The sequence below is a fragment of the Corynebacterium sp. S5S1 genome (assembly GCF_001913985.1).
GTDB lineage: Bacteria > Actinomycetota > Actinomycetes > Mycobacteriales > Mycobacteriaceae > Corynebacterium > Corynebacterium marquesiae.
This window is the reverse complement of record NZ_MKXT01000020.1, coordinates 1-56288: the sequence shown is the minus strand read 5'-3', so window position 1 is coordinate 56288 and position 56288 is coordinate 1. Positions and strand designations below refer to the sequence as shown.

The 56288-nt window shown below is 59.1% G+C and carries 54 protein-coding genes and 1 pseudogene (1 of these 55 running past the window's edge); 40 read left to right on the top strand and 15 right to left on the bottom strand.

Going from position 1 to position 56288, the window contains the following annotated elements:
* The 3 genes from BKN05_RS08195 to BKN05_RS08185 all read right to left on the bottom strand — a co-directional run.
* Positions 1 to 874 carry the 5' portion of a molybdopterin molybdotransferase MoeA gene (locus BKN05_RS08195; protein WP_286688393.1) on the bottom strand. Its footprint begins 326 nt before the window's first position, so only the first 874 of its 1200 coding nucleotides appear in the window; the start codon lies at positions 872 to 874; its stop codon lies off the left edge, out of view.
* Positions 875 to 884: 10 nt separating this feature from the next.
* The gene (gene moaA, locus BKN05_RS08190; protein ID WP_286688392.1) at positions 885 to 1997 is read right to left on the bottom strand and encodes a GTP 3',8-cyclase MoaA; all 1113 of its coding nucleotides are present in this window, start codon (positions 1995 to 1997) and stop codon (positions 885 to 887) included.
* A gap of 66 nt (positions 1998 to 2063) precedes the next feature.
* Complete coding sequence (locus tag BKN05_RS08185) at positions 2064 to 3845, bottom strand: long-chain fatty-acid--CoA ligase (RefSeq protein WP_286688391.1); 1782 nt, start codon at positions 3843 to 3845, stop codon at positions 2064 to 2066.
* 355 nt (positions 3846 to 4200) lie between these two features.
* Between BKN05_RS08185 and rho the strand changes: the two genes are divergently transcribed.
* The 20 genes and pseudogenes from rho to BKN05_RS08085 all read left to right on the top strand — a co-directional run bounded on the left by rho (position 4201) and on the right by BKN05_RS08085 (position 21200).
* Positions 4201 to 6039 carry a transcription termination factor Rho gene (gene rho / locus BKN05_RS08180; protein WP_286688390.1) on the top strand — a complete coding sequence of 613 codons (1839 nt, stop codon included), beginning with the start codon at positions 4201 to 4203 and terminating at the stop codon, positions 6037 to 6039.
* Complete coding sequence (prfA, locus tag BKN05_RS08175; protein WP_225747095.1) at positions 6032 to 7108, top strand: peptide chain release factor 1; 1077 nt, start codon at positions 6032 to 6034, stop codon at positions 7106 to 7108. Before rho ends, prfA begins: the two co-directional genes overlap by 8 nt.
* Positions 7109 to 7114: 6 nt before the next feature.
* Entirely contained in the window at positions 7115 to 7951 is an 837-nt protein-coding gene (prmC, locus tag BKN05_RS08170; protein WP_225747094.1) for a peptide chain release factor N(5)-glutamine methyltransferase, read from the top strand.
* 32 nt (positions 7952 to 7983) lie between these two features.
* A complete protein-coding gene (locus BKN05_RS08165; protein ID WP_005327639.1) occupies positions 7984 to 8652 on the top strand; it encodes an L-threonylcarbamoyladenylate synthase in 669 nt (222 codons plus the stop codon).
* 12 nt (positions 8653 to 8664) lie between these two features.
* Complete coding sequence (locus BKN05_RS08160) at positions 8665 to 9840, top strand: MraY family glycosyltransferase (protein WP_286688389.1); 1176 nt, start codon at positions 8665 to 8667, stop codon at positions 9838 to 9840.
* A gap of 16 nt (positions 9841 to 9856) precedes the next feature.
* On the top strand, positions 9857 to 10291 hold the full coding sequence (locus BKN05_RS08155) for a Cg1360 family ATP-synthase-associated protein (RefSeq protein ID WP_286688388.1): 435 nt from the start codon (positions 9857 to 9859) through the stop codon (positions 10289 to 10291).
* A 458-nt stretch (positions 10292 to 10749) separates the two neighbouring features.
* Positions 10750 to 11562 carry a F0F1 ATP synthase subunit A gene (gene atpB, locus BKN05_RS08150; RefSeq protein WP_049378380.1) on the top strand — a complete coding sequence of 271 codons (813 nt, stop codon included), beginning with the start codon at positions 10750 to 10752 and terminating at the stop codon, positions 11560 to 11562.
* 103 nt (positions 11563 to 11665) lie between these two features.
* Positions 11666 to 11908 (top strand): ATP synthase F0 subunit C, encoded by a 243-nt coding sequence (locus BKN05_RS08145; RefSeq protein WP_049361381.1) that lies wholly within the window; start codon positions 11666 to 11668, stop codon positions 11906 to 11908.
* Between the two features lie 44 nt (positions 11909 to 11952).
* Positions 11953 to 12525 carry a F0F1 ATP synthase subunit B gene (locus tag BKN05_RS08140; RefSeq protein ID WP_049361380.1) on the top strand — a complete coding sequence of 191 codons (573 nt, stop codon included), beginning with the start codon at positions 11953 to 11955 and terminating at the stop codon, positions 12523 to 12525.
* A 6-nt stretch (positions 12526 to 12531) separates the two neighbouring features.
* Positions 12532 to 13347 (top strand): F0F1 ATP synthase subunit delta, encoded by an 816-nt coding sequence (locus BKN05_RS08135; RefSeq protein WP_284810526.1) that lies wholly within the window; start codon positions 12532 to 12534, stop codon positions 13345 to 13347.
* A 60-nt stretch (positions 13348 to 13407) separates the two neighbouring features.
* Entirely contained in the window at positions 13408 to 15048 is a 1641-nt protein-coding gene (gene atpA / locus BKN05_RS08130) for a F0F1 ATP synthase subunit alpha (protein WP_286688408.1), read from the top strand.
* A gap of 50 nt (positions 15049 to 15098) precedes the next feature.
* The gene (locus BKN05_RS08125; RefSeq protein WP_049378383.1) at positions 15099 to 16088 is read left to right on the top strand and encodes a F0F1 ATP synthase subunit gamma; all 990 of its coding nucleotides are present in this window, start codon (positions 15099 to 15101) and stop codon (positions 16086 to 16088) included.
* 3 nt (positions 16089 to 16091) lie between these two features.
* Positions 16092 to 17502, top strand: a pseudogene (atpD, locus tag BKN05_RS08120) (F0F1 ATP synthase subunit beta).
* Positions 17503 to 17512: 10 nt separating this feature from the next.
* Positions 17513 to 17881 (top strand): F0F1 ATP synthase subunit epsilon, encoded by a 369-nt coding sequence (locus BKN05_RS08115; protein WP_049378384.1) that lies wholly within the window; start codon positions 17513 to 17515, stop codon positions 17879 to 17881.
* 186 nt (positions 17882 to 18067) lie between these two features.
* Positions 18068 to 18544, top strand: a complete 477-nt coding sequence (locus BKN05_RS08110) for a DUF2550 domain-containing protein (protein ID WP_286688387.1) — start codon at positions 18068 to 18070, stop codon at positions 18542 to 18544.
* A 23-nt stretch (positions 18545 to 18567) separates the two neighbouring features.
* The gene (gene nucS, locus BKN05_RS08105) at positions 18568 to 19260 is read left to right on the top strand and encodes an endonuclease NucS (RefSeq protein ID WP_284836470.1); all 693 of its coding nucleotides are present in this window, start codon (positions 18568 to 18570) and stop codon (positions 19258 to 19260) included.
* Positions 19260 to 19544, top strand: coding sequence for an Rv1322 family protein (locus BKN05_RS08100; RefSeq protein WP_225747088.1), 285 nt, complete (start codon positions 19260 to 19262; stop codon positions 19542 to 19544). The genes nucS and BKN05_RS08100 overlap by 1 nt, the downstream gene beginning before the upstream one ends.
* A 10-nt stretch (positions 19545 to 19554) precedes the next feature.
* Positions 19555 to 19863 carry a thiamine-binding protein gene (locus BKN05_RS08095; protein WP_005323373.1) on the top strand — a complete coding sequence of 103 codons (309 nt, stop codon included), beginning with the start codon at positions 19555 to 19557 and terminating at the stop codon, positions 19861 to 19863.
* Positions 19864 to 20790, top strand: coding sequence for a tetratricopeptide repeat protein (locus tag BKN05_RS08090; RefSeq protein WP_225747087.1), 927 nt, complete (start codon positions 19864 to 19866; stop codon positions 20788 to 20790).
* Positions 20791 to 20807: 17 nt separating this feature from the next.
* Positions 20808 to 21200: an arsenate reductase/protein-tyrosine-phosphatase family protein gene (locus BKN05_RS08085; protein ID WP_225747086.1), complete on the top strand. Its 393-nt coding sequence runs from the start codon at positions 20808 to 20810 to the stop codon at positions 21198 to 21200.
* Between the two features lie 4 nt (positions 21201 to 21204).
* Here BKN05_RS08085 and glgB read toward each other — a convergent pair whose 3' ends face one another.
* Complete coding sequence (gene glgB / locus BKN05_RS08080; protein ID WP_286688386.1) at positions 21205 to 23322, bottom strand: 1,4-alpha-glucan branching protein GlgB; 2118 nt, start codon at positions 23320 to 23322, stop codon at positions 21205 to 21207.
* Between the two features lie 44 nt (positions 23323 to 23366).
* Positions 23367 to 25376, bottom strand: coding sequence for a maltotransferase domain-containing protein (locus BKN05_RS08075; RefSeq protein ID WP_286688385.1), 2010 nt, complete (start codon positions 25374 to 25376; stop codon positions 23367 to 23369).
* A 58-nt stretch (positions 25377 to 25434) separates the two neighbouring features.
* On the opposite strand from BKN05_RS08075, the gene BKN05_RS08070 reads away from it, so the two are divergent.
* The 6 genes from BKN05_RS08070 to BKN05_RS08045 are packed head-to-tail and all read left to right on the top strand — an operon-like array spanning position 25435 to position 31082.
* A complete protein-coding gene (locus BKN05_RS08070; RefSeq protein WP_005327654.1) occupies positions 25435 to 26256 on the top strand; it encodes an ABC transporter ATP-binding protein in 822 nt (273 codons plus the stop codon).
* Positions 26253 to 27080 carry an NUDIX hydrolase gene (locus tag BKN05_RS08065; RefSeq protein ID WP_225747083.1) on the top strand — a complete coding sequence of 276 codons (828 nt, stop codon included), beginning with the start codon at positions 26253 to 26255 and terminating at the stop codon, positions 27078 to 27080. The genes BKN05_RS08070 and BKN05_RS08065 overlap by 4 nt, the downstream gene beginning before the upstream one ends.
* Positions 27077 to 28210 (top strand): THUMP-like domain-containing protein, encoded by a 1134-nt coding sequence (locus tag BKN05_RS08060; protein WP_225747082.1) that lies wholly within the window; start codon positions 27077 to 27079, stop codon positions 28208 to 28210. Before BKN05_RS08065 ends, BKN05_RS08060 begins: the two co-directional genes overlap by 4 nt.
* 24 nt (positions 28211 to 28234) lie before the next feature.
* Entirely contained in the window at positions 28235 to 29017 is a 783-nt protein-coding gene (locus BKN05_RS08055; RefSeq protein ID WP_049378391.1) for an electron transfer flavoprotein subunit beta/FixA family protein, read from the top strand.
* Between the two features lie 8 nt (positions 29018 to 29025).
* The gene (locus BKN05_RS08050) at positions 29026 to 29967 is read left to right on the top strand and encodes an electron transfer flavoprotein subunit alpha/FixB family protein (RefSeq protein ID WP_284786679.1); all 942 of its coding nucleotides are present in this window, start codon (positions 29026 to 29028) and stop codon (positions 29965 to 29967) included.
* The gene (locus tag BKN05_RS08045; protein WP_286688384.1) at positions 29967 to 31082 is read left to right on the top strand and encodes a cysteine desulfurase family protein; all 1116 of its coding nucleotides are present in this window, start codon (positions 29967 to 29969) and stop codon (positions 31080 to 31082) included. Before BKN05_RS08050 ends, BKN05_RS08045 begins: the two co-directional genes overlap by 1 nt.
* Here the strand turns inward: BKN05_RS08045 and BKN05_RS08040 are convergent.
* Complete coding sequence (locus tag BKN05_RS08040) at positions 31079 to 32248, bottom strand: HNH endonuclease signature motif containing protein (RefSeq protein ID WP_286688383.1); 1170 nt, start codon at positions 32246 to 32248, stop codon at positions 31079 to 31081. The genes BKN05_RS08045 and BKN05_RS08040 overlap by 4 nt on opposite strands.
* Before the next feature lie 209 nt (positions 32249 to 32457).
* Between BKN05_RS08040 and BKN05_RS08035 the strand changes: the two genes are divergently transcribed.
* The gene (locus BKN05_RS08035) at positions 32458 to 33618 is read left to right on the top strand and encodes a glycoside hydrolase family 25 protein (protein WP_239272927.1); all 1161 of its coding nucleotides are present in this window, start codon (positions 32458 to 32460) and stop codon (positions 33616 to 33618) included.
* On the opposite strand, the gene BKN05_RS08030 is transcribed toward BKN05_RS08035, so the two are convergent.
* On the bottom strand, positions 33599 to 34435 hold the full coding sequence (locus BKN05_RS08030) for a spermidine synthase (protein ID WP_286688382.1): 837 nt from the start codon (positions 34433 to 34435) through the stop codon (positions 33599 to 33601). The two genes, BKN05_RS08035 and BKN05_RS08030, sit on opposite strands and share 20 nt — an antisense overlap.
* A 94-nt stretch (positions 34436 to 34529) precedes the next feature.
* Between BKN05_RS08030 and mnmA the strand changes: the two genes are divergently transcribed.
* Positions 34530 to 35615, top strand: a complete 1086-nt coding sequence (gene mnmA, locus BKN05_RS08025) for a tRNA 2-thiouridine(34) synthase MnmA (protein WP_049378397.1) — start codon at positions 34530 to 34532, stop codon at positions 35613 to 35615.
* On the opposite strand, the gene BKN05_RS08020 is transcribed toward mnmA, so the two are convergent.
* Entirely contained in the window at positions 35608 to 35976 is a 369-nt protein-coding gene (locus BKN05_RS08020; RefSeq protein WP_086588761.1) for a PH domain-containing protein, read from the bottom strand. The two genes, mnmA and BKN05_RS08020, sit on opposite strands and share 8 nt — an antisense overlap.
* A 77-nt stretch (positions 35977 to 36053) precedes the next feature.
* Between BKN05_RS08020 and BKN05_RS08015 the strand changes: the two genes are divergently transcribed.
* The gene (locus BKN05_RS08015) at positions 36054 to 36968 is read left to right on the top strand and encodes a uroporphyrinogen decarboxylase/cobalamine-independent methonine synthase family protein (protein WP_286688381.1); all 915 of its coding nucleotides are present in this window, start codon (positions 36054 to 36056) and stop codon (positions 36966 to 36968) included.
* On the opposite strand, the gene BKN05_RS08010 is transcribed toward BKN05_RS08015, so the two are convergent.
* The 4 genes from BKN05_RS08010 to BKN05_RS07995 all read right to left on the bottom strand — a co-directional run bounded on the left by BKN05_RS08010 (position 36965) and on the right by BKN05_RS07995 (position 40628).
* Positions 36965 to 38086: an ATP-binding protein gene (locus BKN05_RS08010; RefSeq protein ID WP_286688380.1), complete on the bottom strand. Its 1122-nt coding sequence runs from the start codon at positions 38084 to 38086 to the stop codon at positions 36965 to 36967. The genes BKN05_RS08015 and BKN05_RS08010 overlap by 4 nt on opposite strands.
* Positions 38087 to 38426: 340 nt before the next feature.
* Complete coding sequence (locus BKN05_RS08005; protein ID WP_239272934.1) at positions 38427 to 39419, bottom strand: serine hydrolase domain-containing protein; 993 nt, start codon at positions 39417 to 39419, stop codon at positions 38427 to 38429.
* Complete coding sequence (locus BKN05_RS08000; RefSeq protein WP_049377146.1) at positions 39419 to 39916, bottom strand: ArsR/SmtB family transcription factor; 498 nt, start codon at positions 39914 to 39916, stop codon at positions 39419 to 39421. The genes BKN05_RS08005 and BKN05_RS08000 overlap by 1 nt, the downstream gene beginning before the upstream one ends.
* A gap of 40 nt (positions 39917 to 39956) precedes the next feature.
* Positions 39957 to 40628 carry a 3'-5' exonuclease gene (locus BKN05_RS07995; protein ID WP_286688379.1) on the bottom strand — a complete coding sequence of 224 codons (672 nt, stop codon included), beginning with the start codon at positions 40626 to 40628 and terminating at the stop codon, positions 39957 to 39959.
* Between the two features lie 45 nt (positions 40629 to 40673).
* Between BKN05_RS07995 and ligA the strand changes: the two genes are divergently transcribed.
* On the top strand, positions 40674 to 42743 hold the full coding sequence (ligA, locus tag BKN05_RS07990; RefSeq protein WP_396334663.1) for an NAD-dependent DNA ligase LigA: 2070 nt from the start codon (positions 40674 to 40676) through the stop codon (positions 42741 to 42743).
* A 10-nt stretch (positions 42744 to 42753) separates the two neighbouring features.
* Here the strand turns inward: ligA and BKN05_RS07985 are convergent, their stop codons facing one another.
* Complete coding sequence (locus BKN05_RS07985; RefSeq protein WP_049377149.1) at positions 42754 to 43413, bottom strand: ACT domain-containing protein; 660 nt, start codon at positions 43411 to 43413, stop codon at positions 42754 to 42756.
* Positions 43414 to 43617: 204 nt separating this feature from the next.
* On the opposite strand from BKN05_RS07985, the gene gatC reads away from it, so the two are divergent.
* The 3 genes from gatC (at position 43618) to BKN05_RS07970 (ending at position 45983) form a co-directional block, all read left to right on the top strand.
* Entirely contained in the window at positions 43618 to 43914 is a 297-nt protein-coding gene (gatC, locus tag BKN05_RS07980) for an Asp-tRNA(Asn)/Glu-tRNA(Gln) amidotransferase subunit GatC (RefSeq protein WP_005327681.1), read from the top strand.
* Positions 43915 to 45402, top strand: a complete 1488-nt coding sequence (gatA, locus tag BKN05_RS07975; protein WP_286688377.1) for an Asp-tRNA(Asn)/Glu-tRNA(Gln) amidotransferase subunit GatA — start codon at positions 43915 to 43917, stop codon at positions 45400 to 45402.
* An 86-nt stretch (positions 45403 to 45488) separates the two neighbouring features.
* A complete protein-coding gene (locus BKN05_RS07970) occupies positions 45489 to 45983 on the top strand; it encodes an META domain-containing protein (protein WP_286688376.1) in 495 nt (164 codons plus the stop codon).
* A 72-nt stretch (positions 45984 to 46055) separates the two neighbouring features.
* On the opposite strand, the gene BKN05_RS07965 is transcribed toward BKN05_RS07970, so the two are convergent.
* The gene (locus tag BKN05_RS07965; protein WP_005323344.1) at positions 46056 to 46379 is read right to left on the bottom strand and encodes a hypothetical protein; all 324 of its coding nucleotides are present in this window, start codon (positions 46377 to 46379) and stop codon (positions 46056 to 46058) included.
* Between the two features lie 47 nt (positions 46380 to 46426).
* On the opposite strand from BKN05_RS07965, the gene BKN05_RS07960 reads away from it, so the two are divergent.
* The 3 genes from BKN05_RS07960 to BKN05_RS07950 all read left to right on the top strand — a co-directional run bounded on the left by BKN05_RS07960 (position 46427) and on the right by BKN05_RS07950 (position 49907).
* Positions 46427 to 47803 (top strand): MFS transporter, encoded by a 1377-nt coding sequence (locus BKN05_RS07960; protein ID WP_286688375.1) that lies wholly within the window; start codon positions 46427 to 46429, stop codon positions 47801 to 47803.
* 24 nt (positions 47804 to 47827) lie between these two features.
* Positions 47828 to 48859, top strand: coding sequence for an ATP-dependent 6-phosphofructokinase (locus tag BKN05_RS07955; protein ID WP_286688374.1), 1032 nt, complete (start codon positions 47828 to 47830; stop codon positions 48857 to 48859).
* A gap of 79 nt (positions 48860 to 48938) precedes the next feature.
* On the top strand, positions 48939 to 49907 hold the full coding sequence (locus BKN05_RS07950) for a bile acid:sodium symporter family protein (protein ID WP_396334664.1): 969 nt from the start codon (positions 48939 to 48941) through the stop codon (positions 49905 to 49907).
* A gap of 13 nt (positions 49908 to 49920) precedes the next feature.
* Here BKN05_RS07950 and BKN05_RS07945 read toward each other — a convergent pair whose 3' ends face one another.
* Positions 49921 to 50706, bottom strand: a complete 786-nt coding sequence (locus BKN05_RS07945) for a DUF4261 domain-containing protein (RefSeq protein WP_286688372.1) — start codon at positions 50704 to 50706, stop codon at positions 49921 to 49923.
* 57 nt (positions 50707 to 50763) lie between these two features.
* Between BKN05_RS07945 and gatB the strand changes: the two genes are divergently transcribed.
* The 4 genes from gatB to BKN05_RS07925 all read left to right on the top strand — a co-directional run bounded on the left by gatB (position 50764) and on the right by BKN05_RS07925 (position 56172).
* Entirely contained in the window at positions 50764 to 52269 is a 1506-nt protein-coding gene (gatB, locus tag BKN05_RS07940; RefSeq protein WP_286688371.1) for an Asp-tRNA(Asn)/Glu-tRNA(Gln) amidotransferase subunit GatB, read from the top strand.
* Between the two features lie 134 nt (positions 52270 to 52403).
* Positions 52404 to 53456 (top strand): NAD(P)-dependent alcohol dehydrogenase, encoded by a 1053-nt coding sequence (locus tag BKN05_RS07935; RefSeq protein ID WP_286688370.1) that lies wholly within the window; start codon positions 52404 to 52406, stop codon positions 53454 to 53456.
* A 201-nt stretch (positions 53457 to 53657) separates the two neighbouring features.
* Positions 53658 to 55085: a YkvI family membrane protein gene (locus BKN05_RS07930; RefSeq protein ID WP_286688369.1), complete on the top strand. Its 1428-nt coding sequence runs from the start codon at positions 53658 to 53660 to the stop codon at positions 55083 to 55085.
* A 16-nt stretch (positions 55086 to 55101) separates the two neighbouring features.
* Positions 55102 to 56172: an aldo/keto reductase gene (locus tag BKN05_RS07925; protein WP_286688368.1), complete on the top strand. Its 1071-nt coding sequence runs from the start codon at positions 55102 to 55104 to the stop codon at positions 56170 to 56172.
* Positions 56173 to 56288 lie beyond the last annotated feature (116 nt).

Below are 56288 nucleotides of genomic sequence, written 5' to 3'. Positions count from 1 at the left end.
GGGTGTCATTCCACAGGGAGTAGCCCTGCGGGGCACCCGGGCGCTGATCGACGTGCCCGAACCACGCGGAATCCGTGCGCCCGAGTACGGTGTGGACGACGTCGAAGGCGCCGGCGGATACTCCACCTGAGGTGATGATGAGGTCATGGGAGGGGGCTAGCTCATCTAGCGCAGAGGCGAGGTCCGCAGGGGCATCACCCACGTGGACGTGTGCGTTTGCACCTGCAAGGGCAGCGAGCATCGGGCCATTGGAATCCGGTAGTTGGCCGGGGGCGAGCTGCGCGGGGGAAGAGACGAGTTCTTCGCCGGAAGAAATGACCGCGATGCGTGGGCGGCGGTAGGTCGAGATGGAATACACGCCGGCGGAGGTGAGCGCGGCGATGACGGCGGCATCGATAAGCGTGCCGACGGTGGCGATTGGCGCGCCGGGCTGGATGTCCTCGCCGGGGGGACGGATATGCGACTTGGTGGGGGCCTCCGTGATGGTGACCTCGTCCGGAAGTGCTACCGGGCCGGCCGGGGTGGTGGTGTTCTCAACGGGAACGACGAGCATTCCTGCGGTATCGGCCACGGGGGCACCGGTCATGATGCGCACGGCGTGGCCGGCGGGCACATCGATGGGAGCCGCGCCGGCTGGTACATCGCCGGCGACGCGGAGGGTCCATGGTGCGGAGGAGGAAAGATCCGCGGCATGGACGAGGAAGCCATCCATCGCCGAATTGGCATGGGGCGGCACGGGGAAGCGCGCGGTGGCGTCGGCGGCGAGGACGCGGCCGCTGAGGGAGGCGTCGACGGGCGCGGACTCGGCCGGTGGGGTGGAACCCAGCGCGAGTACGGCATCGAGGTGCGCGGAGATGCTGCGGGGCGTGGACATAAGACTCAGGTTAGCCGCCAATGGCGGACATCGGACGGTCTGGTTGGAGAAAGCCCTCGTCATCAATGCCGTGACCGGGCTTTTTGGTCCACATTTCCCCGGCCCAAGCCGCCATGATCTCTGCATCGCTCGCGCCGGAGCGCAGCAGGTCCCGCAGCGGGGTTTCGGAATTGCCAAAGAGGCAATTGCGAATGGCGCCGTCGGTAGTAAGGCGGGTGCGGTCGCAATCGCCGCAGAAGGGGTGGGTGACCGAGGCAATGATGCCCAGCGTGCCGTGCGTGCCATCCGGAGCGCTGACTTCCCACAGGGCGGCGGGGGCGGAACCGCGTGGTTCGCGTGCCGGCGCCATGGAGAAGTGGGTGCGCAGTTGGGCGAGGATATCTTCGGCCGTGACCATGTCCTCGCGGCGCCACCGCTCGCGGGGCCCGAGCGGCATCTGCTCGATGAAGCGGAGCTGGGCGCCGTGGTGGACGGCATAGTCCGCCAGCGGAACGATGTCTTCTTCGTTGACCCCGGGCATGACCACGGCGTTGATCTTGATGGGGTGCAGGCCCGCGGCATCCGCGGCGGCGATGGCCTGCAACACGTGGTCGAGCCGGTCGCGGCGGGTGAGCGCGGCGTAGCGCTCGCGGTCGATGGTGTCGAGCGAGATATTGATGCGGTCGAGCCCGGCCGCGGCGAGGGCGCCGGCGCGCTTTTCTAGGCCAAGCCCGTTGGTGGTCAGCGCGGTGGACGGGGCGCGACCCTGGTCGGTGCGCAGCTCCTTGGTCGCGGTAATAATCTTCTCCAGTGACTTGCGTAGCAGGGGCTCGCCGCCGGTAAAGCGCACTTGGCGGATGCCCAGCTTGCCGACGCCTATGCGGATCAGCCGGATGGTTTCCTCATCGCTCAAGGTTTGCTCTGTGGGCATCCACTCCAAACCTTCGGCCGGCATGCAATAGGTGCAACGCAGGTTGCAGCGATCCGTGAGGGAGACGCGCAGGTCACGGGCTTGGCGTCCATAGCGATCCAGCAGTGCGCGCGTGCCATCAGCGGCCGGTGCAGGTAGATCCGACGGCGGTTTCGCTCGGCCTACGGTAGGCAGGGGCAAGGAAACCACGGGCTGCTGGGAGGAAGAGGTCATTGGTGACAGTCTAAGAGAGGGGACGAGGTACACCAAGCTGCAACGGCGACTGACGCGAATTTATTCCTATTTTTCCCGGCTTAAATCGGCGGCGCCGGTGACGTCGAGCCGCTGGGATTCACCCGGGCCCTTGAGCCGGATGATGTTGTACTCGCCCTCTGCCAGGTGGGCGCGCAAATCTTTCTTATCGAATTTGCCCACGGATGTCTTATCGATGGACTTCACAAAGGTCCAATACTCCGGCAGCATCCAGCTCGGCAGTTCCTTGCGCATGCTGGCGCGCAGGCGCTCCGCAGTCTCGATGGTGGGCGAGGCGCCCTCGGCCAATACTGTGACGGCGAGTGGGCGCTCGACCCATTGCTTATCGGGGTAGCCAATGACGGCGGCCTCGACGACAAGCTCGTCGGACATGATGAGGTTTTCTAGCTGCACGGAATAGATCCATTCGCCGCCGGAGCGAATGACATCGCGGGCGCGGTCCTCCACGGTAAGGAAGCCGTCCTTGGTAACAGAGCCGACGTCGCCAGTGCGCAGCCAGCCATCGGCGGTGAACTTATCCTCCGCGGCCTCGACTTGCTTGCCGCGGAATTCGGAGGCGATTTCGCCCGGCTCAGCGGTGGGCGAGTGGTAGTAGGAACCGGTGACTAGGTTGCCGCGCACCTGCAGCTCGCCGGCATTGCGGTCGGTGCGAGCGACGACTTGCCCGTCGTTGACCACGCGGTATTCCAGTGAGGCGGGGATGCGGCCTTGGGATACGCGGTAGGCCCAGCGGGTATCGCCGGAGGCGCCCTGGGGCGGGCGGGCAACGCTGCCTACGGTGGAGGTTTCCACCATGCCCCACACGTGGACCACATCGACGCCGTAGCGCTCCTCCCACATCTTGATCAGCGTCGGCGGGACGGGGGAGCCGCCGGCGTAGATCTCGGTGAGCGTCATGCGTTCTGGAGGGTGGTGCATGTAGTGGACAAAGAGCTGAATCCAAATGGTGGGCACGCCGTGTGCCACGCGCGGAGAGGTAGCGGCGATGGCTTTGGCTAGGGTGGGGGCGGACACGTCGGCGTCGGGAAGCACCAGCGGGGTGCCCGTCATGAAACAGGTGAAGGGAACGCCCCAGCTGAGCACGTGGCAGATAGGAATGCAGCACAGGAAGGTCTCGCCGTGGGTAATGCACAGCGAGTCTGAGGAACGCAGCTGCATGGCCTCCAAATAGAGAGACCGGTGTGAATACAGCACTCCCTTGGGTGCGCCCGTGGTGCCCGTGGAATAGCACAGCGCCGCGGCCGTGCGCTCATCTAGTTCGGGCCAGTCATAGACGGTAGAGCGGCCGTCGATAAGAGCCTCATAGGAATACACCTCAACCCCGCGGGGGAAAAGGTGAGCAAACTGCTGCGCTGGTTGGGCGCCGGTGATGATGACGCTTCCCACGGAGTCGGTGCCAACGAGCACCTTGCCTAGCTGCTGGGCCAAGCGGGGATCGCACACGATGGCGGAGATTTCCGCATGGTTAATAATGTGGCGGATCTGGTCATTCATCAGCTGCTTATTCAGCGGGGCAAAAATCGCGCCCTTGCAGGCGGTGCCGAACATTACCTCCAAGTGCTCGGCGCAATTCCACATAAAGCTGCCCACGCGCTCATCGCTGGTGATACCCAATTCATCGTGAATGGCGTGGGCGAACGCGGCGGCGCGGGCAGCGATATCGCGGAAGGTAACTTCCTCGGCCGGATCGAATTCCGAGCCGGTGCCCTCACCGTGCCAGGTGGTAACCGTGGTGTCCCCGTGTACCGAGGCACCGTATTCCAAAATGCGGGTCAGGGACAGGGGGATATCCATCATCGTGGAAAGCATGCCTCTACTGTAGCGGTGTCATGGTGCGGGCGTTGCTCCCTATGCGTTATACTTGTTCGCGACTGGTAGGAAACCGGAAAATTTTAGCTCCCCTTTCCTATGCATTCGGGCCCAGAGAAGTAGTTTTGCCCGCAGTCGTTTCTTGATTTCTTCCGGTTCGTGCACTCGCTGTGCGAAGTCTCCACAAGGACACGGAAGAGGCCTCATACTTATTGCCCGGCAGGACGCGCATGCGCCTTGGCACGAGGGCGAGAAGTCCTAGAAAAATACACATTGGCTTCCAGTGCAACGCCGCGAGCATAGGCTGCGGCGGCTCCCGCATAATCGGACCTGGTCAAGCAACGAAAGGATATCCGTGAGCGAAACGGACAACACCGCAGCACAGGATCTTGCATCCCTGAAGCTGCCGGAATTGCGCAAAATGGCCGCAGAGCGCGGCCTACGTGGTGTCTCTGCCCTGCGCAAGGGGGATCTCATCACCGCCATCAAGACCGGACAGGTTCCGCCTAAGGCCAAGGCCAAGGTGGAAAAGGCCGTTCAGGTAGAAAAGGCGGAGAAGCCTGAGACAGCAGATAAGCCGCGCAAAAAAGCGCAGGAAGATGCGCCGCAGAAGGCGGAAAAGCAGGAAGAATCCGGCGAGAAGCAGGATAACCGCCAGCAGAGCTCTGGCGAGGAGCAGCGCTATGAATCGCGCTCCCAGGCCCGCCGCGCTCGCCGCAACCGCGCCCGCCGCCAAGAGCGTCAGGAGCGCCAAGAACGGCAAGAGCGCGAGGAGCGCAACCGCAACGAGGAGCAGGGCGGCGCTAAGGACAACCGCGACAATAGCTCCCAGGATGGCTCCGATAATCAGGGCGAGAAGAATGACCGCGGCGATAATAAGCAGCGCGGCAACCGCCACGAGGACAACAATAACCACGAGCGCGGCAACCGCCGTGGGCGCCGCAATCGCCGCAACCGCCGCGGCCGCGGAAATAACAATGACAATAATGGCGGCAATGATTTGCAGGTCCGCGAGGGCGATGAGCTGCAGGCTGTCGGCGGCATCTTGGACGTCGTAGACAATAATGTCGCTTTCCTGCGCACCACGGGCTACCGCGCCGCGGCTTCCGACGTCTTTGTCAACAACGGCATCGTCCGCCGCCTAGGTCTGCGCTCTGGTGACGCCATTACCGGTCAGGTCAAGGTTTCCGGCCCGACGCATACGCACGGCAATGGCCGCAACCGCCGCAAGTACAATCAGCTGGTGCAGGTCGATACCGTCAACGGCATTGATCCGGAAGGCGCAAAGCAACGCCCGCACTTTAATAAGCTGACCCCGCTGTACCCGAATAAGCGCCTGCGTTTGGAAACGGATCCGAAGATCCTCACCACCCGCGTCATTGACCTCATCATGCCGATTGGTAAGGGCCAGCGCGCGCTTATCGTCTCCCCGCCAAAGGCCGGCAAGACGACGATTCTGCAGAATATCGCCAACGCGATTTCTACCAATAACCCGGAGTGCTACCTCATGGTCGTCCTCGTAGACGAGCGCCCTGAGGAAGTTACGGACATGCAACGCTCCGTCAACGGTGAGGTAATTGCCTCCACCTTTGACCGTCCGCCATCAGAGCACACCTCCGTGGCGGAGCTGGCTATCGAGCGCGCCAAGCGCCTGGTGGAGCAGGGCAAGGACGTCGTGGTCCTGCTGGATTCCATTACCCGCCTCGGCCGTGCTTATAACAATTCCTCCCCGGCTTCTGGCCGCATTCTCTCCGGCGGTGTGGACTCCAATGCGCTCTACCCGCCAAAGCGCTTCCTGGGTGCCGCCCGCAATATCGAAGAGGGCGGTTCGCTGACGATTATCGCCACCGCCATGGTGGAGACTGGCTCTACCGGCGATACCGTCATCTTCGAGGAATTCAAGGGCACGGGCAACGCCGAACTAAAACTGGACCGTGGCATTTCCGAGCGTCGCGTCTTCCCGGCCGTAGACGTCAACCCGTCCGGCACCCGTAAGGACGAACTGCTGCTCGTTCCAGAGGAAGCACGCATCATGACCAAGCTGCGTCGCATCCTCTCCGCCCTGGACTCCCACCAGGCCATTGACCTGCTCATTAAGCAGCTGAAGAAGACCCGCTCCAATGGCGAGTTCTTGATGCAGGTGGCCTCCTCGGCCCCGATGGCTGCGGATAAGGATGAAGAAGATTATGTCTAATCAGGTTTCGCTCGTTGATGACATCGTGTCCGAGTACCAGGGCATTGAGATGCAGATGGCCGATCCGGAAGTAGCCGGCGACCAGAAGCAATTCCGCAAGCTCTCCAAGCGCTACGCGGAGCTGCGCCCCATCATCATGGTTAATGATGAGCTCACCCAGGCGCGCGAGGATCTCGCTGATGCTAAGGAGATGGCCTATGAGGACCATGACTTCCAGGAGGAAGCGGACCGCCTAGAAAAGTCCGTGGAGAGCTTGGAAGAAAAGCTCGCTGACCTGCTCGCGCCGCGCGATGAGCAGGATTCCGAGGACATCATTATGGAAATCAAAGCCGGCGCAGGCGGCGAAGAAGCGGCCCTCTTTGCCGGCGACTTGGCCCGCATGTACGAGCGTTATGCGGACAAGACGGGCTTTAATTGGGAGGTCTTGGGCCTCAATGAGTCCGATTTGGGCGGTGTGAAGGATATGACCATTTCCTTCCGCTCCAAGTCCCCGTCGCGCGATGGTGCATGGTCCGTATTCAAGTTTGAGGGCGGCGTGCACCGCGTGCAACGTGTTCCGGTTACCGAGTCCCAGGGTCGCATTCAGACCTCTGCCGCCGGCGTGCTGGTCTACCCGGAGCCGGAAGAGGTCGAGTCCGTCAATATCGATGACAAGGATATTCGCGTCGACGTCTACCGTTCTTCCGGTAAGGGCGGTCAGGGCGTGAACACCACCGACTCCGCGGTGCGTATTACCCACCTGCCTACTGGGCTTATCGTGACCTGCCAGAAGGAGCGTTCCCAGATTCAGAATAAGGCGCGTGCGCTGCAGGTTCTGCAGGCCCGTCTGGATCAAATGGAGCGCGAGGCCCGCGAGGCTGAGGCCGGCGAGCAGCGGGCCTCTCAGGTGCGCACCATGGACCGTTCCGAGCGTATCCGCACCTATAACTGGCCGGAAAACCGCATCACGGATCACCGCATTGGTTACAAGGCCAATAACTTGGATTCCGTGTTGAACGGTGACATGAATGACCTTATTAAGGCCCTGCAGGACGAAGAGCGCGCTGAGCGCCTCGAGGCCGAGGGGTAAACCAGCGTGGATAACACGTATGGACGGGCGCTGCGCCGCGGGGTGCAGCGCCTTCGTGCTGCCGGGGTGGCCAGCCCTGAATGGGATGCACGCATCATGGCCGCGCACCTAATCCACTGCGGCCACATGGATATCCCGCTCGAACAGTCTCCTATGCGCGGCTTCGACGTGGCCTTTGATGCGCTGCTTCGCCGCCGGGAGGCCCGCGAGCCTTTGCAATACGTACTTGGCAGCGCCTGGTTCGGCCCGCTGGAGCTCAAGGTGGGCCCGGGCGTGTTTATCCCGCGGCCGGAAACCGAGGTTATGGCGGACTGGGCGGTGCGCAATGCCGAAGGCCCGCGGCTGGTTGATTTGTGCACCGGCACGGGCGCGTTGGCGCTCTACCTCCACCACTATCTGCCTGACACGCAGGTGAGGGCAGTTGAGCTTGCCGACGCCGCACTGGCCTACACCCAAGCCAATACCCATAACACCGGGGTAGAGGTCATCCAGGCCGACGCCACGGCCGACGATACTTTGGCGGACTGGAATGGGACCGTGGACCTCCTTGTGACCAACCCGCCCTACGTGCCGGAGACCCCGGATCTTGAACCGGAGGTATATCACGACCCGCATAACGCGGTCTTCGCCGGAGCGGATGGGATGGGGGTCATTACCGGCCTTATTCCGACCATTGCGCGACTTGTGCGCCCGGGCGGCAAGGTGGTCATCGAACACGACGATTCCACGAGCGACGCCGTACAAGCCGCATTGGCCCGACACGGCGGCTTTGAACAGATCGCCGCGCTGCAAGACCTGACAGGAACGCCTCGCTTTGTCACTGCGGTGCGCGGGGTAGACTAGGACACCATTGAGGGCAAGAAGGGGAAAAGATTATGCAAGGAAAGATTTTTAACTGTGCCGATGATGCCGAGCGCGAAGAGGGCATGAACATTGCGGTCAAGGCTGCGCAATCCGGCCGCCTTGTGGTCATGCCCACCGATACGCTCTATGGCCTCGGCTGCGATGCCTTTGATAATGATGCCGTAGCCAACCTCTTGGCCACCAAGCAACGCGGCCCGGATATGCCGGTACCGGTATTGGTGGGTTCCTGGGATACCGTTCGCGGTCTGGTTGCTTCCTATACCGATACCGCGCGTGACTTGGTGGAGGCCTTCTGGCCCGGTGGTCTGTCCATCGTCGTTCCGCAAGCGCCGTCCCTGCCGTGGAACCTCGGCGATACCCGCGGCACCGTGATGCTGCGCATGCCGTTGCATCCCATTGCCATCGAGTTGCTGCGCGAGGTTGGCCCCATGGCTGTCTCCTCTGCCAATATCTCTGGTCACCAGCCGCCGACCACGGCGCTTATGGCCAAGCAGCAGCTTGGTAAAGCCGTGACGGTTTACTTGGATGGGGGAGAGACGGCCGTTGGCAAGCCGTCGACCATCATTGATCTCTCCGGCGAGCGCCCGTACCTGCTGCGCGAAGGAGCGCTCTCGGCCGAGGAAATCGGCGAGGTTATTGGCGTCGACGCGCAGACCCTGCGAACCCGCCCACAGGCTTAAGGGGGAATTCGCGTGAGCGGCAGTGGTGTCCCGCTGCGCGAGCTGGCCCTCGTCATCCTCGTCGCAGCAGCATTTTCGTATCTCACCACCGGTGTGGTGCGCTCGTTTTTGGTGCGCACCGGCCGTTTGGCGGAGATTCGGCTGCGCGACGCCCACACACAGCCCACCCCGCGCATGGGTGGGGTGGCCATGTTTACCGGCTTCGTGGCGGCGATATTCCTCGCAGCCCAGCTTCCAGCCTTGACTCGGGGATTTATGCCCGTTACTCCGGAGATGAATGCGGTGCTGTGGGCGGCCCTGGCGCTCGTGCTTGTCGGAGTGGTTGATGACTTGGTGGAACTGAGTGCGATAGTGAAGCTTTTTGGCCAGCTCTTTGCGGCCACCTTGATGAGCGGGCTGGGCCTTACCTGGACGCTGCTTTTCATCCCTTTTGGCGGCGGCACCACGGTCGTCCTCGACCAATTACAAAGCACCCTGCTCACCGCATTCTTTACCGTTCTGCTCATCAATGCCATCAACTTTGTGGACGGACTCGATGGCCTGGCGGCCGGCCTTGGCATGATTGCGGGCGGGGCAATTCTGGTGTTTTCTTTGACGGTTCTCCACGACCAAGGCGGGGCAGTCTCGGCCTACCCACCCGCCATCATCAGCGCTGCCCTGGTGGGAATGTGCGCTGGATTCTTGCCGCATAACTTCGAACCGTCTCGCATCTTCATGGGGGATTCTGGCTCGATGCTTATCGGTCTTTTGCTCGCTGCGGCCTCGACTTCTGCGTCTGGCAAGATCAACATGTCGCTTTACGGCACGGTGGACATTGTCGCCTTGATGTCGCCCATCATTGTGGTGGTCGCGGCGGTGTTTATTCCAGTCCTGGACCTTGTCTGGGCTGTGATTCGCCGCCTGTCTCAAGGGCGCTCGCCGTTTGCTGCAGATAAGGCGCACATCCATCACCGCCTACTCTCGCTCGGCCATACCCACCGCCGGACTGTGCTGGTGCTCTACCTGTGGGTCTCCGCCGTGGCTTTCGGCGCGGTGTCCTTTTCCATCGTGCCCGCGCCGGTGGCCATCGGCGTCACCATCGTTGCCTTGGTCCTTGCGTTTGCGGCGACCCTGGTACCTTTGCGGCAAGGAAAGATTGGTCCAGCTGCGCGAGGGTCCGTCGTGGTGAAGGAATCCGAGCCCTCGTGAGGTAGGGTGTGTAGCCGTGAGTGAAGCACAAGCGACTACGCAACCCTCGGAATTTGATGACCACCGCCGTCCTTTGCAAAGGGCGGTCAAGCTGGGTGGTCTTGCCCTGCTGGTTATCACGGTGGTCTCCTTAGCCGTCTGGGGCGGTATCAGTGGTCTCCCCGGCATTTGGGGAGTCCTAGTCGGTGCCGCTATCGGTGGCGGCTTCGTCTTATTTACCGCCTTGTCGGTCCTGCTGACTGCCAATACCACTCCCGCCAACACCATGGCCGTGGTGCTGGGCGGTTGGCTGCTCAAGGTCATCGTTTTGGTCATGGTGCTTCTCGTAATCCGAGATATGGATTTCTATGACACTTTGGCACTGTTCGTGACCGTGATGCTGGCCCTTTTTGCCACTTTGGGCACGGAGGTATGGGCCGTCGTTACCTCGCGGGTCACCTACGTCTCGTAGCAGGCAAGTGGCCTTTGTACGGGCCCACCGCTTTTCCTTAAGGAGAGGTGGTGGGCCCTTTTGCTCTGTGTGCATGCAATCGTTTCTGTTGGGGTTACCCCCGTCAAGGTGGGCAAATAGGCAAGTGTGATGAACTCCACGTAGCAGGATTTAGGCAGAATGTGGCCTTTTTGTTGTGAATTTGTGGCGGAATTGAGCCTGCAGTGGCGAAACTAGGGCCGTTAGTGGCCCCCCACGTGCGAAAACTCTTGATCTAACTGATACGCTTTTCTTCGGGTTACCGCGGGCTAGCGCAAAAGCTGGCTTTCGCAGCGGTGAATCCCTGTCTTGCGCACGCTGATGTGCGACGGAGTCCGTGTGTGAGGCAGAGAGTTTGAGACGTCCATCGCACCACACGGCCTTCGACAAGCTGTGTGGCCCGAACACGGGAGAGAACGCTGAGCGTTACAACATTGGCCATGAAGGGTAGCTTCCACGCACCCGAACTGGACCCAGAATTTTTCCCGGGGCACGTAACCGAAGATGGCGGAGTCGTTGACCTCTGGTTGAGTGATTTTGCCAACGGTTGGTTCGCTTTGGATCGCATCATGCTCGTTCGCCTTCTGATGGCGGCCGTGCTGGTGCTCCTATTTGTTGTCGCCTTCAGGAACCCCAAGCTGGTCCCTAAAGGAATTCAAAACGTAGGCGAGCATGCGATTGACTTCGTGCGAGTTCAGATCGCAGAAGACATCTTGGGCAAGAAGGAAGGACGTCGCTTCCTTCCACTTTTGGCCTCTATCTTCTTTGCAGTTTTGTTCTGGAACCTCACAACTATTGTGCCGGGTCTGAACATTTCTCCGAACGCCCGTATCGGTATGCCAATCGTTTTGGCAGCTGTTGCGTATATCGCCATGATTTACGCCGGCGCTAAGCGCTATGGCTTTGGCAAGTTCATCAAGTCCTCGGTGGTTATTCCTAACCTGCCGCCGGCCTTGCACATTCTTGTCGTGCCGATTGAGGCATTCTCTACGTTTGTTATGCGCCCAGTCACCCTGGCTCTTCGTCTTATGGCGAACTTCCTGGCTGGCCACCTCATTTTGGTCCTGTTGTACTCGGCTACGAACTTCTTCTTCTTCCAGTTCAACGCCTGGACCGCAGTGGGTGGCTTGACCCTGGTCGCAGCGGTTCTGTTCACGCTTTACGAGCTTATCGTCATCTTCCTGCAGGCATACATCTTTGCCCTGCTGACGGCGGTATACATCGAATTGTCGTTGCATGCAGATTCGCACTAACAACAACGCGAACCTCGCGGTTAACTAAATACCCCAAAATCAAACCAACACCGCCCCGCAGGACACTCCCGCGGGATATACATTGAAAGGGAACGACTTTCACATGAACGAGATCATCCTGGCTCAGGACGCAGCAACCACCTCCTTCGACGGCCTTCAGTCCCTCGGCTACGGCCTGGCCACCATCGGCCCGGGCCTGGGCATCGGCATCCTCGTTGGCAAGACCGTTGAGGGCATGGCACGCCAGCCTGAGATGGCCGGCCAGCTGCGTACCACCATGTTCCTGGGTATCGCCTTCGTTGAGGCACTTGCCCTCATCGGCCTCGTTGCAGGCTTCCTGTTCTAAAGAACGCTTTACACAAGTAAATCGAACTTTAAGAACGGAGTCCCATGAACAACGTCATTTACTACCTTGCAGCAGAAGGAAGTGAGCACCTGCCGCTGGAGAGCGGCAACTCCATCCTCCTGCCCAAGATGTACGACTTAGTCTGGTCAATCATTCCGTTCGCCATCATCTTGCTGATTTTCGCGAAGTTCGTTCTTCCGAAGTACAGCCAGATGCTGCAGGAGCGTGAAGACCGGATCGAGGGCGGCTTGAAGCGTGCCAAGGCTCAGCAGGCCGAGGCTAAGGCTGCTCTGGAAAAGTACAATGCTCAGCTGGCCGATGCCCGTGCAGAGGCAGCCGAGATCCGCGAGCAGGCGCGCGAGCGCGGTAAGCAGATTGAGGCCGAGGCTAAGACCAACGCGGAAGAAGAGTCCCGCCGCATCGTCGCCAATGGCGAGAAGCAGCTGGAGGCTTCCCGCTCGCAGGTTGTTACTGAGCTGCGTTCCGAAATGGGCCAGAACTCCATCAACCTGGCGGAGAAGATTCTGGGCGGCGAGCTTTCCGACGCCTCTAAGAAGTCCTCCACCATTGATGGCTTCTTGTCCGAGCTCGACTCTGTGGCACCGGCCGGAAAGTAGGCAACTATGAAGGCAGCTAGCCGCGAAGCACTCGCAACCTCACAAACCCGCTTGGATGAGATCCTGGGAGGCGACAACAATGTCGCGACCGCCGCGCAGGCGGGCCTGGATATCTTCGAGGTTGTCGATGTCTTGGATGCAGACCGCGAATTGCGCGTCGCATTCACCGATATCGCCGCCCCGAGCGAGGCACGCAAGTCCCTGGCTGAGACCCTGTTTGGCTCCAAGATTTCCGATGGCGCATTGCGCATCATCCAGGAAGCTGCGGCCGCACAGTGGTCCACCCCGAAGGACTTTGTCAAGGGCTTGGTGTCCCTGGGCCGCCGCGCACTGCTGCGTGGTGCTGAGGCGCAGGGTCAGCTGGGCCAGGTAGAAGACGAGCTCTTCCGCCTGTCCCAGATTCTTGACCGTGAGGGCGAGCTCACCCAGCTGCTTTCCGACCGAACTGCTGATTCCGCCCGCAAGCGCGGATTGCTGGCAAACGTGCTCTACGGCAAGGTCACGATGTTTACTGAGGCCCTGGTGCTTCAGTCCATCTCCCGCCCAGAGCAGAACCCGATCGATGACGTAGCCGCTCTGGCTGATTCTGCAGCTGACCTGCAGGACCGGACCATTGCGCGCGTTACCGCAGCGGGTGAACTAAACGAAGGTCAGCAAGCAGTACTCGCTGAGAAGCTGGGCAAAATTTATGGTCGTGCGATGTCCATTCACTCTGAGGTTGACACCAGCCTCCTCGGTGGCATGCGCATCCGCGTCGGCGATGAAGTCATTGATGGCTCCACGGCAGGCAAGATTGCCCGCCTGCGTGCCCAGATGGCGTAGCCGAAACGACAGAAACGATTTAAGTAAGTGCTGGAAGATACTACCGAGAGCAGGAAGAACATGGCGGAGCTGACGATCTCCTCCGACGAGATCCGTAGTGCGATTGCGAACTACACCTCGAGCTACTCCGCGGAGGCCTCCCGTGAGGAGGTCGGCGTGGTCATTTCGGCAGCTGACGGTATTGCGCAGGTTTCTGGCCTGCCGTCCGTTATGGCGAATGAGCTGCTCGAGTTCCCAGGCGGCGTGATTGGCGTCGCACAGAACCTTGACACTAACTCGATCGGTGTCGTGGTCCTGGGCAACTTCGAGTCCCTCAAGGAGGGCGACGAGGTTAAGAGGACCGGCGAGGTTCTCTCCATCCCAGTGGGCGAGGAATTCCTCGGCCGCGTAATTAACCCATTGGGTCAGCCGATCGACGGCATGGGCCCAATCAACGCTGAAGAGGAGCGCGTCCTCGAGCTGCAGGCACCATCCGTGCTGCAGCGCCAGCCGGTTGAAGAGCCAATGCAGACCGGCATCAAGGCTATCGACGCAATGACCCCGATCGGCCGCGGCCAGCGCCAGCTGGTCATCGGTGACCGTAAGACGGGTAAGACCGCGGTCTGCATCGATACCATTTTGAACCAGAAGGCTAACTGGGAGTCCGGCGACAAGGACAAGCAGGTACGCTGCATCTACGTCGCTATCGGCCAGAAGGGCTCGACCATCGCTGGTGTGCGTCGCACCCTTGAGGAGCACGGTGCACTGGATTACACCACCATCGTGGCCGCACCGGCTTCCGATTCCGCCGGCTTCAAGTGGCTAGCGCCGTTCTCCGGTGCAGCGCTGGGCCAGCACTGGATGTACCAGGGCAACCACGTCTTGGTAATCTACGATGACTTGACCAAGCAGGCTGAGGCCTACCGTGCCATTTCCTTGCTGCTGCGCCGTCCGCCGGGACGCGAGGCATACCCAGGCGATGTGTTCTACCTGCACTCCCGCCTGCTGGAGCGTGCTGCAAAGCTTTCCGACGACATGGGTGCCGGCTCCATGACCGCCCTGCCGATCATCGAGACCAAGGCAAACGACGTCGGCGCCTTCATTCCGACTAACGTCATTTCCATTACTGACGGCCAGGTCTTCTTGGAGTCCGACCTGTTCAACCGGGGCGTTCGCCCGGCTATTAACGTCGGTGTTTCCGTCTCCCGTGTCGGTGGCGCTGCACAGACCAAGGGCATGAAGAAGGTCGCCGGTAACCTGCGTCTGGACCTGGCTTCCTACCGTGACCTGCAGGCCTTCGCGGCATTCGCATCTGACCTTGATGCTGCCTCCAAGGCTCAGTTGGAGCGCGGTTCCCGTCTGGTCGAGCTGCTGAAGCAGTCGGAGTCCTCCCCGCAGCCGGTGGAGTACCAGATGGTGTCCATCTACCTCGCCGAGGCTGGCATCTTCGACGTCGTTCCCGTTGAAGACGTCCGCCGCTTCGAGGACGAGGTGCACGAGTACCTCAATGCCAATACCCCAGAGGTCTTTGAGCAGATTTCCGGCGGCAAGCCGCTGACCGATGAGTCCAAGGACGCATTGGTTGCGGCAGCTAAGGACTTCCAGCCGACCTTCCGCACCTCCGAGGGCCACAACCTAGGCTCCGAGGCGCCGGTAGAGCCGTTGGATGAAAGCGACGTAAAGAACACCGAGCTCAACGTCTCCCGCAAGACGGCTAAGTAGAGTTCAGAACTCAAAACTAACCGTCTAGATTAAAGAAGGGAGGAGAAACGATGGCTACTCTTCGCGAACTACGTGACCGCATCCGGTCCGTCAATTCGACTAAGAAGATCACCAAGGCCCAGGAGCTCATTGCTACCTCGCGCATTACCAAGGCGCAGGCTAGGGTAGAGGCCTCACAGCCGTACGCGGCTGAGATGACCAGCATGATGAACAAGCTGGCTGCGGCTTCTACGTTGGAGCATGACATGCTGCGTGAGCGTGAAGACGGAAACGTCGCCGCCATCCTCGTGGTCACTTCTGACCGCGGTATGTGCGGTGGCTACAACAACAACGTCTTCAAGAAGGCGGCACAGCTGCAAGCTCTCCTGGAAAGCAAGGGCTACGAGGTAGTTCGCTACGTTACCGGTAATAAGGGCATCGGCCACTACAAGTTCCGCGAGGACGAGGTAGTTGGCAGCTGGGGCGGTTTCTCTCAGGATCCTACCTGGGAGACCACCCACGATGTGCGCCGTCACTTGATTGATGGCTTTGTTGCTGGTTCTCATGGCACTACTAAGGGCCGCGACGGCCTGCATGCGCAGGGTGAGGGCGCCGGTGTACGTGGCTTTGACCAGGTACACGTTGTCTACACTGAGTTTGAGTCCATGCTGACCCAGACTGCGCGTGCTCAGCAGCTGTTGCCAGTTCAGCCGGTTATTCAGGATGAGGAGTATCACCTCGGTGAATCCGCTCTGACTGACTCCGAGTCTGCGGACGATGTCGCCGCAGGATTCGAGTTTGAGCCAGACGCAGATACGCTGATGGAAGCGCTGCTTCCGCAGTACGTCTCGCGTATCCTGTTTGCTATGTTCTTGGAAGCTTCTGCTTCCGAGTCCGCTGCACGCCGTACAGCTATGAAGTCTGCTACTGACAACGCAACCGAGATGGTCGAGGACCTCTCTCGCGTGGCTAACCAGGCCCGTCAGGCACAGATTACCCAGGAAATTTCAGAGATCGTCGGTGGCGCTGGCGCGCTATCTGACAGCGCAGAAAGTGACTAGATTATGACTACAGCTCTGCAAGAGCAGAATGCACAGTCTTCGGCAGTCGCCGGTCGTGTCGTGCGCGTCATCGGTCCGGTTGTGGACGTGGAATTCCCACGTGAGGCACTGCCGGCCCTGTACAACGCACTGCACGTCGACATTAAGCTCGAAGCTGTTGCAAAGACCGTCACCCTCGAGGTCGCTCAGCACCTCGGTGACCGGCCTCGTCCGCGGTGCCGAGGTCATCGACTCCGGAAAGCCAATTTCCGTGCCGGTCGGCGACGTCGTCAAGGGCCACGTCTTCAACGCCCTCGGTGACTGCCTCGACGAGCCGGGTCTCGGCCGCGATGGTGAGCAGTGGGGCATCCACCGCGAGCCGCCAGCGTTCGACCAGCTTGAGGGTAAGACCGAGATTCTGGAGACCGGCATTAAGGTCATTGACTTGCTGACCCCGTACGTTAAGGGCGGCAAGATTGGCCTCTTCGGCGGCGCAGGTGTGGGTAAGACCGTTCTCATTCAGGAGATGATTACCCGTATCGCCCGTGAGTTCTCCGGTACCTCCGTCTTCGCCGGTGTCGGCGAGCGTACCCGTGAGGGCACCGACCTCTTCCTGGAGATGGAAGAGATGGGCGTGCTGCAAGATACCGCACTTGTCTTCGGCCAGATGGATGAGCCGCCAGGAGTCCGTATGCGCGTGGCTCTGTCCGGCCTGACTATGGCGGAGTACTTCCGCGATGTGCAGAACCAGGACGTGCTGCTGTTCATCGACAATATCTTCCGTTTCACCCAGGCGGGCTCTGAGGTTTCGACCCTGCTGGGTCGTATGCCTTCCGCTGTGGGCTACCAGCCAACCCTGGCTGATGAGATGGGTGTCCTGCAGGAGCGCATTACCTCGACCAAGGGCCGTTCCATTACGTCCCTGCAGGCCGTTTACGTTCCTGCGGATGACTACACCGACCCGGCTCCAGCAACGACGTTCGCTCACCTGGACGCCACCACCGAGCTGGACCGTGCTATTGCTTCCAAGGGTATTTACCCAGCAGTGAACCCGCTGACCTCTACCTCTCGTATCCTCGAGCCGGGTATCGTTGGCGAGAAGCACTACGAGGTTGCACAGCGCGTCATCGGTATTCTGCAGAAGAACAAGGAACTCCAGGACATCATCGCCATCCTTGGTATGGACGAGCTGTCCGAGGAGGATAAGGTCACCGTTCAGCGTGCCCGCCGTATCGAGCGCTTCTTGGGCCAGAACTTCTTCGTCGCACAGAAGTTCACCGGCCTGCCGGGCTCTTACGTGCCGCTGTCTGAGACCATCGATGCTTTCGAGCGCATCTGCGATGGCGAGTTTGACCACTACCCAGAGCAGGCTTTCAACGGCTTGGGTGGCTTGGACGACGTCAAGGCTGCATACGAGAAGTTGAACGAGAAGTAGGGAGAGGCACATGGCTGACATCACCGCCGAATTGGTTTCCGTCGAGCGCCTGCTGTGGTCTGGACAGGCCTCCATGGTCACGGCTGAGACCACCGAGGGTGAGATCGGCGTGCTTCCCGGTCACGAGCCAATGATCGGTCAGCTGATCGATAATGGCGTGGTGACCATCCACCCAGTGGACGGCGAGCGCCGCGTCGCCGCTGTGCAGGGTGGTTTCCTCTCCGTTACCCAGGACAAGATTACCGTCCTCGCTGATTGGGCCATCTGGTCCGATGAGGTGGATGAGGAGAAGGCTCAGAAGGATGTCGCTTCTGAGCACGAGCTCACCAAGTCCCGTGGCGAGGCCGCACAGCGTGCAGTTCGCCGCGCCAAGGCTTAATACCTTGGATTGGTAGGAGAGGGCAGCAATAGCCGCCCTTCCTGCTCTCTTAAGGCGCATCGGTTTATAGCCGGTGCGCCTTCTTCGTTTTTTCTTTGCCTATTCTTATTGGCATACTGGGACCGCTAGGCGCTACAATTCAAGAAATCAGTATCTCCACAGAGCGAGGATGGCGTGAATTAGCCCATGAATTCAACGTTTGTTGCAGTGCTTCTGTGGGCCCTCGGAGTGGCCCTGTTATTAGTCCTCTTTTTGGCGGCGCTCCGGTTTTTTACTATCCGCTCTCGCGGTACCTCTGTGCTTTTGCGCCGTTATCCTGCCAGAAACTCCCTTTCCTGGCGCCATGGTTCGTTGCGTTATGAAGGCGAATTTGTGGAGTATTTCAAGCTCCGTTCTGTCTCTCCGCGCTGCGATCTGCGCATCAATCGCCTCGACATCGAAGTAGTGAGCACCCGCCCGCTTGATGATGACGAGGCTTCTTTTATGTCCGCTGCCACCGAGGTCGTTCGCTTTCGGGCCAAGGGGAAAGAATATGAGCTGGCGTCCGACGCACACGGCATCATGGCCTTCGGGGCGTGGGTAGAAGCCGCTCCATCAAAGCGCCAGCAGCGCTTTGACTTCCGGGAATTGCGCGAGCGTGCTACCCGTCAATCCAAACGATAACTCCACCCGCTAGGGTAGAGAACATGCGTTTAGTAATCGCCCGATGCTCAGTAGATTACGTGGGCCGCTTGGATGCCCACCTGCCGATGGCAGACCGCCTGCTCATCGTCAAAGCGGACGGTTCCGTGTCCGTACATGCCGACGACCGCGCTTATAAGCCGCTTAACTGGATGACACCCCCGTGCACCCTGAAGGAGTCAGCGATTGAGGACCTCGACGGGGAAGACACCGGCGAAGTTTTGTGGCTGGTGGAAAACCCCAAGGGCGAGCAGTTGCGTATCACCATTGCTGAGATTCATGAAGAAATCTCCTATGAGATGGGCGAGGATCCAGGCCTAGTCAAGGATGGCGTCGAAGCTCACTTACAAGAGCTCTTGGCGGACCAGATTGATACCTTGGGCGAGCGCTACACTTTGGTGCGCCGCGAATATCCCACGGCCATCGGTCCTGTGGATATTATGGCTAAGGATGAGAACAAAAATAACGTCGCCATCGAGGTAAAGCGCCGCGGTGGCATTGATGGCGTAGAACAGCTGACACGGTATCTAGAGCTGCTTAACCGCGATGAGCTTCTCGCCCCTGTGTCCGGTGTATTTGCGGCCCAGGAAATCAAGCCGCAAGCTCGTACCTTGGCTGAGGACCGCGGCATTCGGTGCGTCGTACTGGATTACCAAGAGCTGCGTGGGCTTGAGTCTAATGAATTGCGGCTGTTCTAATGCCACGGCGAAATAGGCGCAAACCCGTAGAAGTTCGATCCCTACCTAAGGACGGCTCAACCTTCCTGGGCTCGCAAACGGTCGAGGGACCAAGCTGGACACACGGCGAACCCTACGTCATGCGGCATATCGGTTCTGCTCGCGCTCAGAAGTACTACTTGTGCCCTGGCTGTAACCAAAACATTCCGCCCGGGGTGGCGCACATCGTCGCCTGGCCGCGGGACGTGGGCCGCCAGGGCGACGATCGCCGGCATTGGCACCGCCACTGTTGGGAGCGTAGGTAGACTAGCGGGCATGATTGTTGCATTTTCTGTAGCCCCTGCGGTGGTCAATAATGACTCCCAAGAAATGGCCGATGCCGTGTCCGAGGCTGTGCGCGTGGTCCGCGAATCCGGCCTGCCCAACGAGACTAATGCCATGTTCACCTTGCTAGAAGGCGAATGGGACGAGGTCTTTGACACGATTAAAAAGGCCACTGATGCAGTGCGTGCGGTTTCCCCACGCACTTCTTTGGTGGTCAAGGCCGATATTCGCGAAGGCGTAACTAATCAGCTAACGGACAAAGTAGATGCGGTTAACCGCCGCCTTGCAAAGGAGGACTAGATGACTTCACCAAATAATGCTTATGTAGGAGGAGCGCTCGACCTCAGCCAGGTCAAGGCGAGAGCCGAGGCCCGGCAGAAGGCGCAGGAATCGCCGCAGACAAGTGCCGGCGGCGTCCAGTCCTTCTTCACGGTGACCGAGGCCAACTTCGATCAAGATGTGGTTCGCCGGTCTACGGAAGTTCCGGTCGTGGTCCTCATCGGTACTGCTCGTTCTACCCAGTCGGAGCAGTTGAAGACTGACCTTGCGGATTTGGCCGCGCAAGGAAACTTGAGCTTCTTGGTTGCTTACGTGGATGCGGATGCTACTCCGCAGGTTGCGCAGGCCTTTGGTGTTAAGAATCTGCCGACAGTCGTGGCCTTGGGTGCTGGGCAGCCACTGACGAACTTTGAGGGTGCGCAACCCAAAGACGCCCTAAAACAATGGGTCGATACCCTGGTGCACAATGTTGGACCACAGCTGAAGGGCCTGCAAGGCAATGAGGCATCGGCACAGCCACAAGAGGAAGAAGAGGATCCGCGTCTCCAGGAAGCAGAAAGCTTCTTGAACGCCGGCGACTTTGATGGCGCTCTCAACGTCTACAACTCCATCTTGGAATCCGAGCCCGATAATGTGCAGATCAAACAGGCGCGCGACACCACAGTCTTGCTCCAGCGCCTCGATCCTGCCAACCAGACCGAGGACCCGATTGCGGCCGCGGAAGGAGATAAAGGGGACGTCGATAAGCAAATGCGAGCTGCCGACGCCGAAGTGGTTGCCGGCGCCCCAGAAAAAGCCTTTGATCGCCTCATCGAGACGATGAAGACAACGGCTGGTGATGAGAAAGCGCGCGTGCGCGAGCGCTTGCTGGAGCTCTTCGGACTCTTTGAGGGGAATGACCCGCGCGTGATGGAAGCTCGCACCAAGCTGGCAAGTGCCTTGTACTAGCTCGGTAGTATAAAAGCATGACTTCAGTGCTTTTCCTGTGTAATACAAACCGTGGCAAGTCGCAGATGGCTGCGGCGCTAGCCGCCAAGCATGCGCCTGACTGGGATATTTACTCGGCTGGGGTGCAAACTACCCCGGAGCATACCCAGCAGGGCATCAATCAAGAAGCCAAAGCTTCCCTCGAGAAGGTGGGGGCAGAAATGACTGGTACCCCTGCTCTAGTGGATCCCCACCTGGCTGCCGCTGTCGACCACGTCATCGTAGTAGGTGATGCGAAATATGAGGGGCCAGCGCAGCGGTGGGACATCGAGGATCCTTCGCTGCGTGGTTTGGAGGGTGAAGAGCGCATGGACGCGTTGCGCGATGACATAGATGCTCGCGTAGCTGAGTTCGTGCGCGCCCAGCGATAACCCTCTATCCTTCCAGCACGTACCACTGCACGGAATTGGCCGGCAGATGCAGCGTCGTGGAGTTGTTCTCCACGCGGATGCGCTGGGGAAGAGGATTCCCAGCACCTTCATAGACGGCGTCATCGGTGTTGAGCACCATCTGCCATTCGCCGTCCTGTGGAACCCAGAGGCCATAGTTGGGAATGGAAGAGCCAGAAAGGTTGCATACGGCGAGCAGAGCAGAGCCGTCTGCACCGTAGCGGACATAACCAAGGACGTTATTGGTCGAGTCATCTGCTTTGACCCATTGGAAGCCATCCTGGTTGAAATCCTGGCTCCACAGTGCTGGGGTATCGCGGTAGACGAGGTTGATATCCCTTACGAGGCGCTTGATGCCGTGGTGCCATTCGCTACCCCAACCGTCGAGGTTGCTCCAGTCTACGGAATACCCCTCGGCCCACTCGGTAGTCTGGCCAAATTCCTGGCCCATGAAGAGCAGGTTCTTGCCGGGGTGGGAGAACATGTAGCCATAGAGGGCACGGAGGCCGGCGGCCTTATTCCAGTCGTCGCCAGGCATGCGCTCCCACAGCGAGCCTTTGCCGTGCACAACTTCGTCGTGGCTAAACGGCAACACGTAGCGCTCGGAGTAAGCATAGACCATGGAGAAGGTGAGCTCGCCGTGGTGATAGGAACGGTGAATGGGCTCGTGCTTGAAGTACTCCAAGGTGTCATTCATCCAGCCCATATTCCATTTCAGGGAAAAGCCTAGGCCGTTTTCAGAGGTGGGGGCGGTAACTCCCGGCCAGGAAGTGGATTCCTCGGCAATGGTGAGTACGCCTGGATGCGTGCGGTTGAGGGTGGCGTTGGTTTCCTGCAGGAATTGCACGGCCTCCAGGTTCTCGCGACCGCCATATTGGTTGGGCAGCCACTCATCGCGGGAATAGTCCAGGTAGAGCATGGAAGCCACGGCGTCTACGCGCAGGCCGTCGATGTGGAATTCTTCGGCCCAGTATAGGGCGTTGGCTACGAGGAAATTGCGGACCTCATTGCGGCCGAAGTCAAAGACATAGGTGCCCCAATCGGCCTGCTCGCCGCGGCGGGGATCGGGGTGCTCGTAGAGAGCCTGGCCGTCAAAGCGACCCAGGGCCCAATCATCCTTGGGGAAGTGTGCTGGCACCCAGTCCACCATGACGCCGATGCCATTCTCGTGCAGGGCATTGACCAGCTCTCGGAATTCGTCCGGCGAGCCCCAACGCGCAGACGGCGAGTAGTAGCCAGAGACTTGGTATCCCCAGGACCCGCCGAAAGGATGCTCGGCCACGGGCAAGAGCTCGACGTGGGTGAAACCGTGCTCCTTAAGGTATGGGATGAGATCCTCGCGCAAGCGGTTGTAGTTGGCGCCGATCTTCCACGAGCCGACGTGCACCTCATAGATGCTCATAGGCACATCGAGGTTGCCGGTACGCTTGTCCATCCAGGCGGAATCGGACCAGGCGAAACTGGTGGAATCCACGATAGAGTCCGTCTCCGGCGGGCAGGCGGTGCGCTTGGCTAGGGGATCGGCCTTGTCCTTGCGGCCCTCGTGGCTAAAGATGGCGAACTTATAGTGCTCGCCAGCACCGATACCGGGAACAAAGACCTCCCACACGCCGGTAGAGCCGAGTGAACGCATCGGATAGTGGGTGGGGTTCCAGCCACAGAAATCGCCTACTACGGCAACGCCCTGGGCATTGGGCGCCCACACGGCAAAGGAGACGCCGGAAACGGTACCCATTTCGGTGTCATAAGAATGCAGGTTGGCGCCGAGGACATCCCAGAGGCGCTCGTGGCGGCCTTCCCCAATCAGGTGCAGATCCAGCGAGCCCACCGTGGGAAGGAAGTGATAGCCGTCTGCCACGGTGCGGGTAGGTGCCTCTGGATAGGAGATTTCTAAGCGGTAATCGCAGTTATCGCCAATTTCCGCCTCCCAGATGTCGTCGCCGACCAATTCCATGGACACGGATTGTGCGGGGGTATGAAGCTGTACCGCGGTGGCACCAGGCTGGCGGGTGCGGACGGTACCTTCATGCCAGCCGTAGCAACCGTGCGGGTCATGGTGGCGGCAGTCATTGAGGCGGGCGAGGTCAGCGGCCGGGATAGTCATACAATCAGAGTACCTAGTTCGAGTGCGGTCCGGTGGGCGAATCTTTACGGGCGGTAGTCGGTGACCTCGCGCCAGGTGAGCTGTTCCTGGAGGGCGTGGTCGGCAGGGGGAAGGACGAAGACATGGGCGACGTCGCGATGCGGCTCTAAGCGTACAAAGTTGCGCTCGGACCAGTGGTAGGCAGAGCCGGTAATCGTGTCCCGGACGGTATAGGACTCGCCAGGGTGGCGGCCGATAGCCTGCATATCTACCGTGACGGTGGCTTCCTGTGCATTGCGCGGATCCAGGTTGACCACAACGAGGACTACATTGCCGGAAGCTGGATCCGCCTTCGAATAGGCAATGATGGCCTCATTGTCGGTGTCATGGAACCGCAAGGTGCGCAGTTGCTGCAAAGCGGGATTATCGCGGCGGATCTGGTTGAGCAGCCGGATATAGGACTCGAGGGAATCTTCTGACGCAGCCGCCGACGCAAAATCGCGCGGGCGCAGTTCGTACTTCTCAGAGTCGAGATATTCCTCGGAGCCTGGGGCTACCGGGGTGTGCTCGTAGAGTTCAAAGCCGGAGTACACGCCCCATAGAGGCGACATGGTGGCGGCTAGGACAGCGCGAATGGCGAACATGGCACGCCCGCCGGTCTGCAGGGACTCGTGCAGGATATCCGGAGTATTAACAAAGAGGTTGGGGCGGCAGATATCTGCTTGTTCGACGTGCATCCGGCCAAACTGGGTGAGTTCTTGTTTAGAGGTCTGCCAGGTGAAATAGGTATAGGACTGGGAGAAACCCGCCTTCGCTAGACCGAAGAGACGAGGCGCGCGGGTAAAGGCCTCCGCCAAGAAGATGACATCCGGATGGGTGGCATGTACGCGGGTAATCAGCCAGTTCCAAAAGTTTGCCGGCTTGGTGTGCGGGTTGTCCACGCGGAATGTACTCACACCGGCTTCCACCCAAATCATCAAGGTCTCATAGATCTCGTGGTAGATGGCATCAGGCGCGTTATCGAAGTTAAGCGGATAAATATCCTGATACTTCTTCGGCGGGTTCTCGGCGTAGGCGATGGAGCCATCCGGAAGGACGGTGAAGAATTCTGGGTGGCTGCTAGCCCATGGATGATCGGGCGATGCCTGAAGCGCGAAATCAAGCGCTACCTCCAGGCCGAGTTCCTGGGCGCGGGAGACGAGTTTTTGGAAATCCTCCATCGTGCCCAGGTCCGGATGGGCGGTGGAGTGGTCCTGGATGGCCCAGGGGCTTCCCACATCGCCGGGCTCGGCCACGACCGAATTATTCTTTCCCTTGCGATGTACCTTGCCGATGGGATGGATGGGCGGAAAGTACACCGTATCGAAGCCCATATCGGCCACCCGCTCCAGTGCCTTGGCAGTGGTATCAAAAGTGCCGTGGACTGGATTTCCCTCTTTATCCCAGCCTCCCGTGGAGCGGGGAAAAAGCTCATACCACGAGTTGTAGAGTGCGGCCCGGCGCTCCACATAGACCTCGTGGATTGCGCCCTCCACCAGCAGGTCGCGCAGGGGATGCGAGTGCAGGATGCCTGCTACTTCCTCCGAGAGCGCTACCTGCACGCGCTTATCGACGTCCAAGGACTCATCCTCCAAGTCGCGAGCGGCCGCAAAGAGCGGTTCCACCACATCCGACGGGGTTTGCAGAGCCGCGCGAGAAAACAACTCTGCGCCATGCTGCAGGTCATTGGCCAACTCAGCAGCGGATTGCCCAGCCGCCATCTTCTTGGTTACCGCGTTCTTCCACGTGGCGATGGGATCGGACCAGGCATCGACGCGGAAGTACCAGGTGCCTTGGGTGCCCGGGGTAAATACGCCGTGTACGCGATCCTGGTCATCGGGATCAACGTGCATGGTGACGGAGGAGGTAGCCGCGGTCCGTGCCGCCCACGCAGACAGGGTTGCCGAGACCGCATCGTGGCCCTCGCGCCAGACGAGGGCGGTGACAGGAATTACCTCGCCTACAACGGCTTTGGAGGCTACAGAACCGGCGGAGATAAGCGGGCGGACATCGTCAATACCAAGGCGAGTAGTCATGCCCATAAGACTAATGCAGCTGTGTCAATTTCACCGGGCAAAGAACAAATCAGTCACAATGGAAGGCGTGAACGACGTAACTCCCACTGATCAAGATTGGCTCGTAGATTTCCGCGGCGTCGAGCTGCGCCGCGGCGGCAAGACCCTCGTCGGACCCGTGGACTGGCAAGTAGAGCTTGATGAGCGCTGGGTCATTATTGGCCCCAATGGCGCGGGCAAGACCTCGCTGGTGCGCATGGCCGCGGCCGAAGAGTTCCCCTCGAAAGGCACCGCCTTTTTGATGGGGGAGCAAATCGGCAAAACCGACATGCGCGATCTGCGTGCACTTATAGGCATCTCTTCCGCGGCGGTGCAATCGCGCATCCCGGACACTGAGCGAGTAGACGATCTAGTTGTCTCCGCAGGTTACGCTGTGCTGGGCCGCTGGCGGGAAGAATACCAGGACATGGATTTCTCCCGCGCGGATGACATTTTGGCCCAAGTTGGGGCCACCCACCTCAAAGAGCGCACCTGGGGAACCCTGTCTGAGGGAGAAAAGAAGCGCGTCGTCCTCGCTCGCGCACTCATGTCTAACCCGGAGTTGCTCATCCTCGATGAGCCGTCCGCAGGAATGGACCTGGGAGGCCGCGAAGACCTCGTGGGATATCTTGGCAATTTAGCCATGGACCCCGATGCCCCAGCGATAGTCATGATCACCCACCACGTGGAGGAGATCCCCTATGGCTTCACCCACGCCATGCTATTGGATGAGGGTAAAGTTGTGGCAAAAGGACTGATTAATTCCGTCCTCACGTCCGAAAATCTGACTCGCGCTTTCCACCAGCCCATTCAGGTGGACCGCATTGGACAGCGATACTTCGCCCGACGAGCTTCTCTATGACCAATCCTTTTCATGACCGTCTCGATGCCATTGACGCCAGCGATACCACCGGCTTCCACGGTGGGCGCTTGGCGGCAACCGTCCTGCTCCTGCGGGACGGCGCTGATGGTCTTGAAGTGTGGGTACAAGAGCGCGCCCACACCATGCACAACTACCCGGGGCATTCAGTATTTCCGGGCGGCGGTGTAGACCCACGTGACTTTCCGCCGCGTTCCTGGGACTCGGGCGAGCTGTGGGCCGGAAAGTCTGTCATCTCCATGGCGCGCCGGATGGGGGTGACCAAGTACAAGGCCCACGCCCTTGTTTTCGCCGCTGCCCGCGAGCTCTTCGAAGAGGCCGGCACCCTTTTCGCCATCCGCGAGGACGGCATTGTCTCCAATGCGCGGCGCTATCACCAAGAGCGAAAACTACTAGAAAACCACACCATTTCCTTTACCGAATTCCTCAGCAATAACGGAATGCGCGTCGACGCCGATATGCTCCTTCCTTGGGCGCGCTGGGTAGGAAAGGGGAAAAGCCATTGGTTCGACACCTTCTTCTTCGTTGGGGTGTTGCCCTCCGGCCAAGAACCCGATGGGGATACCGATGAAGCAGACGATGCCGGATGGTTCTCCCCGCAGCTCATCCTGGACGGCTGGCGCGCCGGGCTGGTGCGCCTTGTCATCCCCACGTGGGCACAGATGCAAAGGCTGAGCAAGTATTCCTCCGTACAGGAGGTCCTAGAGGACGCATCCTTTTCGGACCTGCGCCCCGTCATTGGGGATCCACGCGAAGATCCCCGCTACCGCGAATTCTTTTCCACCACCCCTTTAGACCGAATATGAGTTATACCCCCGCAGAAGTCGACTTCCTTGCCGAACATCAAGAGGAAATAGCACACCTTGACCTCCCCTTAACCAAGGCTTCTCGGCTCAAAGACACCGAAATCCTCAAAGCTAAGTTCGGTGAGTATGGCCGCGCGGTCATGGAGTTGGTAACCGCCCGCAGTTCCGGAAAGCTCCCGCACGATTGGCTTATGGACGCAGACTCTGCCCAGCAAGCAACCCCCATCGAAGTGGCGGCGTATCGGACGAAATTCCTCGCCGAGCAGGGGGTGCGCGGCGTCCACGACGTCACCTGTTCCATCGGCACCGAAGGCTATAATTCTCCGCTCGACTACATTGGCTCAGACCTGGATGGATCACGGGTAAGAATGGCGAGGCATAACCTCTCTTCCGCCAAGATTTTCCGTGCGGATGCGCTGACGACTACTACCACCGCCGATGTTCTCCTTGCAGACCCGGCCCGCCGCGCCGGTGGCAGGCGAATCACGCGGCCGGAGGATTTGATGCCACCGCTCCCGGAGGTCGTCGATAAGCATCGCGACAAGGAACTGGCCATCAAGTGCGCTCCTGGCCTTGATTTTAGCGAGTGGGACGGCCTCGTCACCGTCGCGAGCGTCGACGGCGGGGTAAAAGAAGCCTGCCTTTATACCCCAGGCCTTGGCAGCGGCCGAAGAGCGGTAATGATTCGAGGAAACAAGCTGGATGTCCTCGACGACCACGCAGATAACCTACCCGATGCTGGAGACATTGGCAGTTACCTCATCGACCCAGATGGGGCCATCGTTCGAGCGGGATTGGTCCAGCACTACGCGGCCAGGGAAGGGCTGCATCAAATCGATCCGCGCACCGCATACCTGACAGGAGAGAGGATCCCGGAGGGGACTTCGGGATTTCCATTCATAGAAAAAGTACCCCTAAAGAGATTAAAATCCGTACTTAAATCCTATGACGCAGGAAGCTTAGAAATCCTTGTACGCGGGGTAGAAGTGGACCCTGACCAGCTGCGGAAGAAGATGAAGCTGAAGGGGACGAGGCCTTTTGCGGTCATCATTACGCGAATTGGCTCACAGGGAATCGCCTTGCTGTGTCAACCCCGAGTATCATCGTCCGAGGATAATTACGCAACATAAATATATCGGAAAGGTGAGTGCCCAATGCCAACTATCGTGGCTCTGGTCAAACACGTGCCGGATACGTGGTCTACCAAGTCTTTGAATGATGACCACACCCTGGATCGCACCTCCGTGGATAACGTCATTGATGAGGTTAATGAGTACTCCGTGGAACAAGCCCTGCGACTGCGCGACGATAACCCCGATGCGGGCTACAAAGTCGTAGCACTGACGATGGGGCCGGCCCAGGCCGACGAGGCACTGCGTAAGGCTTTGGCTATGGGCGCCGACGATGCCGTGCTCGTCTCCGATGATTCCTTGGCCGGAGCGGACGCGCTCTCGACCGCTTGGACCCTCAATGCTGCGCTCAATCAGCTTGACGACGTCCAGCTGATCACCGCCGGCACCGAAGCTTCCGACGCCTCCACCGGCCTGCTTGCCGGCCTGCTCGCCGAATACCGCCAGCTGCCGGCCCTTACCGGCCTGCACAAGGTAGAGCTAGCTGACGGCACTCTGCAGGGCACCCGCGATGATGCGCGCGGCACCTGGGAACTCGAGGCGCCGCTGCCAGCGATCGTTACGGTGAACGATAAGAGCGACAAGCCACGATTCCCCAACTTTAAGGGTCTTATGGCAGCTAAGAAGGCGGAAATCACCACCTTCACCCTGGCTGATCTGGGCATCGAGGCCATCGCGCCGACAACCTCCGTGTCGGCCGCTGAGAAGCGCCCACCGCGCACCGCCGGCGAAGTTATTTCGGAGCCCAACCCGCAAGATGCAGCGAAGAAGATCGCTGACTTCCTGTCCGCAAAGAACTTGATTTAGGAGTAGATATGTCGCACGTTTACGTACTCGTTGAGCACGACGCGGACAACCTCCTTCCCGTTACCGGCGAGCTGATTACGGCCGCGCGGGAATTGGGTACGGTGTCCGCAGTGGTCGTCGGCAAGCAGGCCGATAAGTTCGATGCCGACCTTGCCGCCCTCGGTGCCGCACAGGTAGTTCAGGCAACCGCCGAGGATTATGAACAGCGTTTCCTTACCCCGGAGGTTGATGCCCTGCATGCGCTTGGCGCTGCGAACCCGGCGCCCATTGTGCTGGCCGCAACTCCGGCCAATAACGAGATCGCCGGCCGACTTGCAGCTCGCCTCGCCTCTGGCGCACTGGTCAATGTTAGTGGCATCGCCGCCGATGGCTCCGCCCAGATGAGCATTTTCGGTGGTTCCTATGAGACCACCTCTACCGCCGCTGGCCAGTGCCCGATCTACACCCTTCGACCGGGTGCGGTTGAGGCTGCACCACAGCAAGTGGAGGCGCAGCCGGCGCCGATGCCGTTGCCGGCCGCCACGGGCAAAGACGTCAAGGTAACTTCCTTTACCCCGGCACAGAAGTCCGCACGCCCAGAAATTACCGAGGCCAAGGCAGTCGTCGCCGGCGGCCGTGGCGTGGGCGACGAGTTCGGCGCCGTTGTCGAGCCGCTTGCCGACGCCCTCGGGGCCGCAGTCGGCGCCACCCGCGACGCCGTCGATGAAGGCTTTTATGACGCCGCCTATCAGATCGGCCAGACCGGTGTTACCGTCTCGCCCGACCTCTACATCGGCTTGGGTATCTCTGGCGCTATCCAGCACACCTCTGGCATGCAGACTTCCGGCACCATTGTGGTGGTCAACCAAGACCAAGATGAGCCGTTCTTCCAGATCGCTGATCTCGGCGTCGTAGGCGATCTGCATGAAATCGCACCAGCCCTGACCGAGGAACTGAAGGCGCGCCAGTAATGCCGCACTACTTTGACTATGCCGCTACCCAGCCGATGCGCCAGAGCGCGATTGACGCGTGGGTGGCGGCGGCCGGCTCCCTCAACTCCGGCGCGCAGTATGGTTCTGGCCGCAAGGCTCGGTCCGTGCTGGATGATGCCCGTGAAAAGGTGGCTTCGCTTCTCGGCTGCGAGCCCATCGAAGTCATCTTTACCTCTTCTGGCACCGAGGCGGACAATATCGCCATTCAGGGTCTCTACGCGGCTGGGCAAACAAACCGCATTATTTCTACCGATATTGAGCACCCGGCCGTGCGCGATACCGTCTCTAAGCTGGAGACAACCGGAGCAGCTGTCGATATCCTCCCCGTCGACCGTTCCGGGCACATTGCAGATCTGTCGGCCCTAGACACGCTTGCCGACGTCGCTACCTGCATGTGGGCCAACAACGAAACCGGCGCCATTCAGCCCATCGAAGAGATAGCCACACGTGCGAATGCGACAGGCACACCCGTGCACGTGGATGCGGTGCAGGCCGTGGGCAAAGTTCCCATCAATTTTTCTGATCTAGGGATCACCAGCCTCGCCGCCAGCGCCCACAAGTTCGGCGGCCCCCGCGGCATCGGTTTGCTTTTGGCCAAGCGCAATCCTGCGCCCCAGCCGATTGCCTACGGCGGTGGCCAAGAACGGGGCATCCGCCCTGGCACCGTGGACGTGGCGGGCGCTTCCGGTCTAGCTGCGGCATTGGAGGAATCCGTCTCCGAAATCACCGCCCAGGGTGAGCGAATTACTGCTCTCCGCAATAAGCTGCGCGACGGAATTTTCGCCACCATCGACGACGTAGTGGTCAACTCTGCCGAGCCGTGCTTGCCTTCCCATCTGCACGTCTCATTTCCCGGTGCTGATGGCGATAGCCTCATCATGCTGCTGGATTCCTTGCAGATCGAGGCCTCTTCCGGCAGTGCTTGCAGCGCTGGCGTAAACCGCATGTCTCATGTCCTCGAGGCAATGGGCGTAAGTGAGGCGGAAGGAATCGGTTCCCTGCGTTTTACTCTCGGCAGGCTTACTTCGGAAGAGGATGTTGACTACGTCTTGGCTCATCTTCCGGAGGTTATTTCACGAGCCCGTTCCGTCTAGCTATCATTCCTTTCTTTCGCCGCAGATCGCCGGGCGGCGATAGCTTGGCCTACCGTAAGCGCCCAGTTCTTGTTCTTGGGCGCTAACGGTCCTTGGGGCTCATCATATTCCCAGCGGCCATCGTCAAAGAGCCATACTATGTCTCCAGTATGCGGATCCATGATGTAGAAGGCACCACCATCGGTTTTGATGTTGTGGTGATGCTGGCAGAGTGATGCCAAGTTGCTCCCCGCCGTTTTCCCTCCCTGTGCATGGTCAATCCGGTGGTCCTTTTGGCAGTTCTCTGCGGGGCGATTACAACTTGGCCAGCGGCACACGCCATCGCGGCCTTCCACGTAGGCGCCAACGAGCGGGGGAGTAACGTAGCTTTCGCTCTCCATCCTTTTTGCAAGGTCCATATCCCGCGTCTGGGTGGGACGCAGACTGTCAGCGGTCTCAGGGCTTACCCATCCGAATCCCCGGATAAATGCGGGAGCAGCCTCCTGGTCGTGGGCTCGGTACATATGAAGAACCACTTTTGCCCGCGACTCAATTTCGCCCAGAATCAACTTGGCTAGGACTTCAGCTTTCGTGAGGTTATGCTCTTCGGCTGCCTTACTAACGTGTTCATTGATGGCTAGCATGGTAGCTTCATCGAACTCCACTGCTAGCCCAGCCTTCCCGCCGAAACTGTGGTAGGTGAAATAGGAGTCGTTCCCTGCATCAGGCTCCTTATCTTCATTGGGGTGTGGGTCCTCCACAGCGATGAGGCCATTTAGCTTTCGCCGCAAATTGGTATTCGAAGGCAGTACCTGGCCGGGCTTCGTGGGGGTCAGGTAACGCGCAAGCTCTTGGTCTATCCGCTCGAGAATTTCGGTCGGGATGTCGCCCAGCTTGCTAAGCACGGCGTCGATAGTAATAAGACGAGAGAAATCCAGGAAGTAATAGGTTTCCTGGAGCGCCTTTGTCAGTGGTAGCTCTGCGAGTCGATAAAGGGCCATTGTTATGTCTCGCGTGCGCCGCTCGCTTAAGCCCGTGCGGGTGGAAAGTGTGTGGCAAGATATGTCGAAATCTTCTTCTAGGTCTGGCTTCACCTCATTCCAGAATAGGTAATCTTGTTTTCTGATTTCTGTGGCTTTAACTGCAAGCGGATCGTTGGGGTCATTGACTATGTAGTAGGCGTCCAAGATGAAATCCCCCGATTTGTAGAACATGTGTACTTAACTTCATGGTGAATATTTTAAGGCGTGCCCTGCCCCTTTGCAAGGGGTGTGGGCAAAGATATGTTCTAAAAGGATGTATTCCAAGAGGGGGTGAAATGGAGGTAAAGAAAATTATTTCAAGTGGCGCGTGTTAAAGATGTGACAGGAGTGAAGGCGTTGCTAGACTCACGCGCATGACATCAAAGAAGGCACTCCGAAAGAGCATTACTGCGGTGGTCACCGTGGCTGCGCTAGCCGTAAGTGGTACCGCCGTCGCCCAGGCGGTGAGCCTCGGTGCACCTAAGGGCATTGACGTTGCAGCGCACCAGCATCCAGGCGGTACACCTATCGATTGGTCAAAGGTGCGTACCGACGGTCAGTCCTTTGCATTCGTGAAGGCTACCGAGGGCGGTGATTGGGTAAACCCCCACTATGTAGAGGATATTCAGGCGGCTAATGCTGCTGGACTCAAGACCGGTGCATACCACTACGCACGTCCGGCTGGCGACGCCAAGACTCAGGCGGCCAATTTTGCCGCGCAGATCGCCCTAGCCCCGGATCAGACATTGCCTCCTGCACTTGATATCGAGGTGGCGGAAGGAAAGTCTGCGGCACAGCTGGAGCAGTGGATTGAAGAATTTACTAGCGAGCTCAAGCGTCTTACTGGTCGCACGCCCATGATCTACACCTACAAGTACTTCTGGATGGGGCAGATGAATAACTCCCAGAAGTTCTCGGATATGCCACTGTGGCTCGCGGCATACCAGGATCAAGCGCCTGAAGCGGTGGGCGGATGGAACGAGCTATCTTTCTGGCAGCGTTCTGGTTCTGGCAAGGTAGCAGGCATTTCTACCGATGTCGACATGAACCTGTTTAATGGTTCCAAGCAGCAACTGCAGTCCTTCAGCGACGGCAACTACGTAGACGTGGGCGGCGCGCTCGAGCAGCTGGTTGTGAGTGATGGGCTTGATTTGAGTTCCGATAGTACGCCGCTCATCGGTGCTATTTTGGCCTTGGCGGCGGGGCTGATTGCGATTCCGCAGCTTGCCGACGCCGCCGAAAAGTCCGGCCTCGATCCCCAAGCGGCGGAGGGCTTGGCCGGCTTCGTAAAGACTCTGCAAGACAAGGATGCCCTTCCAGTGGAGGACCTGGGAGATATGGCCAAGGGCAACTTCTCCGTCAGCGACCTAGCTATCCTGCTGGACAATGCCGGTCACGTGAACAACGTTAAGTCAGGCAACGTCTCCGAGTCGGAGGTATCGGAAGCTAAGAATGCCGCCAAAAACGCCGGCGCTGACGTACCCGATTTTGACGCGGGGAAAGTAGCTACGCTGCTTAATCGCGTACTGCAGTAGCACCAGTAAAAAACGCGCGGGTCCAAGTCTCGTCTTTATAATGGGCGGGCACTGCCCCGCCTAAGAGTGCCTTTGCCAGCTGGGCGGCTTCGACGGAGCCCTCGGCTGGCATTTCTGTATCTGAGGCCACCAGGATGATGTTCCCGTAGCGCCGACCCTTGAGCATCGGTGGGTCCGCGATGACGGCGAGGTGGTCAAAAACTCGATCGAGGCCCGCCAGCTCGCTCTTTGCCAGCTGTAGATCGGAATGGTCGCCGCAGTTGGCTACGTAGAGGCCACCCGGCGCCAGCGACTGCTTTGCAGCCTGAAAGAACTCCACGGTGGTGAGGTTGGCTGGTGTCTTGTCGCCAGCAAAGACATCGCGGATGATGATGTCGCGGCTGGACGGCAGGAACCCCTCAGTTTCTTGGCGGGCCTCGCCGGCACGGATTTTGACGGTGGGGGAACGGGGGACGTCGAAAAGCGTACGCACCAACTCGCCCAACTTGGCGTCGAGTTCGACCACCGTGTGGCGGCTGCCCGGAAGCTTGCTGGCAAAATAGCGCGGAAGGGAGCATCCCGCGCCGCCTAGGTGGGTCACGCGGAGCTTATTCGCTGGCCGAGTATTGAGGTGCTCAACCGCCGCCGCAATCCAGCGCATGTACTCAAACTCCAGCTCCTCCGGCTCACCGAGCACAATGTGGCTGCTCGGCACGCCATTAACGTTGAGAATATAGGCGCGGTCGCGAAACTCATCCGGCACAACCTCGGCTGTGCCGGTAGAAATATCGTAGGTGCCGGTAATTCCCGGATCGGTGGAAGCTCGCTTTCTGCCCATGTCACACAAGCTTAGGGAATGGATTCGATTTAAACCGCGTTGGGGCTAGGGAGTAGACTTTCGGGCCTGTAGTCAAGGTGAAATGGGGAGCACAATGCGAGTATTGGTTGCCATGTCCGGCGGCGTGGACTCATCGGTTGCCGCCGCCCGTGCAGTAGAAGCCGGCCACGAGGTAATTGGCGTTCACCTCGCGCTGCACAAAGACGCGCAGCAGACCAGGGAGAAGGCCCGCGGTTGCTGCTCATTGGAGGATTCGGCCGACGCCCGCCGCATCTGCGATAAGCTGGGCATTCCCTTTTATGTCTGGGACTTTTCGGAGGAATTCAAAGAAGAGGTCATTACGGACTTCGTGGATTCCTACGCCCGCGGCGAGACCCCCAATCCCTGCCTTCGCTGCAACGAGAAGATTAAGTTCCGAGCGCTGCTGCAAAAGGGCATGGCGCTTGGCTTCGATGCGGTTGCGACGGGCCACTATGCCACTATCGACGAAGACGGCTATATGCGCCGCTCCTTGGACGAGAATAAGGACCAGTCTTATGTGCTCGGCGTGATTTCGGCCGAGGAGTTGGAGCACTGCTTTTTCCCCATCGGCGATACTCCTAAGCCGCAAATCCGCGAAGAGGCTGCTGCGCACGGATTTTCCACCGCGAAAAAGCCGGATTCCTATGACATTTGCTTCATTCCCGACGGCAATACACAGGCGTTTCTGGGCGCCCGTATTGGATTGCGCCCCGGCATGATCGTGGATCAAGAGGGCACGGAGCTTAAGGAGCACGATGGCGCGTGGAACTACACCATCGGCCAGCGCAAGGGCCTGGACATCAAGGCGCCGGCTGCCGACGGCCGCCCCCGCTACGTCACCGATATTGATGCTGCTACCGGCACGGTTACCGTCGGCGCCCGCGAGGACTTGGCCGTAACCTCGATTCAGGCCGATCGCCTGAAGTACCTCCACCCAGGCATGGATGGGGATTTCGAGTGCGAGGTTCAGGTGCGCGCACACGGCTCCGTGGTGCCATGTACCGCCCACGTTGACCGCGAGGCGGACGAAATGCACCTCGAACTCAAGGAGCCGCTATCTGGTGTCGCCCGCGGCCAAGCGGCGGTGCTGTACCTGCCTTCGCCGGATGAGCTGGGAGACATCGTCATCGGCTCCGGCACCATCTGTGGAACTAATTAAGTACGCAGTTGGCAATGAGCCGATCTAGCGCTCGGACATCGATATTGGGGCCAATGTTGATTTTGAATTCGCCAGCCCTAGTCCACAGCTGCAGCTCAGCATTGAAGTCAAGGAGCTTTCCCGCGTTTTCCGTGGACCACATGTTAATGGAGGAATAGGGCAGGGAGTACATCTCTACCTTTTTGCCTGTAAGGCCTTGCGCGTCGCGGATGATGAGGCGCCTATTGGTAAATACGGCGGCATCGCGGACTGTCTTGAAAGCGCAGACGGGATATTCCTGTTCGGCCAAAACAGTGGAAATGTCCTGGGGAATTTCGCACTCGTTGTAGAAGGTCCAGCCGGAGTATTTTTCCACGCCCATAGTAAGGTTCCTTTCGAAGTGATACGTCGCGTATCGGATGGATAATTTTGAGAAATAATACTAGCGCCGAGGTGAATATGGACGCTTTTGGCTTAGGCCCTATGCCGGGATACTCCATGAGTGAGGCGGCAGACATCGTGATGGGTGAGACGGGTGGTCTCCCGCACCTTCCGCAGTTACCGGACCGCGGGATTTATGCTGGGGCCATTGGGCGCACAGCGAGCTTGTTGGAAGCAGTCTCCATTGACCGCGGACCGCGCTCGTGGGTGCTCAGTGATCGGCCACAGCTCATTTCGCACCGGATTGTTGACCAGATGAGCCGCGACCTGGACGAGATTCAGGAGGTGTGGGGCGAGTCAGTTTCCCGTATCAAGATTCAAGCGGTAGGCCCGTGGAGTTTGGCGGCCGCTGTGGAGCTAGGAAACGGGCACCGCGCGATTACTGATTCGGGTGCTTTCCGGGACCTGTGTGGTGCACTATTGGCCGGAATCCGGAACCACAAGGCGCAGGTGGCACAGCGTTTTGGGGCAGAGGTTCTTGTGCAGCTGGACGAGCCGCTGCTTGCCGACGTCCTTTCGGGAGCCCTTCCAGGCACCACCGATTTTGATACGATCAGGGCTTTTCCCGCGGACCAGGTCAATGCGACACTGGCGGAGTTTGGCGCGGACTACCTTCGGCTTCGCGAGCCATTATGGGAAGTGGCGGCGAAGACGGTGCTGCTCGATTTTGTTGGTCTGGCCTCGCCCGAGCATCTCGATGGCTTGGGGCAGTGGATTGATGGCGGCGCTCGCGTCGGATTGGGCGTGGCAGGGCAAGATGCTCGCACGGAGGCTATTTCTATTGCACAGCACTTTGACCGCATGGGCCTGTCGCGGGAGCGAATTCCAGAACAGGTTGATATCTTCCCCTGGCCGGTGGAAAAGGCCGCGCCCAGCTATTCTTTTGCTGCTGAGGTGGCGGGCATCCTCATTCGCGACGCCGGTGATCTTTAATCGACGCGCCCGCGGCTATCCGTGGTGGTGAAGTATTCGCCCATATAGGGAATGACATAGCGCAGCTTGCCGTGTGCGGTGGGTTCGATGAGGTCGGCGTCGATAAGCCGCTGGCGGGTGGCCGACAAGGAGCGCACGGTGCGGTCCATGTGGCCCGCGATGTCTGCGATGGTGGCGATGCCATCGACTTCGACTGCGGCCATCGCTTCCAGGAACTCCCGCTGCGCCGGCGGCAGGGCTAGCGTCGCAGGCTGGTGCACCTGCGCGCCCATGATCGATATTGCATCTGGGGCGATAGAGGCGATTGTCTGCTGGGAAATGCCGCCTTCTTGGTTGCGGCGACTGCGCTCCCATGCCAGTGAGCCGACCAATTGCACGAGGTAGGGGTAGCCGCGGGTGAGCGCGGCGGCGTCCGTAATCGCTTCGTGGCTAAACTCCAGCCCCGACCCCGAGGCCGTGTGCTCTAGGGCCTGCTCCGCATTGGCTGGCGACAAGGGGCCGAGCACGAATTTTTGGGCCCGGCGCAGGAAGGTTACCCCGGGCAAGTCCAGCAAGTGGTTGACCCCCTGCGGCAGGCCAGCGGCCACCAAGGCGATATCGATTTCATCGCGCACCAAGTCTTGGTAGGCCACGGCGATGGTGGTGAGCTCTTCGACGTCGGCGTCTTGAACCTCGTCGATGGTGAGGAGGATGCCGGTGCCTTTCAGCTCGGAGGAAAGCTCGCGTAGGCGAGTATTCAACGTGGGGGTGAAGCGGTCTTCCTTCTGGTGGTCGAAGCCAATCGATCCTACGCCGCCGATGCCGATGCGGCTGACCTTCTTCTTCTCGCTGGGCGAAAGCCGCTCGAGAAGCCTCGGAATCGTGGTGTTGACCAGTTCCTCCACCATGGTGGAGCGCCCAGAGGCGCGTAGCGTTACCCAACCGCGCGCTTCGGCAATATCTTCCAACTCGTTGATAAGGACCGTTTTGCCGATGCCCCTAGCGCCGCTTAGCACCATGGAACGGGAGGCATTACCTGCTGAACCATCGAGGGCAGTGCGGAAACTATCGAGCACGACGCCGCGGCCGACCCAGAACAGGGGAGGGGCGCCGAATGTCGGGCGGAATGGGTTGTCCATGCGGCTAGTGTAACCCGTTTTGTCGGAGATTTGGGAGACTTTCGGCTCAATGTGGAGATTTGGGAGACTTTATAGGTTTCTTACTATGGAGACAGCCTAGGCGCCAAGCGATGGCACCGATATGAAGAGAGCCAGCGGCTACGAATGCGTACCACCATCCAAAATCTACTGCTCTGTACCACGGCATTGCAATGCCGACAAGCGTAATGATGGCGATCGTGAAGATTGCGTCTATAACCAGCATAGGGGAAGAAACTGGCTTCTTTAGGGTCTTCCATGCAGACCAGAGTTCGAACGCAGTGATAGCGGCAGGGATTAATGTGAGGAGCATTGCGGTTTCCTAAATCCTCTCGAAAAGCGCTTCTGTGAGTCCTTCAGTTCCCGCTGGCGAGTCATTATTTGCGAAGGCAGCGCGATTTTCCTTCGGGTCAATGACGAGCATTGTGGAATAGCCAGAGGTACCGCCGTTGTGCCAGAAACTCTTGCCGTCATCATTCTTCTGCCATCCATAGCTAGTGTCGCCATGTTCCATAAACCATGCAGTGAAAGCTGCCATGTCCTGGGCGGTGGACCGAACGGCTCCAGCTGCGGCAGGGCATCCTTCCATCTCCCAAGGCTCAGCTTCTCGGCCTGCGGCCGTGAGCCCACGAGGGGCATCGTCAGGGACGGAACCTGGTGTCATAAGGTAGGTTTCTTTCATTCCGGCGGGCTTAAGGATTCTCTCGTGGAGCAATTGTTCGTATGGCGTGTCGGCGGCGGTTTCTAAGGCGTGGCCGAGCAGTGCGTAGCCCAAATTGGAATAGGATTCTGTGCCACGATCTGCAAGCTCTGATTCGGTTGCTGAATCCACGATATCTTCTGTGGATACACCTGCGTACGGGTTTGAACCGGTGATGCTAAAGACAGCAGAAGAGAAAGTCATGGCTTTTGCCTGTCTGGGCAAACCCGAGGTGTGATCGAGTAGCTCACGAACTGTTACATCGGAGACTGGTGAGTCACCGACCTCGAGGACTTCACCCATCGTGGTGTCGAGGCGAATTTTTCCCTCTTCTACTAGTTGGTGGGCAATTTCTGCGGTGAACATCTTGGTTACAGAGCCGATTTCCACCTCGGTATGCTCATCGGCGCCGAGTCCGGCGAAGGTGGCCTTTCCCTGATCAAGTGTGAAGGCTGTGAGGTTGTTGAAACCAGCTTCCGGGTGTTCCCGTAGGTGTGTAGAGAGTTCCGGATCTCCGGTTGCGGTATCGGCCATCGAGATTCGCTGGGGTCCAACGATGAGTAAGAAGGTGGCCGATACCACGGCTGCGACGGCGGCGAGGGCTAATTTGCGCATTAGTGAGCCTCGCTTGCGGTAATGATGGTCAGGAGAGGAACCACTCGGGCGGCTCGAATTGCGTATTTTCCGCCTGCCTTGGTAGTCCAGCCCGCGCTCGTGAGGGCGCTGAGGTGGTGATAGGCCGTACCGGTAGACGTGACGATTTCTTCTTCGACAAGTTCTGTGGCGCTGGCCGGTGCGGTAAGGAGCCGGCGCAGGATGGCGCTACGAATCGGGTGGGCCAGAGCGGCAAGGCGGTCGAGGTTCTCGGACCAGTCGCCATGTGTCACTGCTTCTGTAGGCTGCTGCCATTGGTAGATATAGGAATTCTCACCGATAGTGAGGTTGCCACCAAAGATTACGGACCCCTCGGGAAGCTCTTCAGAAGGCTCGAGGGCATCCGCAAGCCACATGGTGGACTCGTCAGCGGAAGCTTCTGCCGAGGGTGGTGTGGGTTGTTCGAGCTTGGCGACGCGCTCCTCGAGGGCTAAAACTCGGGATTCTATAGATTCCATAGTTCTAGAATTCCAAAAAGCTAGAACTTTGGCAACGTGTTTAAGAAATCAGCGGCCACGCCGTCGAGACATCCGAAGCATCGCGGCCTTTGCCTTCCAGGTATTTCTTGAACGCAACGCGGTCCTCGTACCACTTGACGGCCTGGAACTCCATGAGCTCGTTTTCATCCATCTGAGCCAGGTTAGGGTAGTGCTGGCGTACCTGCTTCCATGCCACGCGGGCGGCTGCGAGGGCGTCGGCAGTAGCTTCGTGGGCGTTGCCCAACTCGACGCCGTAGTGTTCGCACACTGCGCCAAGGGTGCGTTTTCCTTTTCGCCACTTATCGCTGACGCGGTCGATCACATAGGGGTCATAGACCGGGCCGGTTACCGTGAAATCGCCAGTGAGGCTGCGCAAGACCGTGAGATCAAAGGCAGCGTTATAGACAATGAGCGTCAGACCATCCTCCCATGCAGCCTTGATTGCCTCGACCGTATCTTTGAGCACAACTTCGTGGGGGCGGCCCTCTGCGCGGGCCTTTTCCGTGGTGATTCCATGGACATTGGTCGCTTCTTGTGGAATTTCGATTCCGGGATCGGCTAGGTGCTCATTTTTTTGCACATCGCGGCCGTCAATGCGGACTAGGGCAGAGGTAACAATGCGGGCTTGTTTAGGGTTGGCCGAGGTGGTCTCAAGGTCGAAGGCGAGCATGCGGGAGGCGTCGAAATTCATGATTCATACCTTAGTAGCTAGCCCCGACACGAGGGATAGCTACACTTGTGCAGCGTGACTAATCCAGTTGATCTGCACCGTGAATGGAACGACCTCGCGCAGGAAGTGCGCCGCCACCGCAATCTGTACTACAACGGTGAGCCGGCTATTCCCGACGCCGACTTTGATGCACTCTTTCAGCGCCTTCTTGCGCTAGAAGAAGAGCACCCAGAGCTTGCCGTGCCTGATTCGCCCACCCAGCAGGTGGGTGCTGCCCCGAGCGGCGGCGAAGATATTGAGCACCTTGAGCGCATGATGAGCTTGGACAATGTTTTTAGCGCTGGCGAGATGCAGGATTGGTTGGATAGAACTCCGGCACAAACATATCTCACTGAGCTGAAGATTGATGGTTTGTCTATCGATTTGGTTTATCGTGATGGGCGCTTGACCACCGCTGCGACTCGTGGCGACGGCACGGTGGGTGAGGAGATCACTGCCAATGCACGCGTAATCAAGGATATTCCGCACGAGCTGACGGGGACTGATGAATACCCAGTTCCGGAGCTTATCGAGATCCGTGGCGAGGTATACATGCGCCCCGAGGACTTCGAGGAGATCAATGAGGAACGCGCGGCTGATGGCAAGGATAAATTTGCTAATCCGCGCAATGCCGCGGCCGGTGGACTTCGCATGAAGGATCCCGCCGAGGTGAAAAAACGCCGCCTGAAAATGGTGTGCCACGGCTTGGGTGCGCGCGAGGGATTCTCGCCCAGCTCACAGCACGATGCCTATAAGGCGATTGCGGCTTGGGGGCTACCCGTTTCCCCGTATACCAAGCAGGTGCACTCGGCCAAAGAGGTTCAAGAAGAGGTGGCGCATTGGGCAGAGCACCGCCACGACGCCATCTTTGAAATGGACGGACTCGTGGTCAAGGTGGATGGTTTGGCTTCGCAGCGCGCACTTGGTTCGACTTCTCGCGCGCCGCGCTGGGCCATTGCCTATAAGTATCCGCCGGAAGAAGTGACCACGAAACTCAAGAATATTGAGGTGGGGGTAGGCCGTACTGGGCGAGTAACGCCTTTCGCCATCATGGAGCCGGTCTTTGTCTCCGGTTCCACGGTGTCCATGGCAACCCTGCACAACCAATCCGAGGTCAAGCGCAAGGGCGTGCTCATCGGGGATACCGTCATTATCCGCAAGGCGGGCGAAATTATTCCGGAGGTCCTTGGGCCGGTGCGCGAGCAGCGCGATGGTAGCGAGCATGAGTGGACCTTCCCGGAGAACTGTCCTGCGTGCGGCACGAAATTGGCTCCACAGAAGGACGGCGATGCCGATTGGCGTTGCCCCAATACGCAGTCCTGTCCGGCGCAGCTCTCGGCACGCCTGGAGTATCTGGCTTCCCGCAAGGCGTTGGATATTGAGGCTTTGGGCGAGAAGGGTGCGATGGATCTGATCGACAACGGCATTCTCGTTGATGAGTCGGAGCTTTTTGAGCTCACCGCGGAAAAGCTATTGGCCTCAGATGTCTATACCGCAAAGAAGGACACCAAAGACAAGCGCTCTAAGAAGGAGGGCAATGTCAAGGTCAATACGGCAGGCCAGAACTTGCTAAACAACCTGGAGGAGGTAAAGGGACGCGACTTCTGGCGCGTCTTGGTCTCGCTGTCCATACGTCACGTGGGCCCGATTGCGGCTCGAGCGCTTGCTTCCCGCTATGGTTCCATGGACAAGCTGCGCGCTGCGAAGACAGAGGAGCTTGCAGAGGTCGATGGCGTCGGCATGACCATCGCGCAATCCTTCCACGATTGGTTCGAGGTGGATTGGCACCGCACGATTGTGGACAAATGGGCTGCTGCGGGCGTGGCCATGGAGGTAGCGGCCGAGGATCACAAGGAGCAGACCCTCCAGGGCTTGACCATTGTGGTTACCGGCAGCTTGGAGAACTTCACCAGGGATTCCGCGAAAGAAGCTATTGTCTCGCGCGGCGGCAAGGCCACCGGTTCGGTGTCGAAGAAAACCTCGTACCTAGTTGCCGGCGAAAAGGCTGGCTCGAAGGAGGATAAGGCTCGCGAGCTGGACATCCCAATTCTCAACGAGGCGCAATTCCAGCAACTACTCGAAACCGGCGAAGTCTAATTCGCTTCAGTTACTTCAGGAAGCTGCCCAAGATAGTGCCGATGTGGCCCAAGTGCTCGACCTCGGAGGCGAGGTAGTCAGGGCCGCCGGTTCGCCCCATGGCGATGACCAATCCGGTATCGCCGAGTGGGGCGGCGGCGAGTGCGGAGTCAAGCAGGGACCAGCTTTCTGGTACCCACTCGTCGCGCTCGGGATGGAGGACGCGGGCGCTTTCGACCTCAATGTCGTGAGGAACGGTGCCGTCATCTTCCGGGGCGGCGTTGGAGGAGGCTAGGCGGCGGATAGGCTCGTTATTATCAATGACGATGCACCAGGTGGAGGTGAGTGCCTTTGGGATGGCCGCGACGACCTCTTCCATGGCCGCAGTGACATTGGTGGCATTAGCTACACGCGCGAGCAGCTCAATCTGGCCGCGGCGGTCTACTCGGCCGCTAAACGGGCGGATGGAGTCAATTTCCACGCCGTCGACGGAGGAGGCGGCGGTGATGAGGACATCGGCCATGGCGCCTTGGGGCAGCTCGATGACAATGTCATCCATAACGGTGCCGTCGGGGAAGTTTTCTACGATATCGACCGATTGGATATTGCCGTCGACGAGTCCAAAGGCGTCGGCAAGCTGGCCCAGGCTGCCAGGGGCATCGGGGAGCAGTACACGGATCAAAAAGGACAAGGTCTCGCACGCTTTCGGTAGTTTGTAGTCCCAGACATGATACGTGCGTCACAATGCGGGCTTCAAGCAACGCAAATTTGGGGTGACGCGGCAGCCGTCGCGGTAGGTGCAGTACCATGGGTCGTTAGCAATTCACATAGTACATGCATCGTGTGAATATTTTTCACCCGCATGTCGATTATGCAGATAAAGGATGGAGTTCGCGTGTCTGAGATTTCGCGTGATGAGGTAGCCCACCTCGCCAAGCTTTCCCGCCTGGCCCTCAGCGAGGAAGAGCTAGCCCAGTTTGCAACGCAGATTGATGAAATTGTTGATTCCGTTTCCGCGGTAGGAAACGTGGATACCGAGGGTGTGGAGCCGATGAGTCACCCGCACTCCGTGGACGCCCCGATGCGCGAGGACGTTATTGTGCGCACCCTTACTGCAGAACAGGCTTTGGATCAGGCGCCGGCCGTAGAGGATGAGCGCTTCGTCGTGCCACAGATTTTGGGAGGAGAATAAATGTCTAACCTGACCGTTCCTGCGGAGGGATTGACCTCCCTGACCGCCGCCGAGTTGGCGGAAAAGATTCACTCCCGCGAAATTACCTCCCGCGAGGTTACTCAGGCCTTCCTGGATCGCATCGCAGAGACCAATGAGGAGCTTAATTCCTTCCTGCACGTGGGGGCGGAAGAAGCCCTCGCGGCTGCCGACGCCGTGGATAAGGCCCTCGATGCCGGCGAAGAGCCAGCTTCTGGTCTGGCAGGCGTGCCCCTGGCGCTGAAAGATTTGCTCGTTACCACCGATGCGCCGACCACCGCAGCCTCCAAGATGCTGGAAGGCTACGTTTCCCCCTACGACGCTACCGTGACCAAGCGTCTGCGCGAGGCCGGAATTCCCATCCTGGGCAAGACCAACCTGGACGAGTTTGCCATGGGTTCTTCTAATGAGAACTCTGCTTTTGGTCCGGCGCATAACCCTTATGACACCGAGCGCACCCCGGGCGGCTCGGGCGGCGGTACCGCAGCTGCACTCGCTTCCGGCCAAGCGCCACTCGGCATTGGTACCGATACCGGTGGCTCCATCCGCCAGCCAGCCGCGCTGACCAATACTGTCGGTGTTAAGCCAACCTACGGCACCGTGTCCCGCTATGGCCTTATTGCTGCCGCATCTTCCCTGGATCAGGCCGGCCCGTGTGGCCGTACCGTCCTCGACACCGCGCTCCTGCACGAGGTCATTGCTGGCCACGATGCCTTCGATGCGACCTCCGTGGATAAGCCGGTAGCACCGGTTGTCGCCGCCGCACGCGAAGGTGCCAAGGGTGACCTTTCTGGTGTCAAGGTCGGTCTTATTAAGCAGTTTGAGCGCGATGGCTGGCAGGAAGGCGTGATGGAGAACTACCACGCCGCCGTTGAGCAGTTGCGCGAGCAGGGTGCGGAGATCATCGAGGTAGATTGTCCACACTTCGATGACGCCTTGGCAGCGTACTACCTGATTATGCCGTGCGAGGTCTCGTCCAACCTGGCACGTTTCGATGGTATGCGCTATGGCCTGCGCGCGGGCGATGATGGCTCCCACTCCGCCGAGCAGGTCATGTCCCAGTCTCGTGCGGAGGGCTTTGGCCCTGAGGTCAAGCGCCGCATCATGCTGGGTACTTATGCACTGTCCGTGGGCTACTACGATGCCTACTATCTGCAGGCGCAGCGCGTGCGTACCCTCATTGCGCAGGACTTCGCCCGTGCCTTCGAGCAGGTTGACGTGCTCGTTTCCCCGACCACCCCGACCACGGCATTCAAGCTGGGGGAGAAGGCCGAGGATCCGATGGCAATGTATAACTTCGATCTGTGCACCTTGCCGCTAAATCTAGCCGGCCTGTGTGGCATGTCTGTGCCCTCCGGTTTGGCCAGCGATACCAATTTGCCCACCGGCCTGCAGATCATGGCTCCGGCTTTCGAGGATGACCGCCTCTACAAGGTGGGCGCTGCCTACGAGGCCGGCCGCGATAAGTAAAACGCCGGCTGTGGAGTCCCTGACGATTCCATAAAGGTTTCTTTACCCCCGTTGAATTTATATTCGACGGGGGTAAATTATTGGGCATGCATTTCAAGAAGACCGCACTATTTTCGTTGTCCGCCGCTGCACTGATGGGCGCGGGTATTGCCAACGCCGCGCAGGTGCCCTCCGTTGATCCCGGGTTCAGCATGACCGCGCCGACCAACTCTGGGCTTATTGCCCCGCTGCCGAAGGGCGCGGAGAAGCTGGAGCCCCAGATCGAGGGCCAGACCATCACTGGAACTCTCCTCTCCGTTAAGGAAGAAGGCAAGCTTAGTGTTGAGTTTGCCAAGGACCACTCCTTGGTGATGAATGATGGCTGCAATACCTACACCTCTACCTACGAGGTGGCTAAGGATGGCACCATCAGCGTGGGCGAGTTCAACTCCACCCGTGCGGCTTGCGATGAGCACACCCAGCAGCTTTCCGACGCCCTGCTGGGCCTCTTTGAGTCCAAGCCTTCTTTCTTCAACCTCCCCGGCGGCACCGTAGCCTTGGGCAGCAAGGAAGCTGCGGCCGAGTTTACTGTTGACAAGTAAAAACTCGTAGCACACTAAAACTTAAAATGCGCACCATGTCTTCGGCCATGGTGCGCATTTTTGTGTGGGGGACTATTTGGCGTCGGAAAGCGCATAAGCCGCGCCCGCCGAAGCCGCGGTCACGCTAAGGACGGCTGGCCAAGCGCCAATCTTCTTAGCCAACGGGTGGGAGGCGCCGAATGCACCCACGTAGAGTGCGCACAGGCCGGCAGTGGTAGCCGGGGTGGTTTTCTTGGCCCAAGAGCGCCCCGCCCAGACACCGGCAGCGGCGAGGATAACGCCGCCCAGCGGGCGAATGCCGGTCTCGCGGGCGGTGACCCAGCCACCGATAAGGCCGAGGGTAACAGTGGTGGCGGTAGAAACGTCTTGGGGCTTTTTAATATCGATCATGGACATGTGACCAGTCTAGGTCGACATTTCTCGGCCCGCTAGACTCTAAGGCCATGACTGTGGAGACGCATCTGCCGCCCGAGCGCCAAGCATGGCGCGCCATGTTTGCATTGTCCCTCGGATTCTTTGTGTCCCTGCTGGACCAATCTATGGTGGCGGTGGCGCTGCCTGATCTGCAACGTGAGCTGAACGCAGGGGTAAACCACACCATGTGGGTATCCGCGGCCTATTTGTTGGCTGTGGTGGTGCCGCTGCTCTTTGCCGGCCGCTTGGGTGATGTTTTAGGTCAGCGCCGGATGTTCTGTTTGGGCGTGGGCATTTTCGGGCTGGGTGCGGTGGCGTGTGCCGTGGCACCCACTGTGGAAGTACTCATTGCGGCGCGTGCCGTGCAAGGCGTGGGTGCGTCCCTCCAGATGCCACAGACCATGTCCGTTATCAATCGCATCTTCGCTCGTGAGCGGCGTGGGCGCGCACTGGGCGTATGGGGTGTGATCGGCTCTGTAGCGGCACTTGCCGGTCCACTCGCCGGCGGGTTCCTTGTGGGGCACTTTGGGTGGCAAGCCGCCTTTTGGGCACACGTTCCCTTCGTGGTCCTAGCCATTGTCTTCGCGCTGCTGTGGGTGCCTGAGTTACCCACGACCGCGCAGTCTATCGATGCGCCCTCGGCCATCGTTTCGCTCATCGCCTTGGCAGCAATCGTCTTTGGCATTCAGCAGGGCCCGGTGCTTGGCTGGGGTTGGACCATCTGGTTGATCCTGCTCGCTGGAGTTGCCGCTAGCGTCTGGTTTATTCGATTGCAGGCAACCGCCCAGGCCCGCGGGTCGAGTCCGCTGGTGCCGCTGGCGTTATTTAGTGACCGCAATTACCTGGCGGGCTCAGTAGGCATCATCGCAATGGGGTTTATGGCTGCTGCGGTGATGCTCCCCATCATGTTATGGCTGCAGACCATGCAGGGAGTGCCTGCGGGCGAAGCCGGCATCATCGTGGCTCCTATGGCGCTGGTGTCTCTCCTGATATCTCCGCTGGCTGGAATCATGGCGGATCACGTCAATCCACGGATTCTTGGGGTAATGGGATTTTCTATCCTTATATTCTCGCTCCTTGCGGCATGGTGGGTCATGCAGGTTGACGCCCTTCCGTGGGTACTCGGGCTGCCTATTGCCGGCCTAGGTGTGGGCCAGTCGTTCATTTGGGGTTCCAACGCAGCCACCACCTTGCGCGATATCTCACCGGAACTTATGGGCGCTGCCTCCGGTGTGTACAACACCTCCCGCCAGGTGGGATCCGTGGTGGGAGTTGCCCTGGTATCCGCAGTTATGCAAACGGGTAGCCCAGAGGCGGCAATTATTAATTCGCTGCTCGTCATTGTGGCTGCGCTGGTGGTAGGCCTGGTTTCTGCCCTAGGTTTTAGGGACACTCTGCAGGCCTAAAAATCGCGCGCTAGATTGGAAGGTATGCGTCTAGGTGTTTTAACGTCCGGCGGCGATTGCCCCGGCCTCAATGCTGTAATCCGTGCGGTAGTGCGTACCGCGTCCAATGAATTTGGAGATACCGTTGTAGGTTATGAAGACGGCTGGGTGGGCCTGATGGAAGACCGCCGCCGCGATCTTTATGACGATGCGGAAATCGACCGTATTCTGTTGCGCGGCGGCACCATCCTGGGCACCGGTCGCCTGCATCCGGATAAGTTCAAGGCCGGCCTTGACCAGATTAAGTCCAACATGGCGGATGCCGGGGTAGATGCTCTAGTCGCCATCGGTGGTGAAGGTACCCTCAAGGGTGCAAAGTGGCTTTCTGATAACGGCGTGCCGATAGTGGGCGTGCCGAAGACCATTGATAATGACGTCAATGCCACCGACTACACCTTTGGTTTCGATACTGCGGTTTCTGTGGCCACCGATGCTATCGACCGTCTGCACACCACCGCGGAGTCCCATAATCGCATCCTGATCGTGGAGGTTATGGGCCGCCACGTGGGATGGATTGCCCTGCATGCGGGCATGGCCGGCGGTGCGCACTACACCGTGGTACCGGAAGAGCCTTTCGATATCGCGGAGATTACGAAGGCGATGGAACGCCGCTTCCAGATGGGTGAGAAGTACGGCATTATCTGCGTGGCGGAAGGCGCCCTCCCAAAGGAAGGGACGATGGACTTCGAGGCCGGCGGCGTCGATCAGTTCGGTCACCAGACCTTTAACGGCATCGGCCAAGTAATCGGCGATGAAATCAAGGCACGCACCGGGTATGACGTGCGTACGACCGTGCTGGGGCATATCCAGCGCGGCGGCACGCCGACGGCCTATGATCGCGTCCTTGCAACTCGTTACGGTGTACATGCAGCCCGTGCTATTCACGAGGGCAAATCCGGCATGTGTGTTGCCCTGCATGGTGAAAATATTGACCTAGTTCCCCTCGAAGATGCCGTGGGCCAATTGAAGATGGTACCGGAATCGCGTTACCGCAACGCCCAGGCGCTCTTTGGCTAGAGGCATTCCGCGTTCCGAATATTAAGATAGCGCTCCCACTGGGTGGGAGCGTATTCTTTTGTCCATGAGTATCGATAGCATGACAGATAATCGGGTAGAGGTGCCCTCTGCGTCCTCCGCAGCACAAGACCGTCAAGCGCTCATTGCAGCGCTAGGCTTTCCCGTGCTCGTGATTATCGGTGGCGTGGTGGGATACCTCGCGCCAGAAACCGCAGCTTCCTTCGCCCCGCAGGTCACCCCGCTGCTGGGGATTGTCATGTTCGGTATGGGCCTGACCCTCAAGCCGGTGGATTTTGCTTTGGTGGCACGCCGTCCGCTGCCCGTTTTCATTGGAGTGGTAGCGCAGTTCGTTATCATGCCGCTGGTGGCGCTGCTGGTAGTCGCGGTGATGGATCTTCCCGATGCTGTAGCTGCCGGCGTTATCCTTGTAGGATGCGCGCCCGGCGGTACGAGTTCCAATGTGGTGTCTTATCTTGCGCGCGGTGATGTGGCTCTGTCGGTGACCATGACGTCTATTTCCACTCTGTTGGCGCCGGTTCTTACCCCTTTGTTGACCTTGTGGTTGGCGGGGGAGTATATGCCAGTCTCCGCCTCTGCCATGGCGTGGTCCATTGTGAAGGTCGTGCTCATTCCGGTAGTCGCCGGTATTTTCATCGGCATGCTGGTTCCGCGCGTGGTGGCAAAGATTAACGCGGCATTGCCGTGGATCTCGGTTGCGGCCATTTCGGCCATTGTGTGCATCGTGGTCGGCGGCGCGCACGACACCATCGCTACGGCGGGTGCGCTGGTCTTTGCGGCCGTAGTTGCCCATAATGCCTGTGGCTATCTGCTGGGCTACATTGCAGGAGCGGTCACCAAACAGCCTATTACCGCCCGTCGCACCATGGTCGTCGAGGTGGGCATGCAAAACTCCGGCTTGGCCACCTCCCTGGCATCGACCTATATGAACCCATTGGCCGCCCTGCCAGGTGCCGTCTTTTCAGTGTGGCACAACCTCTCTGGTGCGGTGCTTGCAGCCATCTGCCGCTATTCGGATTCCCGGAAGTAGGGCGGAAGAACTGCTAAAAATTAATCGTGACCGCAGGGTAGGACTCGTCTACATACCAGGGCTCTTTCTGCACGGTGAGTGGGGGCTGGCCTTGCTCGAAAGATAGGGTGTCGCCGTCTTTGACGGTGGCGCCTTGCAGAACATGGTCTGCGATATTGGCCAGCTTGTAATAGAGATCGGTCGGATCCATGGATTCGGTGGCCGCCTGGACTTCCGGGTGTCCGGCTTGGACCAGCCCAACGGTATATCCCAAGATTGTGTTTTCTTTTTGGGTAAGCCACACCGGAGCGATGTGCATTGGGGCAAGGTTATCCCGAACGGCCTCGAGGAAAGTATTCGGCGCGATAGAAACGTTGCCGCGAGGGTTATGGACTATCAGGCAGTCGGGGTGCTCGGCTACCACCGCAGTGGCCTTGGAGAGTAGCTCAAGGTGATCGCGGCGGGCCTCGCGGAATTGCTTCGCGCGATCATTTTCGGTCTCACGGGGAAGCACGGACACGAGGATTTGTGCGGTGGCGGAATCGAGGCCGCGGGCATCCGCGCTCAAAATGGGGTGGAGGCCATAGCTATCGCGGGTGGGTGGGGTATCGACGGCTTGGTAGTGCAATAAAAAGGAATCATCAAGCTCGGCCATGATGCTTCCCGGGTTCTTGCCCGGCATGATATCTCCCAGGCGATCGCCAAAAGTGGTGGTCAGAAGCTCGCTTACCTCCTCAGGGGTAGGGGCAGTGCGGAAGACTGCGATGTTGATCAACGGGGCATCGATAAGCGCGGCATCAACGCTATGTGGTGTAGTCATAATATTCAGCTTAGGGGCGTGAGCGCGCGGGCGCATGGACGTATTAAGATGGCACGCATGACTGCTGCGATGTATGACCTGATGGACTTCGATGAGGTCCTAGAAAAGTTCGAACCGGTAATGGGCATGGAAGTCCACGTAGAGCTGGATACGGAAACGAAGATGTTTTCTACCTCTCCTACGAACTTCAACGCAGCGCCTAATTCCAACGTTGACCCGGTATCCCTGGGCCTTCCCGGTGCGCTGCCGGTAGTTAACTCCAAGGGCGTGGAGGGTGCCATCAAGATTGGGCTTGCGCTTAATTGTTCCATTGCGGAGTCCTCACGCTTTGCCCGCAAAAATTACTTTTACCCGGACCAGCCGAAGAATTACCAGATTTCCCAGTATGACGAGCCGATTGCCTATGACGGCTACCTGGACGTTGTGTTGGAGGACGGCACCGAGTGGCGCGTAGAAATCGAGCGTGCCCACATGGAGGAAGACACCGGCAAGTTGACCCACCTCGGTGGTGCGGACGGTCGTATTCACGGTGCCACGGCGTCCCTGGTGGATTGTAACCGTGCGGGTATTCCTCTCATTGAGATTGTTACCAAGCCGATCATTGGCGCCGGTGAGCGCGCGCCCGAGGTGGCTAAGGCTTACGTTTCCGCCCTGCGCGAGCTCGTTGCAGCCTTGGGCGTTTCCGACGCCCGCATGGACCAAGGCTCTATGCGTGTGGATTCCAACCTATCCCTGCGCCCGGTGGGCCAGGAAGAGTTTGGTACCCGTACCGAAACCAAGAACATTAACTCCCTGCGTTCCGTGGAGCAGGCGGTTCGCTTCGAGATGCAGCGTCAGGCGCAGGTGCTCGAAGATGGCGGCACCATTGACCAGGAAACCCGCCACTATCAAGAGGCCGATGGCACCACCTCCAAGGGTCGTCCGAAGGAAACCGCGGAAGACTACCGTTACTTCAATGATCCGGACCTGCCGCCGGTCATCGCCCCGCGCGAGTGGGTAGAAGAGCTGCGCCAGACCCTTCCGGAGCTGCCATGGGTTCGCCGTGCGCGCATCCAGGAAGAGTGGGGTATCAAGGATGAGGAGATGCGCGACCTGGTTAATGCCGGTGCCCTCGACCTCATCGTGGATACCGTCGAGGCCGGTGCGAAGCCAGACGAGGCACGCTCCTGGTGGGTTTCCTACCTAGCCGGCAAGGCCAACGAGCAGGATACCGATCTTGCTGGTTTGTCCATTACTCCGCAGCACGTGGCGCGCGTTATCGCACTCGTCAACGAAGGCAAGCTGACCACCAAGCTCGCGCGCAAGGCCGTCGATGGTGTGTTGGCGGGCGAGGGTGACGTCGACGAAGTCGTCGAAAAGCGTGGTTTGGAGGTCGTGCGCGATGACGGCGCCATCGAGAACGCCGTAGATGACGCGCTGGCCGCCAACCCGGACATTGTGGAAAAGTACCGTGCCGGCAATAAGAAGGTCACCGGTGCCATCGTGGGTGCGGTCATGAAGGCCACGCAGGGCAAGGCCGATCCGGGCCAAGTCAATAAGCTTATCGCAGAGAAGCTGAACTAAGACCCCCAAAGAACCAGCCGCGCTTTCCCTCCTCAACCAGAGGGGCGTGGCTGTTTTTAGTTTTCCTCCCCTGCCGGAAATGGTGATTACTTTCGTTAGGCGAGGTCAGTGGGGCCACGCGTAGGGTCGTGGGCATGACAATTAAGAGCAAAGTATTGCAAAAGGAAAGCCCTGAAGCACCATTCAAAATCGTAGAAATCGAGCGCCGCGATCCGCGCGAATACGATGTGGTCATTGATATCAAGGCTGCAGGTATTTGCCACTCCGATATTCACACCATCCGCAACGAGTGGGGTCAGGCGCACTTCCCCCTGACAGTGGGCCATGAGATCGCCGGCGTTGTGGAAGCTGTGGGTGATAAGGTCACCAAGTTCAAAGTGGGCGACCGCGTGGGCGTGGGCTGCCTAGTGAACTCCTGTGGCGAGTGCGAACAGTGCCGCAACGGCCAAGAGCAGAACTGCCTGAATGGCAACGTGGGCACCTATAACTCCGAAGACGTAGACGGGACCATTACTCAAGGCGGCTATGCCCAGAAGGTAGTAGTCAACGAAGACTTCGTGTGCACCATTCCAGAGGGTATTGACTTTGACGTCGCAGCCCCGCTGCTGTGCGCCGGAATCACCACCTATTCGCCGCTGGCTCGCTGGCAGGTTAAAGAAGGCGACAAGGTTGCCGTAGTAGGCCTAGGCGGCTTGGGCCACATGGGTGTGCAGATCGCTGCGGCAAAGGGCGCGGAAGTAACCGTGATTTCCCGCTCCCTGCGCAAGGAAAAGGAAGCCTATGAGCTGGGTGCAAAGCATATTCTGGCCACCGGTGAAGAGGAAGACTTCTTTGTCACCCACCGCGGCGAATTCGACGTCATCTTGTCCACCATATCTGCCCGGTACTCCCTCGATGACTATCTGCAGTTACTGAAGCCGCGCGGCATCATGTCCGTTGTTGGACTTCCGCCGGAGGAGTTGGGGATCCATATGAGCAGCCTCGTCGGCGGCGGCAAGGTGCTTACAGGTAATAATATCGGCGGCATTGCAGAGACCCAGGAGATGCTGGACTTCTGTGCCGAGCACGGTATCGGCGCCGTTATTGAAAAGATCGGCGTCAACGATGTTGATGACGCCTATGAGCGCGTGGTGCAAGGCGATGTAAAGTTCCGCTTCGTGATTGATACCGCGACCTTTGACGACTAAAGCGTTAGGTTGAATTCGCGGAACGTCAGAATGTGATTTAGCACAACATCGGTATGCGCCAGTAGGTGTTTAACGGGTCACTTACGTACCATTCCTTAAGGAACGCATATCGGTGTTGTGTAGCCCACGTGCTGGGGAGTGGGGGACAGGGGCCGCGCGCACCAGTATGCGAAAGATATTCGCTACAAAAGTTAGGCAACCGTGTCTTCTAAAAACATTATCGCCATTGCCATGTCCTTCGTGGGTTTGTTGGTCGGCGCCGGCTTTGCCACGGGCCAAGAGGTGGTGCAGTACTTCACCGCCTTTGGTTCTTGGGGCATTCCTGGCCTCATCATCGCCGCACTCGTCATGACCCTTGCCGGTACCGTGTTCTTGCAGTTGGGCAGCTACTTCCACGCTTCTGAACACAACACCGTTTTCCGCAATGTCACCCACCCGATCGTCTCCAAGTTGCTGGACATCGCGGTCATCATCACCCTCTTTGCTATTGGCTTTGTGATGTTGGCCGGAGCGGGTTCCAATATGGAGCAGCAGTTTGGCTGGAAGACGTGGATCGGCTCTACGCTCATGCTGGTCTTGGTGCTTGTCGTGGGCATGCTCGACGTGGATAAGGTATCCAAGGTTATCGGTGCTGTAACACCGACCATCATCATTGCGGTCATTGGTGTAGCCATCTACACCGGCCTTAATATGCCGGATGACATCGGCGCCGCTATGGACGCCTCCAGCCAGATCGACACCCCGATTGGTAACTGGCTCATTTCCGCACTCAACTACAACGGCCTTGCCCTGATGCTCGCCGTGTCCATGTCCCTGGTTATCGGTGGCGATAATATTAGTCCGCGCGAGGCCGGTTGGGGCGGCATTGTAGGCGGCATCATCTACTCCATCATGATGGGCCTTGCCGGATTCTCCTTGCTGATGAACTCGGACAAGGCGCAAGGCTCCGATATTCCGATGCTGTCTTTGGTAGATAGCGTTAACCCGACGCTCGGCTCCATCATGGCGGTCATCATCTACCTGATGATCTTCAATACCGCTATCGGTATGTTCTACGCGCTGGGCAAACGCCTGTCCGCCGGCCATGAGAAGCGCTTCCCAGTTATCTTCGTCATCGGCTGCTTGGCTGGTTTCGCGGTCTCTTTCGCCGGCTTTAAGACCTTGATGAACTACATCTACCCAATCATCGGCTACATGGGCATCCTCATGGTGGCAATCTTGGTATTTGCCTGGTTCCGTAGCCAAGCCCAGATTAAGGACGAGGCAGTGCGTCGCGAGCGCCTACGTTCACTTATGCACCTGAAGCTGAACCCCAACAAGGACTATGACGCTGAGCGTTATGATGACGAGATTGGCCAGCACATCGAGGACTCCAATATGGATAACGAGGCCCTCTATGATGAGCTGGTGGATGAGGTCACCGAGGAGCTTGACGGCGACGATGACGTGGACTTTGACAAAAAGGAGTACGCAGAAAAGCGCCACGACTACTCCTATTACACCGAACGCGACGCGGTAGAAACCGACCGTACGCCGGAAGAAATTGAAAAGTGGGTCGAAGAAACCGGCGCATCCGGCGACCCGGAAGAAGATGAGGATCTGCCACAGGCTGACAATTCCAAGAATTAAGCGGACAATGGGTGCCATGAGCATCTATGCACCCGCATCTGACCGTTATGATTCGATGGAGTACCGCCGAGTAGGCAACTCTGGGCTGAAGCTGCCGGCCATTTCCCTTGGCTTATGGCAGAACTTCGGCGACGATCGTCCCCTGGCCACGCAGCGCGAAATCCTGCGCGCGGCGTATGACCGGGGGATTACTCATTTCGATTTGGCCAATAACTACGGCCCTGAACCAGGTGCCGCGGAGGACAACTTCGGCCGCATCTTCGCCCGCGATTTCCGCCCTTTCCGCGATGAAATGATTATTTCTTCCAAGGCGGGTTGGGTAATGAATGGTTCGCCCTACGGTTTCGGGGGCTCTCGCAAGTACCTGGTGAGCTCCTTGGACGCTTCCTTGAAGCGCATGGGCTTGGACTACGTGGACATCTTCTACCATCACCGTCCGGACCCGGACACTCCGCTGGAAGAGACCCTGTACGCACTGCGGGATATCGTGGCCTCCGGCAAGGCTCTCTATGTGGGCATTTCCTCTTATGGTCCGGAGCTTACCGCGGAGGCCATGGAGTTTATGGAAGATGAAGGCAGCCCGTTGCTGATTCATCAGCCCAGTTATTCCATTCTGAACCGCTGGATTGAGCGCCCGGGCGAGGATGGCGAGTCCCTTCTTGATGTCACGGCGCGCAGTGGGTTGGGTGTCATCGGTTTTGGTCCACTAGCACAGGGCATGCTGACGGATCGCTATATCGATGGCATCCCCGCAGATTCGCGCGCGGCGAAGAATAAGACCTTGGAAAAGGATTGGCTCAATGAGGAAAACCTTTCCATGATCCGCTCGCTCAACGATATTGCAGGCAAGCGTGGTCAGTCTCTGGCGCAGATGGCTATCTCGTGGGTGCTGCGTGATCAGGGGGATCGCACGCTTACCTCGGCGCTGTTGGGTGCTTCTTCGGTGGAGCAGCTCGAGCACAACCTTGGAGCCCTGGATAACCTGGAATTTAGCGCGGATGAGCTTGCTGCTATTGATGACGCCGCCCACGATGCCGGAATCAACCGGTGGGCCGACGCCACGGCTTCGCGCGTTCGCGGCGACTAGGCTGCTACCGAGCCCCAGCCCATTACGTTGTTAGCAGTTCCACCTCAGGGCGCCGAAGATTCATGGTCTGTCCACCCGATTGGGCGGGTTATGTTTATTTCCGTTCCCTCCGTCTG

Bases quoted from the DNA above. Each gene is read 5' to 3' on its own strand.
- BKN05_RS07960 (WP_286688375.1), top strand. From the start codon at position 46,427: ATGACTGTGGAGACGCATCTGCCGCCCGAGCGCCAAGCATGGCGCGCC.
- BKN05_RS08135 (WP_284810526.1), top strand. From the start codon at position 12,532: ATGAAGGCAGCTAGCCGCGAAGCACTCGCAACCTCACAAACCCGCTTG.
- BKN05_RS08030 (WP_286688382.1), bottom strand. From the start codon at position 34,435: ATGGGCAGAAAGCGAGCTTCCACCGATCCGGGAATTACCGGCACCTAC.
- BKN05_RS08185 (WP_286688391.1), bottom strand. From the start codon at position 3,845: ATGCTTTCCACGATGATGGATATCCCCCTGTCCCTGACCCGCATTTTG.
- atpB (WP_049378380.1), top strand. From the start codon at position 10,750: ATGAAGGGTAGCTTCCACGCACCCGAACTGGACCCAGAATTTTTCCCG.
- BKN05_RS08020 (WP_086588761.1), bottom strand. From the start codon at position 35,976: ATGGGCGTGGAAAAATACTCCGGCTGGACCTTCTACAACGAGTGCGAA.
- BKN05_RS08140 (WP_049361380.1), top strand. From the start codon at position 11,953: ATGAACAACGTCATTTACTACCTTGCAGCAGAAGGAAGTGAGCACCTG.
- BKN05_RS08000 (WP_049377146.1), bottom strand. From the start codon at position 39,916: ATGGAATCTATAGAATCCCGAGTTTTAGCCCTCGAGGAGCGCGTCGCC.
- BKN05_RS08005 (WP_239272934.1), bottom strand. From the start codon at position 39,419: ATGCGCAAATTAGCCCTCGCCGCCGTCGCAGCCGTGGTATCGGCCACC.
- BKN05_RS08100 (WP_225747088.1), top strand. From the start codon at position 19,260: ATGCCACGGCGAAATAGGCGCAAACCCGTAGAAGTTCGATCCCTACCT.
- glgB (WP_286688386.1), bottom strand. From the start codon at position 23,322: ATGACTATCCCGGCCGCTGACCTCGCCCGCCTCAATGACTGCCGCCAC.
- gatA (WP_286688377.1), top strand. From the start codon at position 43,915: ATGTCTAACCTGACCGTTCCTGCGGAGGGATTGACCTCCCTGACCGCC.
- BKN05_RS07950 (WP_396334664.1), top strand. From the start codon at position 48,939: ATGACAGATAATCGGGTAGAGGTGCCCTCTGCGTCCTCCGCAGCACAA.
- BKN05_RS07955 (WP_286688374.1), top strand. From the start codon at position 47,828: ATGCGTCTAGGTGTTTTAACGTCCGGCGGCGATTGCCCCGGCCTCAAT.
- BKN05_RS07995 (WP_286688379.1), bottom strand. From the start codon at position 40,628: ATGAATTTCGACGCCTCCCGCATGCTCGCCTTCGACCTTGAGACCACC.
- gatB (WP_286688371.1), top strand. From the start codon at position 50,764: ATGACTGCTGCGATGTATGACCTGATGGACTTCGATGAGGTCCTAGAA.
- BKN05_RS08050 (WP_284786679.1), top strand. From the start codon at position 29,026: ATGTCGCACGTTTACGTACTCGTTGAGCACGACGCGGACAACCTCCTT.
- BKN05_RS08125 (WP_049378383.1), top strand. From the start codon at position 15,099: ATGGCTACTCTTCGCGAACTACGTGACCGCATCCGGTCCGTCAATTCG.
- BKN05_RS07945 (WP_286688372.1), bottom strand. From the start codon at position 50,706: ATGACTACACCACATAGCGTTGATGCCGCGCTTATCGATGCCCCGTTG.
- BKN05_RS08010 (WP_286688380.1), bottom strand. From the start codon at position 38,086: ATGGACAACCCATTCCGCCCGACATTCGGCGCCCCTCCCCTGTTCTGG.
- BKN05_RS08045 (WP_286688384.1), top strand. From the start codon at position 29,967: ATGCCGCACTACTTTGACTATGCCGCTACCCAGCCGATGCGCCAGAGC.
- prfA (WP_225747095.1), top strand. From the start codon at position 6,032: ATGTCTAATCAGGTTTCGCTCGTTGATGACATCGTGTCCGAGTACCAG.
- BKN05_RS08065 (WP_225747083.1), top strand. From the start codon at position 26,253: ATGACCAATCCTTTTCATGACCGTCTCGATGCCATTGACGCCAGCGAT.
- BKN05_RS07935 (WP_286688370.1), top strand. From the start codon at position 52,404: ATGACAATTAAGAGCAAAGTATTGCAAAAGGAAAGCCCTGAAGCACCA.
- BKN05_RS07925 (WP_286688368.1), top strand. From the start codon at position 55,102: ATGAGCATCTATGCACCCGCATCTGACCGTTATGATTCGATGGAGTAC.
- BKN05_RS08060 (WP_225747082.1), top strand. From the start codon at position 27,077: ATGAGTTATACCCCCGCAGAAGTCGACTTCCTTGCCGAACATCAAGAG.
- BKN05_RS07970 (WP_286688376.1), top strand. From the start codon at position 45,489: ATGCATTTCAAGAAGACCGCACTATTTTCGTTGTCCGCCGCTGCACTG.
- BKN05_RS08075 (WP_286688385.1), bottom strand. From the start codon at position 25,376: ATGACTACTCGCCTTGGTATTGACGATGTCCGCCCGCTTATCTCCGCC.
- nucS (WP_284836470.1), top strand. From the start codon at position 18,568: ATGCGTTTAGTAATCGCCCGATGCTCAGTAGATTACGTGGGCCGCTTG.
- BKN05_RS08070 (WP_005327654.1), top strand. From the start codon at position 25,435: ATGGAAGGCGTGAACGACGTAACTCCCACTGATCAAGATTGGCTCGTA.
- BKN05_RS07965 (WP_005323344.1), bottom strand. From the start codon at position 46,379: ATGTCCATGATCGATATTAAAAAGCCCCAAGACGTTTCTACCGCCACC.
- BKN05_RS08165 (WP_005327639.1), top strand. From the start codon at position 7,984: ATGCAAGGAAAGATTTTTAACTGTGCCGATGATGCCGAGCGCGAAGAG.
- atpA (WP_286688408.1), top strand. From the start codon at position 13,408: ATGGCGGAGCTGACGATCTCCTCCGACGAGATCCGTAGTGCGATTGCG.
- moaA (WP_286688392.1), bottom strand. From the start codon at position 1,997: ATGACCTCTTCCTCCCAGCAGCCCGTGGTTTCCTTGCCCCTGCCTACC.
- BKN05_RS08145 (WP_049361381.1), top strand. From the start codon at position 11,666: ATGAACGAGATCATCCTGGCTCAGGACGCAGCAACCACCTCCTTCGAC.
- BKN05_RS08115 (WP_049378384.1), top strand. From the start codon at position 17,513: ATGGCTGACATCACCGCCGAATTGGTTTCCGTCGAGCGCCTGCTGTGG.
- BKN05_RS08015 (WP_286688381.1), top strand. From the start codon at position 36,054: ATGGACGCTTTTGGCTTAGGCCCTATGCCGGGATACTCCATGAGTGAG.
- BKN05_RS08095 (WP_005323373.1), top strand. From the start codon at position 19,555: ATGATTGTTGCATTTTCTGTAGCCCCTGCGGTGGTCAATAATGACTCC.
- BKN05_RS08035 (WP_239272927.1), top strand. From the start codon at position 32,458: ATGACATCAAAGAAGGCACTCCGAAAGAGCATTACTGCGGTGGTCACC.
- mnmA (WP_049378397.1), top strand. From the start codon at position 34,530: ATGCGAGTATTGGTTGCCATGTCCGGCGGCGTGGACTCATCGGTTGCC.
- BKN05_RS08055 (WP_049378391.1), top strand. From the start codon at position 28,235: ATGCCAACTATCGTGGCTCTGGTCAAACACGTGCCGGATACGTGGTCT.
- BKN05_RS08090 (WP_225747087.1), top strand. From the start codon at position 19,864: ATGACTTCACCAAATAATGCTTATGTAGGAGGAGCGCTCGACCTCAGC.
- BKN05_RS08085 (WP_225747086.1), top strand. From the start codon at position 20,808: ATGACTTCAGTGCTTTTCCTGTGTAATACAAACCGTGGCAAGTCGCAG.
- BKN05_RS08110 (WP_286688387.1), top strand. From the start codon at position 18,068: ATGAATTCAACGTTTGTTGCAGTGCTTCTGTGGGCCCTCGGAGTGGCC.